Annotated in this window: 52 protein-coding genes (2 of these 52 running past the window's edge); 23 read left to right on the plus strand and 29 right to left on the minus strand. The window is 64.8% G+C overall.

What is annotated here, in order from left to right; genetic code table 11:
- The 10 genes from DUGA2_RS33155 to DUGA2_RS16510 form a co-directional block, all read right to left on the minus strand.
- A protein-coding gene (locus DUGA2_RS33155; RefSeq protein ID WP_083296343.1) for a hypothetical protein crosses the window boundary here: on the minus strand, window positions 1-1,132 show its 5' portion. Its footprint begins 65 nt before the window's first position; the window shows 1,132 of its 1,197 coding nt (coding positions 1-1,132); the start codon lies at window positions 1,130-1,132; its stop codon lies beyond the left edge, outside the window.
- A 129-nt stretch (window positions 1,133-1,261) separates the two neighbouring features.
- Window positions 1,262-1,573, minus strand: a complete 312-nt coding sequence (locus DUGA2_RS16470) for a DUF4124 domain-containing protein (RefSeq protein WP_070270296.1) — start codon at window positions 1,571-1,573, stop codon at window positions 1,262-1,264.
- A 75-nt stretch (window positions 1,574-1,648) separates the two neighbouring features.
- Entirely contained in the window at window positions 1,649-2,566 is a 918-nt protein-coding gene (locus DUGA2_RS16475) for a L,D-transpeptidase (RefSeq protein ID WP_070270294.1), read from the minus strand.
- A gap of 86 nt (window positions 2,567-2,652) precedes the next feature.
- Window positions 2,653-3,030 (minus strand): VOC family protein, encoded by a 378-nt coding sequence (locus DUGA2_RS16480; RefSeq protein ID WP_070270292.1) that lies wholly within the window; start codon window positions 3,028-3,030, stop codon window positions 2,653-2,655.
- Window positions 3,031-3,032: 2 nt separating this feature from the next.
- The gene (locus DUGA2_RS16485) at window positions 3,033-3,428 is read right to left on the minus strand and encodes a VOC family protein (RefSeq protein ID WP_070270290.1); all 396 of its coding nucleotides are present in this window, start codon (window positions 3,426-3,428) and stop codon (window positions 3,033-3,035) included.
- A gap of 4 nt (window positions 3,429-3,432) precedes the next feature.
- On the minus strand, window positions 3,433-4,230 hold the full coding sequence (locus tag DUGA2_RS16490) for a hypothetical protein (protein ID WP_070270289.1): 798 nt from the start codon (window positions 4,228-4,230) through the stop codon (window positions 3,433-3,435).
- A gap of 8 nt (window positions 4,231-4,238) precedes the next feature.
- Complete coding sequence (gene ftsB / locus DUGA2_RS16495) at window positions 4,239-4,559, minus strand: cell division protein FtsB (protein WP_008451141.1); 321 nt, start codon at window positions 4,557-4,559, stop codon at window positions 4,239-4,241.
- A 43-nt stretch (window positions 4,560-4,602) separates the two neighbouring features.
- The gene (eno, locus tag DUGA2_RS16500) at window positions 4,603-5,886 is read right to left on the minus strand and encodes a phosphopyruvate hydratase (RefSeq protein ID WP_008451142.1); all 1,284 of its coding nucleotides are present in this window, start codon (window positions 5,884-5,886) and stop codon (window positions 4,603-4,605) included.
- Window positions 5,887-6,015: 129 nt separating this feature from the next.
- Window positions 6,016-6,870 carry a 3-deoxy-8-phosphooctulonate synthase gene (gene kdsA, locus DUGA2_RS16505; protein WP_070270287.1) on the minus strand — a complete coding sequence of 285 codons (855 nt, stop codon included), beginning with the start codon at window positions 6,868-6,870 and terminating at the stop codon, window positions 6,016-6,018.
- Entirely contained in the window at window positions 6,867-8,567 is a 1,701-nt protein-coding gene (locus DUGA2_RS16510; protein ID WP_070270286.1) for a CTP synthase, read from the minus strand. Before DUGA2_RS16510 ends, kdsA begins: the two co-directional genes overlap by 4 nt.
- Before the next feature lie 225 nt (window positions 8,568-8,792).
- Between DUGA2_RS16510 and DUGA2_RS16515 the strand changes: the two genes are divergently transcribed.
- The gene (locus DUGA2_RS16515; RefSeq protein WP_070270284.1) at window positions 8,793-9,212 is read left to right on the plus strand and encodes a PRC-barrel domain-containing protein; all 420 of its coding nucleotides are present in this window, start codon (window positions 8,793-8,795) and stop codon (window positions 9,210-9,212) included.
- On the opposite strand, the gene DUGA2_RS16520 is transcribed toward DUGA2_RS16515, so the two are convergent.
- The gene (locus DUGA2_RS16520; protein ID WP_070270283.1) at window positions 9,209-12,376 is read right to left on the minus strand and encodes an error-prone DNA polymerase; all 3,168 of its coding nucleotides are present in this window, start codon (window positions 12,374-12,376) and stop codon (window positions 9,209-9,211) included. The two genes, DUGA2_RS16515 and DUGA2_RS16520, sit on opposite strands and share 4 nt — an antisense overlap.
- A gap of 234 nt (window positions 12,377-12,610) precedes the next feature.
- Here DUGA2_RS16520 and DUGA2_RS16525 point away from each other — a divergent pair, with 234 nt between their 5' ends.
- The 6 genes from DUGA2_RS16525 (at window position 12,611) to DUGA2_RS16550 (ending at window position 20,965) form a co-directional block, all read left to right on the plus strand.
- Entirely contained in the window at window positions 12,611-15,013 is a 2,403-nt protein-coding gene (locus DUGA2_RS16525) for a TonB-dependent siderophore receptor (RefSeq protein WP_070270282.1), read from the plus strand.
- Between the two features lie 161 nt (window positions 15,014-15,174).
- Entirely contained in the window at window positions 15,175-15,615 is a 441-nt protein-coding gene (locus DUGA2_RS16530) for a DUF2844 domain-containing protein (RefSeq protein WP_229214699.1), read from the plus strand.
- Window positions 15,616-15,625: 10 nt separating this feature from the next.
- Entirely contained in the window at window positions 15,626-17,359 is a 1,734-nt protein-coding gene (locus DUGA2_RS16535; RefSeq protein ID WP_083296349.1) for a DUF3443 family protein, read from the plus strand.
- 87 nt (window positions 17,360-17,446) lie between these two features.
- Window positions 17,447-19,543, plus strand: coding sequence for a bifunctional 2',3'-cyclic-nucleotide 2'-phosphodiesterase/3'-nucleotidase (locus tag DUGA2_RS16540; RefSeq protein ID WP_070270399.1), 2,097 nt, complete (start codon window positions 17,447-17,449; stop codon window positions 19,541-19,543).
- 61 nt (window positions 19,544-19,604) lie between these two features.
- Window positions 19,605-20,348, plus strand: coding sequence for a tetratricopeptide repeat protein (locus tag DUGA2_RS16545; RefSeq protein WP_070270401.1), 744 nt, complete (start codon window positions 19,605-19,607; stop codon window positions 20,346-20,348).
- Between the two features lie 110 nt (window positions 20,349-20,458).
- Window positions 20,459-20,965, plus strand: coding sequence for a hemerythrin domain-containing protein (locus DUGA2_RS16550; RefSeq protein ID WP_070270402.1), 507 nt, complete (start codon window positions 20,459-20,461; stop codon window positions 20,963-20,965).
- On the opposite strand, the gene DUGA2_RS16555 is transcribed toward DUGA2_RS16550, so the two are convergent.
- The 7 genes from DUGA2_RS16555 to DUGA2_RS16585 all read right to left on the minus strand — a co-directional run bounded on the left by DUGA2_RS16555 (window position 20,962) and on the right by DUGA2_RS16585 (window position 30,213).
- Entirely contained in the window at window positions 20,962-22,635 is a 1,674-nt protein-coding gene (locus DUGA2_RS16555; protein WP_070270407.1) for a phospholipase D-like domain-containing protein, read from the minus strand. The two genes, DUGA2_RS16550 and DUGA2_RS16555, sit on opposite strands and share 4 nt — an antisense overlap.
- Window positions 22,636-22,811: 176 nt before the next feature.
- On the minus strand, window positions 22,812-24,737 hold the full coding sequence (locus tag DUGA2_RS16560) for a hypothetical protein (protein ID WP_070270409.1): 1,926 nt from the start codon (window positions 24,735-24,737) through the stop codon (window positions 22,812-22,814).
- Between the two features lie 62 nt (window positions 24,738-24,799).
- Window positions 24,800-25,957: a pantetheine-phosphate adenylyltransferase gene (coaD, locus tag DUGA2_RS16565; protein WP_070270410.1), complete on the minus strand. Its 1,158-nt coding sequence runs from the start codon at window positions 25,955-25,957 to the stop codon at window positions 24,800-24,802.
- Between the two features lie 32 nt (window positions 25,958-25,989).
- A complete protein-coding gene (locus DUGA2_RS16570; RefSeq protein ID WP_229214703.1) occupies window positions 25,990-27,366 on the minus strand; it encodes an ATP-binding protein in 1,377 nt (458 codons plus the stop codon).
- A gap of 8 nt (window positions 27,367-27,374) precedes the next feature.
- A complete protein-coding gene (locus DUGA2_RS16575; RefSeq protein WP_070270413.1) occupies window positions 27,375-28,034 on the minus strand; it encodes a response regulator transcription factor in 660 nt (219 codons plus the stop codon).
- A gap of 60 nt (window positions 28,035-28,094) precedes the next feature.
- Complete coding sequence (locus DUGA2_RS16580) at window positions 28,095-29,594, minus strand: DegQ family serine endoprotease (protein ID WP_070270415.1); 1,500 nt, start codon at window positions 29,592-29,594, stop codon at window positions 28,095-28,097.
- 160 nt (window positions 29,595-29,754) lie between these two features.
- Window positions 29,755-30,213 (minus strand): Hsp20 family protein, encoded by a 459-nt coding sequence (locus DUGA2_RS16585; protein ID WP_008451218.1) that lies wholly within the window; start codon window positions 30,211-30,213, stop codon window positions 29,755-29,757.
- Window positions 30,214-30,464: 251 nt separating this feature from the next.
- On the opposite strand from DUGA2_RS16585, the gene DUGA2_RS16590 reads away from it, so the two are divergent.
- From DUGA2_RS16590 to DUGA2_RS16600, 3 genes are read left to right on the plus strand one after another with little or no spacing between them, the layout of a single operon-like run.
- On the plus strand, window positions 30,465-32,345 hold the full coding sequence (locus DUGA2_RS16590; RefSeq protein ID WP_070270416.1) for a M61 family metallopeptidase: 1,881 nt from the start codon (window positions 30,465-30,467) through the stop codon (window positions 32,343-32,345).
- Window positions 32,346-32,405: 60 nt separating this feature from the next.
- Window positions 32,406-33,332, plus strand: coding sequence for a sensor domain-containing diguanylate cyclase (locus tag DUGA2_RS16595; RefSeq protein ID WP_070270418.1), 927 nt, complete (start codon window positions 32,406-32,408; stop codon window positions 33,330-33,332).
- A 54-nt stretch (window positions 33,333-33,386) separates the two neighbouring features.
- Window positions 33,387-33,734, plus strand: a complete 348-nt coding sequence (locus DUGA2_RS16600; protein WP_008451224.1) for a hypothetical protein — start codon at window positions 33,387-33,389, stop codon at window positions 33,732-33,734.
- Here DUGA2_RS16600 and DUGA2_RS16605 read toward each other — a convergent pair whose 3' ends face one another.
- The 3 genes from DUGA2_RS16605 to imuA are packed head-to-tail and all read right to left on the minus strand — an operon-like array spanning window position 33,735 to window position 36,649.
- On the minus strand, window positions 33,735-34,490 hold the full coding sequence (locus tag DUGA2_RS16605) for a S9 family peptidase (protein WP_070270419.1): 756 nt from the start codon (window positions 34,488-34,490) through the stop codon (window positions 33,735-33,737).
- A 31-nt stretch (window positions 34,491-34,521) separates the two neighbouring features.
- Window positions 34,522-36,000, minus strand: coding sequence for a DNA polymerase Y family protein (locus DUGA2_RS16610; protein ID WP_070270421.1), 1,479 nt, complete (start codon window positions 35,998-36,000; stop codon window positions 34,522-34,524).
- Complete coding sequence (gene imuA / locus DUGA2_RS16615) at window positions 35,930-36,649, minus strand: translesion DNA synthesis-associated protein ImuA (protein ID WP_070270422.1); 720 nt, start codon at window positions 36,647-36,649, stop codon at window positions 35,930-35,932. The genes DUGA2_RS16610 and imuA overlap by 71 nt, the downstream gene beginning before the upstream one ends.
- A 134-nt stretch (window positions 36,650-36,783) precedes the next feature.
- Here imuA and DUGA2_RS16620 point away from each other — a divergent pair, with 134 nt between their 5' ends.
- Entirely contained in the window at window positions 36,784-38,037 is a 1,254-nt protein-coding gene (locus DUGA2_RS16620) for a putative Na+/H+ antiporter (protein WP_070270424.1), read from the plus strand.
- On the opposite strand, the gene DUGA2_RS32735 is transcribed toward DUGA2_RS16620, so the two are convergent.
- From DUGA2_RS32735 to hrpA, 3 genes are all read right to left on the minus strand, one after another.
- Window positions 37,973-38,320, minus strand: coding sequence for an addiction module antidote protein (locus tag DUGA2_RS32735; RefSeq protein ID WP_071658924.1), 348 nt, complete (start codon window positions 38,318-38,320; stop codon window positions 37,973-37,975). The genes DUGA2_RS16620 and DUGA2_RS32735 overlap by 65 nt on opposite strands.
- Before the next feature lie 25 nt (window positions 38,321-38,345).
- Window positions 38,346-39,491 carry a PHB depolymerase family esterase gene (locus DUGA2_RS16625; protein ID WP_070270425.1) on the minus strand — a complete coding sequence of 382 codons (1,146 nt, stop codon included), beginning with the start codon at window positions 39,489-39,491 and terminating at the stop codon, window positions 38,346-38,348.
- A 66-nt stretch (window positions 39,492-39,557) separates the two neighbouring features.
- Complete coding sequence (gene hrpA, locus DUGA2_RS16630) at window positions 39,558-43,862, minus strand: ATP-dependent RNA helicase HrpA (protein ID WP_070270427.1); 4,305 nt, start codon at window positions 43,860-43,862, stop codon at window positions 39,558-39,560.
- 55 nt (window positions 43,863-43,917) lie between these two features.
- Between hrpA and argA the strand changes: the two genes are divergently transcribed.
- Window positions 43,918-45,228 (plus strand): amino-acid N-acetyltransferase, encoded by a 1,311-nt coding sequence (gene argA, locus DUGA2_RS16635; protein WP_070270429.1) that lies wholly within the window; start codon window positions 43,918-43,920, stop codon window positions 45,226-45,228.
- Window positions 45,229-45,262: 34 nt separating this feature from the next.
- Window positions 45,263-45,535 carry an oxidative damage protection protein gene (locus DUGA2_RS16640; protein WP_008451241.1) on the plus strand — a complete coding sequence of 91 codons (273 nt, stop codon included), beginning with the start codon at window positions 45,263-45,265 and terminating at the stop codon, window positions 45,533-45,535.
- Window positions 45,536-45,642: 107 nt separating this feature from the next.
- Here the strand turns inward: DUGA2_RS16640 and DUGA2_RS16645 are convergent, their stop codons facing one another.
- Both DUGA2_RS16645 and rpiA read right to left on the minus strand, forming a co-directional pair.
- Complete coding sequence (locus DUGA2_RS16645) at window positions 45,643-46,008, minus strand: hypothetical protein (RefSeq protein ID WP_070270431.1); 366 nt, start codon at window positions 46,006-46,008, stop codon at window positions 45,643-45,645.
- 26 nt (window positions 46,009-46,034) lie between these two features.
- Entirely contained in the window at window positions 46,035-46,712 is a 678-nt protein-coding gene (rpiA, locus tag DUGA2_RS16650) for a ribose-5-phosphate isomerase RpiA (RefSeq protein WP_070270432.1), read from the minus strand.
- A 223-nt stretch (window positions 46,713-46,935) separates the two neighbouring features.
- On the opposite strand from rpiA, the gene DUGA2_RS16655 reads away from it, so the two are divergent.
- Genes DUGA2_RS16655 through DUGA2_RS16675 form a run of 5 tightly spaced genes read left to right on the plus strand, consistent with a single transcriptional unit; the run spans window position 46,936 to window position 49,827 of the window.
- Window positions 46,936-47,307 carry a response regulator gene (locus tag DUGA2_RS16655; protein WP_070270434.1) on the plus strand — a complete coding sequence of 124 codons (372 nt, stop codon included), beginning with the start codon at window positions 46,936-46,938 and terminating at the stop codon, window positions 47,305-47,307.
- Window positions 47,308-47,309: 2 nt separating this feature from the next.
- Window positions 47,310-47,936, plus strand: coding sequence for a chemotaxis protein CheC (locus DUGA2_RS16660; RefSeq protein ID WP_070270436.1), 627 nt, complete (start codon window positions 47,310-47,312; stop codon window positions 47,934-47,936).
- A complete protein-coding gene (locus DUGA2_RS16665; protein WP_070270438.1) occupies window positions 47,933-48,907 on the plus strand; it encodes a sensor domain-containing diguanylate cyclase in 975 nt (324 codons plus the stop codon). The genes DUGA2_RS16660 and DUGA2_RS16665 overlap by 4 nt, the downstream gene beginning before the upstream one ends.
- 24 nt (window positions 48,908-48,931) lie before the next feature.
- A complete protein-coding gene (locus DUGA2_RS16670; RefSeq protein WP_070270439.1) occupies window positions 48,932-49,402 on the plus strand; it encodes a DUF6265 family protein in 471 nt (156 codons plus the stop codon).
- Window positions 49,399-49,827, plus strand: coding sequence for a VOC family protein (locus DUGA2_RS16675; RefSeq protein ID WP_070270440.1), 429 nt, complete (start codon window positions 49,399-49,401; stop codon window positions 49,825-49,827). The genes DUGA2_RS16670 and DUGA2_RS16675 overlap by 4 nt, the downstream gene beginning before the upstream one ends.
- On the opposite strand, the gene DUGA2_RS16680 is transcribed toward DUGA2_RS16675, so the two are convergent.
- The gene (locus DUGA2_RS16680; protein WP_070270442.1) at window positions 49,824-50,672 is read right to left on the minus strand and encodes an AraC family transcriptional regulator; all 849 of its coding nucleotides are present in this window, start codon (window positions 50,670-50,672) and stop codon (window positions 49,824-49,826) included. The genes DUGA2_RS16675 and DUGA2_RS16680 overlap by 4 nt on opposite strands.
- Before the next feature lie 92 nt (window positions 50,673-50,764).
- Here DUGA2_RS16680 and DUGA2_RS16685 point away from each other — a divergent pair, with 92 nt between their 5' ends.
- From DUGA2_RS16685 to DUGA2_RS16700, 4 genes are all read left to right on the plus strand, one after another.
- Window positions 50,765-52,201 carry a cytochrome P450 gene (locus tag DUGA2_RS16685; protein ID WP_070270443.1) on the plus strand — a complete coding sequence of 479 codons (1,437 nt, stop codon included), beginning with the start codon at window positions 50,765-50,767 and terminating at the stop codon, window positions 52,199-52,201.
- A 53-nt stretch (window positions 52,202-52,254) separates the two neighbouring features.
- Window positions 52,255-52,827, plus strand: a complete 573-nt coding sequence (locus DUGA2_RS16690; RefSeq protein ID WP_070270445.1) for a hypothetical protein — start codon at window positions 52,255-52,257, stop codon at window positions 52,825-52,827.
- A gap of 48 nt (window positions 52,828-52,875) precedes the next feature.
- Window positions 52,876-53,391 (plus strand): hypothetical protein, encoded by a 516-nt coding sequence (locus tag DUGA2_RS16695; protein WP_070270450.1) that lies wholly within the window; start codon window positions 52,876-52,878, stop codon window positions 53,389-53,391.
- A gap of 79 nt (window positions 53,392-53,470) precedes the next feature.
- A complete protein-coding gene (locus DUGA2_RS16700) occupies window positions 53,471-53,809 on the plus strand; it encodes a BrnA antitoxin family protein (RefSeq protein WP_071658928.1) in 339 nt (112 codons plus the stop codon).
- Between the two features lie 19 nt (window positions 53,810-53,828).
- Here the strand turns inward: DUGA2_RS16700 and eda are convergent, their stop codons facing one another.
- Together eda and edd are read right to left on the minus strand one after the other, a co-directional pair.
- The gene (eda, locus tag DUGA2_RS16705; RefSeq protein ID WP_070270453.1) at window positions 53,829-54,452 is read right to left on the minus strand and encodes a bifunctional 4-hydroxy-2-oxoglutarate aldolase/2-dehydro-3-deoxy-phosphogluconate aldolase; all 624 of its coding nucleotides are present in this window, start codon (window positions 54,450-54,452) and stop codon (window positions 53,829-53,831) included.
- Window positions 54,453-54,455: 3 nt separating this feature from the next.
- On the minus strand, window positions 54,456-56,378 hold the full coding sequence (gene edd, locus DUGA2_RS16710; RefSeq protein WP_070270454.1) for a phosphogluconate dehydratase: 1,923 nt from the start codon (window positions 56,376-56,378) through the stop codon (window positions 54,456-54,458).
- Window positions 56,379-56,586: 208 nt separating this feature from the next.
- On the opposite strand from edd, the gene pgi reads away from it, so the two are divergent.
- On the plus strand, window positions 56,587-56,626 hold the start of the coding sequence (gene pgi, locus DUGA2_RS16715) for a glucose-6-phosphate isomerase (protein ID WP_070270541.1). It continues 1,610 nt past the right edge of the window; the window shows 40 of its 1,650 coding nt (coding positions 1-40); its start codon is at window positions 56,587-56,589; its stop codon lies off the right edge, out of view.

Genomic DNA, 56,626 nt, shown 5'->3' on the forward strand with positions numbered 1-56,626 from the left:
CGCGCAGTACTTCGACCTTGACGAGCGATGGCAGTTCCACACCTAATTCCGCCGCGATGGCCTTTTCCGGCTCGCTGATCAGTGCATGGGCGAAGGCAGGGTCTGCGTAGAATTTACGTATCAGTCGCTTCTCCAGTTCCTGCCGGGACGTGCCTTCGAGCAGGCGGTTCCAGGCTTGGGCATGCTCCTGATCTTGCGGCGACAAGGCGGCCGGGGCCTCGGACCAGACGGAGCCAGGCCAGTTTAGTATCAAATCGCTTCCCGGAATTTCCCATTGGGTAAACACCTCGAAACGGTTTGCAATGCCTAGCGGATTGGTAACCGTACCAAACTGGTTGTCTCGGAACAGCCACGCGCACAGATCCGGCGCTGCCCATCCATTCGACGTCCTGAGGCCGAATTGCGAGTACTGTATGCCGTCCAAAGGATCACCGCAGCAATTTTTAGTAAAGGCGTGGCGTGACGCGAAATAGCTGTACGTTTTTTTGCCGATGCTGTCAGCGCCGAACTGCGCGAATTGGGCGTCGGTCTCCCCAGCCAGAAACGGGTCCGCCGGTTCAGTAGTGACCAGCGCGATATAGAACTTCTGGCCGATGGTGGTGCGCGTCGTTTCATACCAGGACTTGTTGATGATGGCGTCTGTTATTTGCTGGAATTTCGGATCGGACTTGGCAGGCAGGGTCACTTTGGGATCGCCCAAGCTGGAGACCGGCGCGCTATGCTGATTCAGCGGATTGATATAACTCTTGTTCCAGTACGCGGCCGGATCGGCATGGATGAGCGACAGATCGTCATTGGCCTGCAGGAAGGTCTGGTTCATGCGCAGCCACAGCGAGCCAAACGTGGATTTCAGGCTGGGCGGCTCGTCCGGGCCAGAGTAAGCGCCGAAGAAAGTGCCGAGGAAGGTGCCGAATATACCCGCGCCTGGAAAATCCAGCAGTCCGATACAACTGAACACCGCAGTGAAGAACGTGGACAGTTCTTTCTGGCCAGGATCGGGCGAGGCATCCTGCGACAGCTCCTGGTAGACCCCGCTGAGGACGTCCTGCATGTAGTCGTGCACATGGTTGGTCAGGTCCATCAGGTTGCTGACATTTTCCTTCACTTGCGCCAGTTGCTCAGGTGTCGCCATGGTAGTCCCTTTCAAAAGGTTATCCAAAAAACAACTTTGAGCGTTGATTGTAGCCCGGCGGTCGCGTCTATGCCAGCGACATGAAGGAGCCTGCTGTGTTTGCGCCACACGCCCCCACACAACCAGTTGTCAGGACTGACGCTCCCCCACCTGCTCGTGCGCGACCTGTCGGCGCGGACGGAAGCCGGGCGCCAGCAGCTTGTATTGCAGGCGCTGCTTGAACTCGGCGTCGCGCTGCTGCCAGGTCGGGCCATGGGCCTGCGGCGCCGGCAGCACGGTCGGCTGGCCGTTCATCTTCAACTCGGCGACGGGCAAGTCGCCGGCATCGTCCTTGTTGTCGGTGTAATGGATGCGGCCTTGGGCGTCGGCCCATTTGTAGACTTGCGCGTGGCCGGCGGCGCTGGCGCAGAGCAAGGTGATCGTCAGTAGTAAGCGGGTCATGGAGGATTGTTCTCATGAAGAATCGACGGCCCGATTGTATAAAAAATTTCTTATTGGAAATCTATTGAAATGTCACTACTCTTGCAATAACACCACCGCACCGCGCGCGATGGAGCGGACCACGGCCATCACGTCCCAGTTGGTGAGGCGGATGCAGCCGTGCGACTGGGTCTTGCCGATCTTGCCCGGCTCGGGCGTGCCGTGGATGCCGTAGTGTTCCTTGCTCAGTTCTATCCACGCGACGCCGACCGGGTTGTTGGGGCCGGCCGCGAGGCGGGCCTTGGCATCGCCCGCCTTGGCGTCCCAGAACAGCTTGGGGTTGTAGCGGTATTCGGGATCGGTGGCGACGCCGCGCACCTGCCAGCGGCCTTCGGGCAGCGGGTCGTGCTTGCTCCCGGTACTGGCGGGGAATTGCGCGAACGGCATGCCGCCCGCGTCGAGCAGCGTCAGCGTACCGTCCTGCGCGTCGACCAGGATGGAGCTGGCTTTCGGCAGCGGCTTGGCGGCGGCCACGTTGGGCACGGTGATGCGGGTGCCGGCCCGGGTCAGCGGCTTGCCGGGGTTGAGGCGGCGCAGCAGGTCGGGGCTGCAATGGAAGCGTTCGCCCAGCGCTTCGGCCAGGCTGGCGTAGCCCAGCGCGGGCAGCCTGGACTTGGCCATCATGCCGGCCGGGACAGGCGTGTAGGGTCCGGCGACGTCTTGCGCGGTGATGGTGTAGCTGTCCAGCACAGGCGCCTGGTCGCGCTCCAGCTCGGCCCAGGTGGCGGCATCGACCACGCCGGTCACCGGCAGCTGGTGCAGCTTCTGGAAGCCGCGTATGGCCTGGCGCATATTGCTGCCATAGGCGCCGTCCATTTCGCCGGTGGAAAAATGGGCGCGGTCGAGCAGCACCTGGGCGCGCAGCACTTCCGGGCCATGCGCCTTCGGGCCGACGGTGGCCGCGCCAACGCTGGCGGCGGCAATCAGCGATGCGACAAAAAATAAGACTCTCAAGCCGGACTCGTATGACGTAAGGGGCGCTTATTCTAGCTTAAGCTTGCCCGTTAAGCCTGTTCGCTGCGGCGCTGGTAAAAGCGCAATTAGTTGGCGGTGTTGATGACCGCCTCGATGTGGTGGCCGTCCGGGTCGACCAGGAAGGCGGCGTAGTAATGGTCGCCGTAATCGGGACGCAGGCCCGGCGCGCCATTGTCGCTGCCGCCGACGCGCAGCGCGGCGGCATGGAAGGCGTCCACCGCGGCGCGGTTCGGCGCGGCGAAGGCCATGTGGAAGCCCGCGCCCGGCGCCTCGGCTTCGGGACGCAGCTTCAGGCACAGCAGGTCCTTGTCGTCCTCCAAGCCATAGCCGATGGCGTCGTCGTCTTCGAACACGCGGCGGAAGCCGAGCGCGCCCATGGCGGCGTCGTAGAAAGCGCCGGACAGCGCGAGGTCGCGCACGCCGAAAGAAATGTGATGCAGCATGTTCAGGATTCCAGTTGTTGTGCGACTTCCCAGCTGTGTCCAGCGGGGTCGACGAAGTTAGCGGTACGCATATTCCAAGGGCGGTTGACGGGACCGGCCAGCAGCGTCACGCCGCGCTGCCGCAGCTGCGCGCAGACCGCGTCCACGTCCGGCACCCAGATGCTGATCTGGAAGCGCGAGCCGGCATCGCGCGGCGCCACCACTGCGGGCGAGATGATCACCGGCGCACTGCCCACATGCAGCAGGTTGATGATCAGGTTGTCGAACTTCATCACGGCGGACACCGCGTCCTCGTACACCACCGGCACGCCGAACACGTCGAGATAAAACGCCTTGGCCGCCGCCACGTCTTCGACGAACAGGCTGATGGCGCTGAGATGGTGCAAAGGATTGCTCACGGTGTCACTCCTGCTTGCGGTATTTTTGCATGACGTCGCCGAGACGGCCGCGGTGCGAGTCCAGCCAGCTCCACAGCGCTTCGACCTGGTCATGATGGGCGCGGTAGTAAGTGGCGTTGAAGGCCAGCCACAACCGCGTGTTGATCAGCGGCTGCGGCAACTGCACCACCACGCCGCGATAGCGTTTCAGCGTCAGCGCCAGATGCTCGGGCTTGACGAGGTTGACCACCACGCCGTCCACCCTGCCCAGCTTGAGCTTCTCGATATTGCGCTCCAGGTCGCGGGCGCCGTCGTCGATGGTCAAGCCGGCGTCGCGCAGGCGCGCGTTGTAGGCATTGCCTTGCGGCGAACCGAGCACCTTGCCGCGGAAGTATTCATTGGGATTGGCGCCGGCCGGGATCTTGTCCTTGACGCGCACCAGCACCACCAGCGTGTTGTGCAGCGCTCGGTTGCGGTCGATGTTGCCGTCCTTGTCGCGCGGCAGCGCGATCTCGGCGGAATAGCTGGGCTGCTCGGCCAGCGGCGTCATGTCGATGTCGCCCGCCTCCAGCGCCACCCTCAGGCGCGCCACCGGCAGCCGCACCAGCGTCGGCAGGCAGTTGAAGCCGGAACCCATGACCGCGTTGCGTATCAGGTCGACCGCCGCGCCGGGCGGTTCGGGCACCTGCTCGCCCTCGCCCATCCAGTAGGGCGGCCGGTTCTGGTCCATATAGCCGACCCGCAGCGGCGTGCAAACGCCTGCACTCTTTGCCAGCGGAGCAAGCGTGGCCAACATCAGCAGTATGCCAGCGCGGATCGCCATGAAGGGGCTCAGTTGTCGGAAGGTTTGGGCGCCAGCGGCGGCAGCGCAGCGGCCTGGCCCTTGCCGACGATCTGGATGAAGATTTCGTTTTGCTTGATCATGCTGAGCTCGTAGCGAGCACGCTCCTCCACTGCGCCGGTGCCGTCCTTGAGGTCGCGCACTTCGGAGTCGAGCTTGGCGTTGCGGGCGATCAGTTCCGCGTTTTTCTTGTGGGCCGTGTCCACCTGGGCCTCGAAGTCTTTCACGCGCAGCCACCCGCCCTTCCCCAGCCAGAGCGGGTACTGTATCAACAGCAGCAGGGCTGCCAGTGCGAGAGTGATCAGACGCATGGAATCGACAGCGGCCGGAAGTGATCCGGCCGCGTTTGCTTAATTACTTCAGATTATAGAACGCGTCGCGGCCCGGGTAGGAAGCGATATCGCCCAGATCTTCTTCGATACGCAGCAGCTGGTTGTACTTGGCCATGCGGTCCGAACGCGACATCGAGCCGGTCTTGATCTGCAGGGCGTTCAGGCCAACGGCGATATCGGCGATGGTCGAATCTTCGGTTTCGCCCGAACGGTGCGAGATCACGGCGGTGTAGCCGGCGCGCTTGGCCATTTCGATGGCGGCGAAGGTTTCGGTCAGGGTGCCGATCTGGTTGATCTTGATCAGGATCGAGTTGGCGATGCCTTTCGAGATGCCTTCTTTCAGGATCTTGGTGTTGGTGACGTACAGGTCGTCGCCCACCAGCTGGATCTTCTTGCCCAATTCCTTGGTCAGGATCGCCCAGCCGTCCCAGTCGCCTTCGTGCATCGCGTCTTCGATCGAGATGATCGGGTACTTGTCGCACCAGGTCGCCAGCAGGTTGGTGAACTCGGTGGCGGTCAGGCTCAGGCCCTCGCCTTCCAGCTCGTACTTGCCGTCCTTGTAGAACTCGGAAGCGGCGCAGTCCAGGCCGATGGCGATCTGGGTGCCTGGCTCGTAGCCGGCTTCTTCGATCGCCTGGATGATCAGCTTGATCGCTTCCTCATGGTTGGCCAGCGATGGCGCGAAACCGCCTTCGTCGCCCACGGCGGTGCTCAGACCCTTCTTGTGCAGGATCTTTTTCAGCGTGTGGAACACTTCGGCGCCGTAGCGGACCGCTTCCTTGAAGGAAGGTGCACCGACTGGAATGATCATGAATTCCTGGATGTCCAGGTTGTTGTCGGCGTGCGCGCCGCCGTTGATCACGTTCATCATCGGCACTGGCAGCTGCATCGCGCCCGAACCGCCGAAGTAGCGGTACAGCGGCAGGCCGGCTTCTTCAGCGGCGGCCTTGGCGACAGCCATCGACACGGCCAGCATGGCGTTGGCGCCCAGGCGTGCCTTGTTTTCGGTACCGTCCAGGTCGATCAGAGTGCGGTCCAGGAAAGCTTGCTCATTGGCGTCCAGGCCCATGATGGCTTCCGAGATTTCGGTGTTGATGTTCTCGCAGGCTTGCAGCACGCCCTTGCCGAAGTAACGCTTCGGATCGCCGTCGCGCAGCTCGATCGCTTCGCGCGAACCGGTCGATGCACCCGATGGTACGGCGGCGCGGCCCATGACGCCGGATTCCAGCAGCACGTCGCATTCGACGGTAGGATTGCCGCGCGAGTCGATGATTTCACGGCCGATAATGTCAACAATAGCACTCATGTCATTCTCCAAAGTTAGGCGATGCGAAGTCGCTACGCGTTCTGATGCGCGTTGCGGACGAAATAACGGGAATTGTACCCGGCGCCGGAGGGCCGAACATACGAAAACTCGTACGCCAGGTATGCTGCATTAGTTGAAGCTGTTTTCCAGGAAGCCAGCTTTCTTGGTGATGCGGTCCAGCTCGATCAGCGTGGACAGCAACTCCTTCATGCGACCCAGCGGCACGGCGTTCGGGCCGTCCGACAGGGCTTCCGCAGGGTTCGGATGCGTTTCCATGAACAGGCCGGCCACGCCAACCGCCACGGCCGCGCGCGACAACACCGGCACCATCTCGCGCATGCCGCCGGACGACGTGCCATTACCGCCTGGCAGTTGCACCGAGTGGGTCGCATCGAACACCACCGGGCAGTTCGATTCGCGCATGATGGCCAGCGAACGCATGTCCGAGACCAGGTTGTTGTAGCCGAAGGAGGCGCCGCGCTCGCAGGCCATGAAGTTGTCTTCGTTCAGGCCCTTGGCCTTGGCGGCCAGGCGGGCTTTGTCGATGACGTTCTTCATGTCGTGCGGGGCGAGGAACTGGCCCTTCTTGATGTTGACCGGCAGGCCGGACTCGGCGCAGGCGACGATGAAGTCGGTCTGGCGGCAGAGGAAGGCCGGGGTTTGCAGCACGTCGACCACCGAAGAGACTTCGGCGATCTCATCGATCGAGTGCACGTCGGTCAGCACCGGCACGCCCAGTTCGCGCTTGACGTCGCCGAGGATCTCCAGGCCCTTGTCGCGGCCCGGACCGCGGTACGAGGTACCGGAGGAACGATTGGCCTTGTCGAACGAGGACTTGTAGATGAACGGGATGCCCAGCGCGGCCGTCATTTCCTTCAGCGCGCCGGCGGTGTCGAACGCCATCTGGCGCGATTCGATCACGCAGGTGCCGGCGATCAGGAAGAACGGCTGGTCGAGGCCAACGTCGAATCCGCACAGTTTCATGCTGCATCTCCTTGCAGAGTATCCGCAGTTTTAACATCGACAGCGTGCAGGCGGTTGCCGCCGGCGGCCTTGTGGGCCAGTGCTGCCTTGATGTAGGACGTGAACAGCGGATGGCCGTCACGCGGGGTCGATTTGAATTCAGGGTGGTACTGCACGCCCATGTACCAAGGGTGCGCGTTCTCGCCGGTACGCGGCAGTTCCATGATTTCGCACAGGTCTTCGGTCGGGGTGCGCGCCGCGACCACCAGGCCGGCCGCTTCCACGCGCGGCAGGTAGTGGTTGTTGGCTTCGTAGCGGTGACGGTGACGCTCGGTGACGACCGCGCCGTAGATTTCCGAAGCCAGCGTGCCCGGCTTGATGGCGCAGGTCTGCGCGCCCAGGCGCATGGTGCCGCCCAGGTCGGAGTTCTCGTCGCGCTTCTCGACCTTGCCGTCCTGGCCTTGCCACTCGTCGATCAGGGCCACCACAGGCTGCGCGGTGTCCAGGTCGAACTCGGTGGAGTTGGCGGTGGTCAGGCCGGCCTTGTGGCGGGCGTATTCGATCAGCGCCACTTGCATGCCGAGGCAGATGCCCAGGTAAGGGATCTTGTTTTCACGGGCGAACTGGGCGGCCATGATCTTGCCTTCCACGCCGCGCTTGCCGAAGCCGCCCGGTACCAGGATGGCGTCGTACTTGCCCAGCGCGGCGCAGCCGGTGGTCTCGATCTCTTCCGAGTCGATGTACTCGATGTTGACCTTGGATTCGTTGTGGATGCCGGCGTGGCGCAGCGCTTCGGTCAGCGACTTGTACGACTCGGTCAGTTCCACATACTTGCCGACCATGCCGATCGACACTTCGCTCTTCGGATGCTCCAGCGTGTAGATCAGGCGGCTCCAGACCGACAGGTCGGCCGGGGCCGGGTTCAGGTCCAGCGCTTCGCAGATGATCGCGTCCAGGCCCTGGTCGTGCAGCATCTGCGGCACTTTGTAGATGGTGTCGACATCCCACACGGAAATCACGGCCTGCTCTTCGATGTTCGAGAACAGCGAGATCTTGGCGCGTTCGTCTTCCGGAATGGCGCGGTCGGCGCGGCACAGCAGCGCGTTCGGCGAGATGCCGATTTCGCGCAGCTTCTGCACCGAGTGCTGGGTAGGCTTGGTCTTGAGCTCGCCGGCGGAGGCGATGAACGGCACCAGCGTCAGGTGGACGAAGGCGGTGTTCTTGCGGCCAGCGCGCAGGCTCAGCTGACGGGCGGCTTCCAGGAACGGCAGCGATTCGATGTCGCCCACGGTACCGCCGATTTCGCACAGGGCCACGTCGTAGCCTTCGGCGCCGCGACGGATGTAGTCCTGGATTTCGTTGGTGATGTGGGGGATGACCTGCACGGTCTTGCCCAGGTACTCGCCGCGGCGTTCCTTGCGGATCACCGATTCGTAGATCTGGCCGGTGGTGAAGTTGTTCACCTTTTTCATGCGGGTGGAGATGAAGCGCTCGTAGTGGCCGAGGTCGAGGTCGGTTTCGGCCCCGTCGTCGGTGACGAAGACTTCACCGTGCTGCATAGGGCTCATCGTGCCAGGATCGACGTTGATGTACGGGTCGAGCTTGAGCATGGTGACTTTGAGGCCGCGCGATTCGAGGATCGCGGCGAGAGAGGCGGCGGCAATCCCTTTACCAAGGGAAGACACGACGCCGCCAGTGACGAAGACAAATTTGGTCATTGCAGATGGTGCCGAACGGCACGTGCGGGAAATTGAAATTATACCCTAAAACGTCCGATTCTTCACCTTCCTGCCCGGAAAAATCCTCAACCGGGCGGGAAACTCCTATGAGGGAAAGTGCAAAATTAGCCAGTTTGCCTATCCATCAGCACGGTGCTGCACCGTACAGACCGTCGCCCGCCGGCAGGCAAAAATGACAACTCATTAAATCAGGGAGGTCATGATATGAACTACGAAGAACTCGATGCCTTGGGCATGTATGTGGACAACGGCCATAAAGGCCCCGGCCCGGAACTGATGGGCGCCGACACGCTGATCGGCAACCACGTCCACAATCTGAAAGACGAACACCTGGGCGAGATCAAGGAAATCATGCTCGACATGCGCACCGGCAACATCGCCTATGCGGTGATGTCGTACGGCGGCGTGTTCACGATCGGCGAAAAACTGTTCGCCGTGCCTTGGGAAGCGCTGACGCTGGACACCATCAACAAGCGCTTCACGCTGAACCTGGAGAAAGACCGCATCGAAAACGCTCCGGGCTTCGATACCGACCACTGGCCGAACATGGCCAACCAGACCTGGGCCAGCCAGATCCACACCTACTACGCCACCGGCAGCCAGCACGACGCGCAACAGCGCTAGCAGAAGTCCCGGCTGATGGTCGGCAACCGTCCCAGCAGGTGGGACATGTCGACCAGCCGCTTGGCCACCAGGTGGCGCACGATCCCCTCCTGCTGCCAGACGCCATACACGCCCAGCAGCGGCGCGCTCAACACTTCGCGCCGCTGCGTTTCGACCAGGGACGGCCAGATGATGACGTTGACGTTGCCGGTCTCGTCCTCGATGGTGATGAACAGCACGCCCTTGGCCGTACCGGGGCGTTGCCGCACCGTCACCATGCCGCAGGCGCGCGCCAGCATGCCGTTGGTGTAGGTGTTGAGCGTGGCGGCCGGCAGGAAGCGGTGCTCCAGCAGCTTGGGGCGCAGCAGCGCCAGCGGATGGCGGCCCAGCGTCAGGCCGTGCGAGCGGTAGTCGCCCAGGATTTCCTCGCCCTCCGTCGGCGGTTTCAGCACGGGGATGTCTTCGTCCGGCATGGCCGGGCGCAGCAGATCCTTGTCCGGCACGGCGCCGACCGCCTGCCACAAGGCTTGCCTGCGGTTGCCCGACAACTGCTGTAGGGCGTTGCCGGCGGCCAGCACTTGCAGGTCGTGGCGCTCCAGGTCCGCGCGCCGCGCCATGTCGGCCACGCTGGTGTAGGGGCGTTCGGCCCGCGCCTGCTCGATGCGCGCGGCCGCTTCGGCGCGCATGCCCTTCAGCATCGACAGGCCCAGGCGCACCGCCGGTTGGCCGCGCTTGCCCACCCGCTCTTCCAACGAGGTATCCCAGCCGCTGACGGTGACGTCGATCTCGCGCACCTGTACGCCGTGGCGCCTGGCGTCCTGCACCAGTTGCGATGGGCTGTAGAAACCCATCGGCTGGCTGTTCAACAACGCGCACAGGAAGGCCGCCGGCTCGTGGCACTTGAGCCAGGAGCTGGCATAGGTCAGCAGCGCGAAGCTGGCCGAGTGCGATTCGGGGAAGCCGTATTCGCCGAAGCCTTCGATCTGCTTGCAGATCGCGTCGGCGAAATCGGCCTCGTAGCCGCGCTCGCGCATGCCGTCCTTGATGCGCTGCTCGTACTTGTCCACGCCGCCCTTGCGCTTCCAGGCCGCCATGGCGCGCCGCAGCTGGTCCGCTTCGCCCTCGCTGAAGCCGGCGGCGATGACGGCGATTTGCATCACCTGCTCCTGGAAGATCGGCACGCCCAGCGTGCGGGCCAGGGCCTCTTCCAGCCCGGGCGGGCAATGCGTCTTCGCGAGAGGATTCATGCGCCGCTGCAGGTACGGATGCACCATGCCGCCCTGTATCGGCCCCGGCCGCACGATCGCCACTTCGATCACCAGGTCGTAAAACTCCCGGGGCCGCAGGCGCGGCAACATGCTCATCTGCGCGCGCGATTCGATCTGGAACACGCCGATGGTGTCGGCCTCGCACATCATGTCGTAGGTGGCGGGGTCTTCCTTGGGGATGTCCTGCATCCGGAACGGCTCGCCGCGCTGCGCGCCCACCAGGTCCAGCGCGCGCCGCAGCGCCGACAACATGCCCAGCGCCAGCACGTCCACCTTCATCAGGCCCAGCTCTTCCAGGTCGTCCTTGTCCCACTGGATCACGCAGCGCCCCTCCATCGTGGCGGCCTCGATCGGCACCAGCCGCGACAGCTTGTCGTGCGAGATGACGAAGCCGCCCGGATGCTGCGACAGATGGCGCGGGAAGCCCAGCAGGCCGATCGCCAGCGCGGCCCATTGCTGCGCCAGTTGCGACTCCGGGTTCAGTCCGCACTCGGCCAACCGGCCCAGCAGGTCGTTGCGGCTGTCGAACCAGTGGTGCGCCTTGGCCACCTTCTCGACGATGGCCAGGTCCACGCCCAGCGCCTTGCCGCTGTCGCGCAATGCGCTCTTCGGGCGGTAGCTGATGACCACGGCCGCCAGCGCGGCACGGTCCGCGCCGTATTTTTTGTAGATGTACTGGATCACCTCCTCGCGCCGCTGGTGCTCGAAGTCGACATCGATATCCGGCGGCTCGTTGCGCTCCCTGGAGATGAAGCGCCCGGTCAGCATGTTGCTGCGCTCGGGATCGACCTCGGTCACGCCGAGGCAATAGCAGACCACCGAGTTGGCCGCCGATCCCCTGCCCTGGCACAGGATGCCCTGCGAGCGGGCGTAGCGGACGATGTCGTAGACCGTCAGGAAGTAAGGTTCGTACTCCAGCTCGGCAATCAGCTCCAGCTCCTTCTCGATCTGGCCGCGCACCTTGACGGACAGGCCCGCCGGAAAGCGCCCCTGTGCGCCGGCATACACTTCCTGCCGCAGATAGCTGGCCGGCGTCTGGCCTTGCGGCACCAGCTCGCGCGGGTATTCGTAGCGCAGCTGCTTGAGATTGAAGCTGCACTGCTGCACGATGCTCAAGGTTTCCGCCAGCGCTTGCGGCGGATACAGGTTCGCCAGCCGCAGCCGCGAGCGCAGATGCTGTTCGGCGTTCTGCGCCAGCGCATAGCCGCACTCCCCCACCGGCTTGCCGACGCGCACCGCGCACAGCGTGTCGTGCAGCGGCTTGCGCGAGCGCACGTGCATGCAGACCTGCCCGACCGCCACCACCCGCATGCCGTGCTGCAAAGCCACCTCGTCGATGCTGAGACGGTGCGCCTCGTCGAAGGCGCGCTGCAGCAGGCTCAGCCCCATCCAGCTGCGCTCGGGGAAGTTGGCCTCCATCCACGCCGCCTGCGCGTGCAGGCGGTCGACATCGTCCGGCTGGAAGGCCGGGTAATGCGGCAGCAAGATCATCAGGCAACCGGGCAAGCCCTTCAGGTGGGCGTAGGCGGGTGGCGGTGCGGCCAGGTCGGCCGGCGTGAGCAGGTAGCTGCCCTTGGCGACGCGGTTGCGGCCTATCGTGATGAGCTCGCAGAGATTGCCGTAGCCTTCGCGGTCCTGCGCCAGGGCGATCAACGACAGGGCCGGGCTGCCGTCCGGGTTCTTCAGGTGGAAATGGCTGCCGATCAGCAGCGGCAGCCCGGCAGCCTTGGCCTGGGCGTGAGCGCGCACTACGCCGGCCAGCGAGCATTCGTCGGTGATCGCCAGGCCGGCGTAATCGAGCTGCACGGCGCGCGCGACCAGCTCCTCGGCGCTGGAGGCGCCCTGCAGGAAGGAGAAATTGGTCATGCAGAACAGCTCGGCATAAGCCGGCAAGCCCTGGACGGAGGATGTGCCCATGATTTTATACTGTGTTTTTGTACAGTATAATACACCCTGCGCGCCGTTCGACATGAATAACCTTAATAGTCGGCGCCGGTGGATTTATTGGCTAAAACTATGGCCCTACGTAGCACTACGCAGGGCCGGCGAGACAAAAACAACAGTAAATAAAGTTTGGCTGCAAAATTGTCAAAAAAGTCATTTGCTTATGAACTATTTGACTAGAATCAGATTTTTCACGGGAGAGAAAACTTGTTCGCCACCACGCCTTTACGTCATGCCGTACTGCTCAGCCTGTACGGCGCAGCAGCCCTGGGCTTCGCCCCCTCCGCCTTCGCGCAGACCGCCCCAGAAGCCAAACAGGAAACCCAGATGCAGTCGGTCAGCGTGGTCGGTTCGCGCCGCGCGACCACCTCGTCCACCGACACCGTCGTGCCGGTCGATATCATCCCGATGAGCAAGACCACAGAACAAGGCGGCCAGTTCGACCTGGCGCAAACGCTGACCTATATCTCGCCATCGTTCAACTCGACCCGCCAGAGCGGCTCCGACGGCGCCGACCTGGTCGACTCCGCCGCGCTGCGCGGCCTCGGCTCCGACCAGACCCTGGTGCTGGTCAACGGCAAGCGCCGCCACACCACCGCGCTGGTCAACCTGTTCGGCGCCCGCAACCGCGGCAACACCGGCACCGACATGAACACCATTCCGCTGTTGGCGATCAAGGACGTGCAGGTGTTGCGCGACGGCGCCGCCGCCCAGTACGGCTCGGACGCCATCGCCGGCGTGATCGACATCGGCCTGAAAAAGAGCAAGGGCTGCGAAGCCATCGCCGGCTTCAGCGAATACTCCAAGCGCGACGGCAAGAACTACCTGACCTCGGCCTACTGCGGCTTCGAGATCGGCAGCGGCGGCGTGCTCGGCATCACCGGCGAGTACCTGGACCGTGGCCGCTCCAACCGCGCCGACGCCGGCAACCCGCGCATCATCGGCGACACCAAGACCAAGAACCAGTCGCTGTACCTGAACGGCGAACTGCCAACCACCGGCACCGGCAAGCTCTACTTCACCGCCGGCGCCCAGACCCGCGACGCATCGAGCGCCGCGTTCGCGCGCGGCGGCGTCGGTTCCGACGACATCCCGAGCCGCAACTCGGCCGCCATGTACCCGAACGGCTTCGTGCCCTTCATCAATGCCGACATCGACGACCGCTACGCCACCGTCGGCCATCGCGGCACGCTGGGCGACTGGAATATGGACGTGTCGCAGACCTACGGCTACAACAAGATGAAGTACAACATCAGCCACACGCTCAACGCATCGATCGCCAACAAGGATCTGCTGGCCGGCGGCAAGGGCATCAGCCCGGACCGCTTCGACGCCGGCGGCTTCTCGTTCCAGCAGCTGACCACCAACCTCGACCTGAACCATTACTACGACGGCCTCATCGGTGACGGCCTGAACGTCGCCTTCGGCGGCGAGTACCGCAGCGAGAACTACAAGATCTTCGCGGGCGAAGCGGGCTCGTACAACGACGTCGACGGCATCGGCTTCGGCGGCAACGCCGGCAGCCAGGGCTTCCCCGGCTTCCAGCCGGGCGACCAGGTCAACGCCAAGCGCCACAGCACCGCCGCCTACCTCGACCTGGAAGCTGACCTGAGCAAGACCGTCAAGCTGCAGGGCGCGGTGCGCTACGAGAAGTTCAGCGACTTCGGCTCGACCGTCACCGGCAAGCTGGCCGGCAGCGTGCGCGTGGCCGACAGCGTGCTGCTGCGCGGCTCGGCCAGCACCGGCTTCCGCGCGCCGTCGCTGCAGCAGGTGTATTTCTCGTCCACCTTCACCGACTTCATCGGCGGCGTGGCCACCGACGTGGTGCTGGCGCCGAACGGCGGCGCCGTCGCCAACGAGGCCGGCATTCCGAAGCTGAAGGAAGAGAAGTCGACCAGCTTCACGCTGGGTTCAACCTGGACGCCGAACGCCGCCGTCTCCGTCACCGCCGACCTGTACAACATCAAGATCAAGGACCGCATCGTGCTGTCCGGCCGCTTCAATGCCGACACCTATCCAGCCCTGGCCGAGCGCCTGGCCAAGCTGGGCGTGGGCGAAGCGCAGTTCTTCGTCAACTCGGTCGACACCAAGACCCAGGGCCTGGACCTGACGGCGTCGCACAAGACCAACTTCGGTCCCAACAAGCTGACCACCTTCCTGGCGCTCAACGTCAGCAAGACGGAAGTGACCGGCATCCACGCGCCGGCTTCGCTGAAGGGCTTCGAGGACGTGCTGCTGTCGGAGAAGGAACGCCTGTACATCGAGCAGGGCGCGCCGCGTTCGAAGGCCACGCTGGGCTTCGACTATGTGACCGGCCCGTGGGAAAGCGACCTGAAGATCATCCACTTCGGTCCGCAGACGCTGGGCACCTTCGACGGTACGGCAGCCGGCGTGCCTAACCAGCACTACGAGTCGAAGACCTCGGCCGACCTGAGCTTCACCTACACCATCAACAAAAACATGAAGTTCACCTTCGGCGGCAACAACATCTTCAACGTCAAGCCGACCACGCAGAACCCGGACCAGACCGACAACGGTTTCAAGTATGAAAGCGTGCAGTTCGGCCTGAACGGCGCGTCCTACTTCGGCCGCCTGTACGTCAAGTTCTAAGCTTGCTGCGGTGAGCATCGACGGCGCCTTCGGGCGCCGTTTTCGTTTCCGCCGGCGTGTAACGTTTGCTTACATCTCGCTAACGCCATCCAACTCGGCGCCGTTCTACACTGCCTGCATCTTAGGCACAGGAGCGGGCTATGCGCCGGGCATTCTTACTCATGTTGGTACTCTCCCTGCTGCAAGGCGCGCTCGCCTATGCCGCGCTGGGCAGTTCCCCATCCAACTTCGGCACGACGCCCGTCCGCCAGGGCGCGCGCACGCTGGCTGCGGCCGGCTCCGGCAGCACGGCGGTCTACACCGTCAGCCAGAGCACGCTCGACAGCGGCACCGTGGTGCGCGAATACATGAACGCCGAGGGCGTGGTGTTCGCCGTCAGCTGGAACGGCCCCGCCCTGCCCGACCTGCGCACCCTGCTGGGCGACAAGTTCGCGGTCCTGAGCAACACCGCCGCCAAGCGTCCCAAGGCAGGCCATTCGCAGCTGGCGGTCGAGCAGCAGGACGTGGTGATCGTCTCCGGCGGCCACATGCGCGCCTATGCCGGCCACGCGTGGATACCGGGCGCGCTGCCGGCCGGCTTCGACACCAGCGTCATCGAATAGGGAGCTGCGCATGCCAACTTATTTCGCCTCCGGCCGGCTGCGGCATCGCGCCGGCGCGGCGTTGATGGCCTTGTTGCTCAGCGCCTGCGGCGGCGGCGGCGGCGACAGCAGCACCGCCGCCAGCACCGCCACCACGCAGGCGGCCGCCGCCGTCACGCCGGTGGTCAGCATCAGCGCCACGCCGACCGCCACCACCGTCGGCCAGGTCGTCACGCTGAGCTGGAACGTCAGCAATCCCGGCACCAACGGCTGCACCGCGTCCGGTGCGTGGAGCGGTGCGCTGGACAACAGCGGCACGCAGACCGTCACGGCCGGCGCCGCCGGCACCGCCTACTACACCGTCACTTGCAGCGGCGTCAGCAAGACCACCAGCGTGGTCGTCAGCTCGCCGCCGCCCTCGCCCACGGTCAACCTCACGCTGGCGCCGGCCAGCATCACCACCGCGCAGAGTTCGGTGCTGAGCTGGTCCTCGGCCAACGCCGCCAGCTGCACCGCCAGCGGCGCGTGGAGCGGCGCCAAGGCCACCTCGGGCTCGGTCAACATCGTGCCCAACGCGGCCGGCAACTTCGTCTACAACCTGTCCTGCAGCGGCGACGGCGGCAACGTCAACGCCAGCGCGGCGCTGAGCGTGACCGCGCCGCTGAGCAACAGCAGCGCCATCGTCGTCGACAGCGGACCGACCGGCGTCAACGGCGCGATCAACATCCCCTACGTCAGCGTGACGGTGTGCCGGCCCGGCACCAGCACCTGCCAGACCATCGACCACGTGCTGCTCGACACCGGCTCCTACGGCCTGCGCCTGCTGGCCCCGCTCGACGCGGCGCTGAAGCTGCCGGCCGTGCCCACGCCATCCGGCGCCGACGCCGGCGAGTGCGGCAAGTTCATCAGCGGCTACACCTGGGGCGCGGTGCGCCAGGCCGATGTGCGCATGGCCGATGAACTGGCCGCAGGCATCTCCATCCAGGTCATCGGCGACAGCGGCGCCAACTACGCGGCGACGCCGTCCAGTTGCAGCAGCGCCGGCAACAACCTCGGCACGCTGGCGGCCATGGGCGCCAAGGGTATACTCGGCGTCGGCCTGTTCAAGCAGGATTGCGGCGACAGCTGCGCCAGGTCGGCGGTCGGCGGCGCCTACTACGCCTGCACCGCCAACGGCTGCACGGCCAGCAGCATGCCGCTGGCGTCGCAGGTCAGCAACCCGGTGGCCTCGTTCGCGGTCAACAACAATGGCGTGCTGGTGGTGCTGCCCGCGGTCGGCACGGCCGGCCTGAGCTCGGTGAGCGGCACGCTGATCTTCGGCGTCAACACGCAGGCCAACAACGCCATCGCCGGCGAAACGCTGTTCAAGACCAACGGCAGCGGCGACTTCAGCACCACCTACAAGGGCAAGACCTACGCCTCCAGCTTCATCGACAGCGGCTCCAACGGCTACTTCTTCAGCGACAGCACGATACGCACCTGCTCGGGCGGCGATTTCTACTGCCCCGCCGCCACGCTGTCGCTCAGCGCCGTCAACGCCGCCGCCGACGGCAGCGCCAGCGGCGCCGTCAACTTCAGCATCGCCAACCTGGTGCAGCTGGCGTCCACCATCGCGGCGGCACAGGTCGGCGGCACGGTGGGCGCGGCCGCCGGCGCCGGCAGCTACTTCGACTGGGGCCTGCCCTTCTTCTATGGCCGCCGCGTGTTCGTCGTAATGGAGGGCGCCACCGTCAACGGCAAGCCGGGACCGCTCTGGGCTTACTAGTACGTAATTGTTTGCGTTTTGTCACGGCCATGTCATCTGCGTTGGGTACAGTCGCCACCTTGAATTTTCTTAATCTTTGAGGTCTCGATGAAACTAAATCTGGTGATGTTGGCTGCGATGACGGCAGCCGGTCTGGTCGGTTGCGGCGGCGACTACACGCCTCCTCCGGCGATCCCGGAAGGCACGACAGTCACCCTGGCGTTGATGGAAACCACCGACATCCACGCCAACGTGATGAGCTACAACTACTATTCGTTGGCCGAAGACACCAGCCTGGGCCTGGAGCGCACCTCGACCCTGGTCAGCGCCGCCCGCACCGAGAACCCGAACAACGTGCTGCTGGACGACGGCGACGTCATCCAGGGCACCCTGCTGGGCGACCTGCAAGCCGCGACCAAGCCGATCGCCTGCACCGACACCCTGGCCGTGCACAAAGTCATGAACGCCATGAAGTACGATGGCGGCGGCTTCGGCAACCACGAGTTCAACTACGGCTTGCCGCTGCTGAGCCAGATCACCAATACCGACTTCGGCATACCCGGCGTCGCCAAGCCGACCGGCACCTGCGGCGCGCCGTCCTTCCCGCTGGTGCTGACCAACGTCACCGGCGTGGCCAGCAACAAGCCCATCGTCCAGCCCTACACGCTGCTGCCGCGCACCTTCTCGGCCACCAAGCCGGACGGCAGCAAGCTCGACGTCAAGATGAACATCGGCATCATGAGCTTCGTGCCGCCGCAGATCCTGGACTGGGACCAGAAAAACCTGGCCGGCAAAGTCGCCGTCACCGGCGTGCAGGAAGCGGCCAAGCAGTACGTGCCCGAGATGCGCAGCAAGGGCGCCGACCTGGTGGTGGCGCTGTCGCACGGCGGCCTGGACCCAAGCGCCTACAGCCCGAAAATGGAAAACGGCAGCTATCACCTGACCAGCACCGGCATCGACGCGCTGCTGATCGGCCACTCGCACCTGATCTTCCCGAAAGGTAAAGAGACCGGCGCGGCGGCGCTGGATCCATCGTTCGCCGCCTTCCCGGCCAGCGCCAAGATCGACGCCGTCAACGGCTTCGTCAACGGCGTGCCGACCGTGATGGCGCAGAGCTGGGGCCGTCGCCTGGGCATCATCAAGATGACCCTGGTCTTCACCGGCGGCAAGTGGGTGGTGCAGCAGGATAAGACCAGCGTGGAATCGCGCGGTTTCAAGTACACCGACGGCGCCACCATCGTCAAGGCCGACCCGGCCATCGCGCCCATCGTCGCCACCGAGCACGCGGCCACCATCGCCTACGCCAAGCAGCCGCTGGGCGTGACCACCGACTTCGAAATGTCGGCCTACTTCGCGCTGGTCGGCGACGTCAGCGCGATCCAGCTGGTCAACCAGGCGCAGCTGGACTACGTGAAGAAATTCATCGCCGCCAGCACCGACGCCACCATCGCCAGCTACAAGAACATTCCGGTGATCTCGTGCAGCGCGCCGTTCAAGGCGGGCCGCAACGGTGCATCGGACTTCACCGACGTCGCGCCGGGCGCCAGCGCCGCAGCGCCGGTCGGCCTGCAAGTGCGCAATCCGGGCGACCTCTACCTGTACAGCAACAACAACCTGCAGGCGGTGAAGATCAAGGGTTCCGACCTGAAGGCCTGGCTGGAAACGGCGGCCAAGCAGTTCGGCCAGATCGATCCGGCCAAGACCACCGAGCAGGATCTGGTGCCGTCGTACGGCACGATCTACAACTACGACGTGTTCTATGCCGAGAACAATGCGCTGACCTACCAGATCGACGTGACCAAGCCGGCAGGCAGCCGCATCGTCAACCTGACTTACCTGGGCAAGGCCGTGGCCGACGGCGACGACTTCATCGTCGCCACCAACGACTACCGCGCGGGCGGCGGCGGCGCCGTGCCTGGCATCGACGGCAGCAAGACCATCATCAAGTCGCCGGACGCCAACCAGACCGTGGTCAGCAACTACCTGACGGCGCAAGGCGCGGCCAGCGGCAAGGTCACGCTGGCGGCCAACGGCAGCGCGCGCAGCTGGAGCTTCGTCAAGGTGGCGACGGCCGGTCCGGTGATCCTGCGTTCGGCGCCTGGGCATCTGGCCTTGGCGAAGAGCAGCGGCATCACCGCCGTCACGGCCGAAGGCGCGCTCGATGCCAGCGGCTTCGCCAAGTACTCGGTGGATCTGAGCAAGTAAGCACGTCGGCGTGGTGTGCGGAGCCGGCCCTGCCGGCTCCGCTTATCGTGAGGTCCATATCATGCAAGTTAAAAATTATCCCGGTGTCGCGCTGATCGCGGTGCTGGCCAGCGTGCTCCTGTTCGGCTGCCAGCTGCAGCAGGAGAAGCCGACCTCGGCGCAGATCGAAACCGTGGGCATGAAAGCCATGCAGCAGGCCGACGCCAGCGCCGAGCGCAAGCTGATGTCGTGGTCGGCGCAGCAGATGCCGGTGGCGCAGCGCGAGCTGGCGTTGCTGTATCAAACCCGTCCCGACCAGCGGGCCGACGCGCTCAAGCTGTTCGAGCAGGCCGCGCGCGGCGGCGACGTCGACGCCGCCTTCCAGCTGGGCGAGATGTTACGGGTGGGCGTGGTCGGCGTGAAGGCGGCGCCGGCAGCGGCGGCGCCGTGGTACGCGATGGCGGCCGGGCAGCGCCATGCCAAGGCTGCGCTGGTGCTGGGCATGCTGTACAAAAACGGCGACGGCGTCGCGCGCGACGATGCGCAGGCCGCGCACTGGCTGAACGCCGCCAGCGAGCTGGGCAATCCGCACGCGATGTTCCTGCTTTCGAACATCTACCAGGAAGGCCGGGGCGTGGCGCAAGACACGGCGCGCGCCCGCCACCTGCTGGAAGAAGCCGCCGAACACGAATATCCGCCGGCGATCCAGGAGCTGGCGATGACGGTGCAACTGGGCGACGCGCTGAGTCCCAAGGACGAACGCCGTGCCGGCTACCTGCTCAAGGAAGCCGCCGAACACCGCCACAACAACTGGAATCGCTTTTAACCTCCGGGGTCAGGTCCCCGGATGGTTGAGCAACGCACAGACCGCCGGCGGTCGCGCTCCTAAACTGGCTAAGCACTCTCCCCCTATCATTCGCCACGCAAGGAGCCGATATGAGAACCACCGCCCGCCCGCACGACAAAATCCCCAAGCCTATCCCGACCGAAACCGATCCCCAGGATGCGATCACGCTGCTGACGGAAGACCATGAACACGTCAAGTCGCTGTTCGAACAATACGAAGAACTGGGCGACCGCGCGCACGTCAGCAAGCAGAAACTGGCCTTGCAGATCTGCACCGAACTGACCAAGCACGCCACCGCCGAAGAGGAAATCTTCTACCCCGCCGTGCGCGCCGCCACCAAGGATGACGACATGCTCGACGAAGCCGTCGTCGAGCATGCATCAGCCAAAGACCTGATTGCACAGATCATTTCGATGGAACCCACCGAGGATCTGTACGACGCCAAGGTCAAGGTCCTATCCGAACTGATCGACCATCACGTCAAGGAAGAAGAGACGGAGATGTTCCCCAAGGCCCGCAAGGCCAAGCTGGACCTCGATGCGCTCGGCGCCCAGATCGCCGCCCGCAAGGAACAGGTCGAACTGCCTCCGCACTAGGCCTGGCTCATCCAGAACGCCAGCTCCTTGGCGCGGTTGCCGCTCTTCCAGCCGGTCAGCGGCTGGAAGATGGTTTTCGGGTCGCCGCCATTCGACAGGAAGGCTCGCCACGCGAAGTGGTCGTACACGCCTTCGATATGCACCGCATACGCCTGCGCCAGCGCCTTGTCGCCGCGGATGATGACCAGGTTCTCATCGTTCTTGCTCGACGCCGCCGGCGAGAAGTTGTGCGAGCCCGTCACCACCATGCAGTCATCGGAGAACGGATCGATGACCAGCGTCTTCGAATGGATGATCGCGTTCAAGCCCGCGCTCAGATACATGCTGCGCTGGAATTCCTCCAGTGCCCAGGCCGGCAAGTTGGCCGGCGGCACGCCGTCCGGTTTCAACACTTCGTTATGGAAGCGCTTCAAGTCGGCGCCGTTGGCGATCACCTGCGCGTTGTGCTCGGTGACGACGCCCTTCTCGCTCTGCGTCACCGCCGACACCACGCCGCGTATATAAGGCGCGTCCGTCTCGGTCACGCGCGCCAGCAGCGCCTGCAACAGCGGCGACTGCCCCGGCATGAACATCAGGAACAGCACACCCTGCCTGGCGTTGGCGATCGCCTCCAGCACCGGCGCAAATTCCGCCTGGGCCTTGGTGGCGGCGAACAAGGTCGTCACCTTGCCATCGTCCGTGGGACGGCCGTTGGCGACGCGCAGCGCGTCCGGCATGTCGTCTCCCACCTCGGCCAGCTTGCGCCATTGCTGGTAGAAACGGTTGGCGGTGACGGGACGCTCGACCACCAGCACATTGTTCAACTGCGTGCACAGGCCGGTGGTGGTCCAGTTGGTGCTGCCGGTCAGCACGCGCTGCGCCTGGCCGCCGGTGGCCTCCACCTCGACCACGAACTTGTTGTGCACGCTGGGACTGGACGCGCCCTTGTGCGACAGGTCGCGATGCTTGACGATGACGCCGCCCGCCTCCAGCTGATGCGCGGTATCGTCGAAGGTGGAGCTGCCATTGCCCAGCAGCAGATGGCAGCGCTCGCCGAATGCCTTGAGGCCGGCGATCAGCTCGGGATCGTTCAACTCGTACAGCGCGGCGTAGATATGGTTGCCGCGACGGTCGGCGTTGGCCATGAAGTCCAGCAACGCATGACGGGCCTGGCCCGCCAGGTAGCGGCGCACCGGATAGCCGGGCTCGGCCAGCTGCGCCTTCAAGGCCTTCAGCGATTTGACGCTGACTTCACCGCCGGTCAGCCGCGTCACCACCTGCGACATGATGGTGCCGCGATTGAAGTAGACCGCCACGCCTTCCGACGGCGTGTCCGCCGCCTGCGCCGCCACCCAGTCAGAAGCCTCGGCCTCGCGCAGCAGGAAGCCGCCGGCGCCGTTCGCGCCTGCCGTCATCGGCGTGACCCGGTAGGCCGCCTTGCCGGCCTGCTCGACGTCGTGGTCCATCCACATGCAGCGGCGTATCGGCGAATCGGTGGAGGCGATGCCGCCGGCCGGCACGGCCGTCCCCGCCGAGCTGGCGGGAATGCGGTTGTTGAGTACTTTGATGTTTCCGGTCAGCAAATCCTTGCGTTCCAGGCGGAAGCCGACGATATCATCGCTCCAGGGGTCTGGCGTCCACGCCAGCAGGGCATCATCGGAATTGGCGATCACTTGAAGATGAGCAGGCATAACTCCTCCGGTGAGAAAGTTTGCGTAAAGTCAATGCACTATAGTTCGTAATCTGCATCGAATCTACACACTTTATCACCGGCGAAGGGGCGCTCCTATGAGCGGCGCAGCTGATTTATTTTCACGCTATCGCAAGGAATCCCTTGCGATAGCGAAGCAGCTGCGCCGCAGGCCAATCAGCCTGGTATGGCAACAAAAACCGGTGGCGTTTTTTGTGCGACGGCTACACCGTGATTGCCGTTGAGTAGACCGGTATTGGCATTGACGCTGGAGTCCTTCAGGTCGCCGTCCAATGTCCAGCGCCCTACCGGCCGGTCGACTTTGCGATAGACGCCGTAGTCAAATACCTCTTGTGCCGTCAGCACCCGGTCATACAAGATCAAGTCCGACATTTGCCACGTTGCGGTCGCACCGGGACTCTGCACATCCCACTGTCTTTGCCGGCCAACCATGATCGGGGTCTTGGCAATATTATTTAAGAACGGCGGCGACATATTCTTGCTCTGCTGCGCCAGCAGAAAATCATTGGCATAGAACGAAATGGCGCCGTCATGCTTGACGGTATAAGTACAACGTATCCAGCCGCTATCGAGACCTGGCGGCGGGCTGCCGCGTCCTGAATCATTGCTGCCGAGACCGTTATCGTTGGTGGCAGTGATGCCGCTCCACAGTTGAAGATGGTGGGACTTCATTGCTTCCAGCACCTTCCAGCCCCGGCCACCCGAGGTGTTGGCGATAATTTCCCGGGTCACATCAGCGAAATCTATCTGCCGGATCGTAAACGACACCGAGAAATCAGCGCTGGCATAAGCATCGGCGCCCGGTATATTAAAGTAGCAATCGGATATCCTGGAGGCACTGAACTGCAGCACCTGCCGATAGAACAGCGCGCGCGAACGGGTGATGACCGGGTCGGCCCGATTGTACTCCCAGGAATTATTGGCGGCCGTGAGCGCGTTGTATGCCTGGATGCGGCCGTTGTCGGTCCCCGACCCAGTCAGTACATTCCATCCTTCTTTTTCCATCGGCATGCCGCCGTTCCATACCCAAAAGGCTGCCAGTTGCACCCCTGTTTTCCCCATATTGGCCAGCAAGGCCTTCAGGTTGGTCTGGTCGCTATCGTTGTACGCTTTCTCTTGAACCGTCGATACGCCAAAGCTGCCCACGAAATAAGGCTTTTTCAAAGCGGCCGCCACTGCCTGCATGCATTTGAGATAGCCCAGCGAGCTCGTCACAAACCCGGCGGGGGTATTGGCATCCGCGGCCATGGCGCTGCTGACGTATTCGTTGTTGATGAACAGATTTTCGCAGATGCAATCGATCGGATCGGGATTCATTTTCGGTATCACCACCGAGGTGTACCAATCCAATGATTCGGTTTTAGGATAGCGGTGGACGATGCCCGCATTGCCCGAAGAGATCATGCGTCCCAGCGGATCGTTGGCCCGTATGATGGTGGCAGTTTCTTTCAATATCGCCGAGGCGGTATCGTAATTCAGCACGGGGACATCCCCTACCGCGACATTCAGGATTTCCTGGTTGGCCATCCATGCAGCGACACCGGCATGCCGGCCAAACCTGGCGACAAAGGCAGCGGCAAACACGCGCATGTAATTCCGCGTCTTGGAGTTAACATCGGTCAGCGCGGTAAAGCTCTCCCCCACCATTTCGCAAATGGCGTTCACGCGCCAGAACGGGCAGGCGATCACCCCGATTTTATTCGCGACCGCGCAATCGAGCAGGGCTTTGACCGCGTCCCAATAAGAATCCTTGAATCCCGGATCGCTGACGGAGTTATTGCTAGTGTTGAATTTGGGCTCGCCCACCACAGCGCCCCAGTTGAAATAGGCGCCCTCCTTGACCGCGCCCGAAAACGGCGCCATCATCACCTGCACATATTTGTATCCCTGCGCATGCAGGAAAGGCAGGTCGTCGGTGTAGTCCGGATTATTGGGGCCGGTTCCCACTTTCGTGGTTTTGTTCCACTGGCGCCGCTCAAGATAGCTATAGGAATTCAAGGCGATGGTGGCAACCGGCCCAACGTTCATACCGGTCTCGTCAAACTCCTGCATTACCCCATCGATCACGCGTATATACGGCATACCAACTCCCTGGTTGAAATATTGCCGTAATTATAATGCCGCCTTGCCTGGCGAGCCAGGCTTTATTCCACACCCTCCGAGGCCAGCCGCTCCATCTCGCGCTGCATATTGTCGATGGCGCGCTCGTTGTACTGGTCGGCGAAGTAGGCGTTGCCGAACAGCTGGCCGGCATCGGCCTTGCGGCACAGATGGGCCAGCGCGCCGCCGCGCTGCCGGCGGTACTCGGCGTCCGGCAGATGGATGTATTCCTGCCGGATCGCGCGCGCATAGTTCTGGTAGACCTCGTCGTCCTGCCCGAGGATGGCGAGGTCGACGCTGAGCAGCGTGTCCTTCAGCCGGTGGCTGATCGAGGCTTCCTGGAAGTGGTCGGTGGCGCGTATCAGCTCGGCCGCGTCGCCCATCTCCTGCCCCAGGTGGCTGCCCAGCCACAGCTGGGCGCTGGCTTCCTCGTTGGTCAGCGCGCCCGGGTCGCCGCCGTGGCCGTACTCGGCGTCATGGAACCAGAAGGCTTGCTTGACGATGTCGACGTCCGCCGGATCGGGGCCGGTGTTGGCCGCCCACACGCGGATCTCGCACAGGCCGTGCACCAGGTGGTCGAGGTTGTGATAGTGGCGCGCCGGGCCGCCGTAGGCCGTGGCGCCGGTCAGCTGCGCGAACCACTGGTCGGCATGGGCGATGGCGGTGGCGTCGCGGTGGGCGTAGTCCCACAGCGTTTCCCATTCCTTGCGCAGCCAGCTCAGCACCCAGGCGTGGTAGGCCGGGCCGGGCACGAATTTCTTCATGATCCAGTTCCAGCCTATCGGCCCTTCCAGCGCCTTGACGAAGCTGGAGCTGACCGAGCCAAGGTCGCGCGGCGGCATGACGAAGATGGTCTTGGCGCCCTGCAGCACGTCGACGTTGGTTTGCTGGATCAGGTTTTCATAGTCGAAGTCGGCGGTGGTGCGGATGCCGCGTATCAGGCAGTGCACGCCCTGCTTCTTGGCCGCGCGCGCCGTGTAGTCGCCCTTGACGATGACCACCTGCACATTGTCCCAGCCCTGTTCGGCGCAGCTGAGGGCGATGATGTTCTTGCGCTCCTCGGCCGAGAACTTGGGCTTCTTGGCCGGGTTTTCGGACAGGAACACCACCACCTCGTCCGCCAGCGAACGGGCTTCGTTCATCACCCACATATGCCCGTTGGTGATCGGGTCCAGGGTGCCCGAAAAGCCGATTTTCCTCATACGCCACTCCAACGCCATGTCAAAGTTGCATTTTAGACTGGAGTGGCCCTTGCAGTCTCAGGAAAATCGACCTTGACCTTCAAGCCGCCCAGCCGCTCGGACTGGTCCAGGGTCAGCACGGCGCCGTGGCGTTCGGCGATGGATTTGATGATCGCCAGCCCCAGCCCGCTGCCGCCGGCCGAGCTGCCCGGCACGCGGTAGAAGCGGCTGAACACGCGCTCGCGCTCTTCCGGCGGGATGCCGGGGCCGGAATCCTCGATGCTGAGGATGACGCGTCCCGGCGCGGCCTTGCTCGCGCCGGCGGTGCGGCGCAGGTCGATATCGACGGTGCCGCCGGCCGGCGTGTACTTGATGGCGTTGTCGACCAGGTTGCGCAGCAGGATGATCAGCGCATCGGGCTGGCCGTCCACGGCGGCCTCGTCGGCATGATGCAGGCCCAGGTCGATCTGGCGGGCCTGCGCCAGGCCGGCCATGTCGCCCAGCGTGCGCTTGACCAGGTCGCTGATCGGCACCGGCTCCAGCTTGACGTCGTTGACCGAGCCTTCCTGCCGCGCCAGCACCAGCAACTGTTCGACCAGCCGCGTGGCGCGCTCGATGCCGGCCGTGACGCGGCCGATGGCGACGCTGCGCGCGGCCTCGTCCTGCGCCCGCTCCAGGCTCAGCACCTGCAGCTTGAGCGCCGCCAGCGGCGAGCGCAGCTCGTGGGCGGCGTCGGCGACGAAGTGCTGCTGGGCGTCGAACGCCGTGCGCACGCGGCCGAACAGCAGGTTCAGCTCGTGCACCAGCGGCAGCACTTCATCGGGCAAATCGTTTTCCGACACCGGCGACAAGTCGTCCGCCTGGCGCGCCGCCACCTGCCGCTTGACACGCGACACCGGCGCCAGCGAGCCGCTGACCACCCACCACACCACCAGCATCAGCACCGGCGCCATGACGGCGATCGGGCCGACCGTGCGCAGCGCCAAGGTGCCCGCCATGCGCTGGCGCACCGCCATGTCCTGCGCCACCTGCACGGTCTGGTTGCTGGTCTGCACCGAGAAGATGCGGTAGGTGGTGTTGTTGGCCTTGACGTTGGAGAAACCCAGCACGGCCCGCTGCGGCAGCGCCGCGCGCGACAGCGAACGGAACACTTGCGCGCCGTCCGGCGTCCACACCTGCACCACCAGGTCGTCGTTTTCGGGATCGGCCGCCGTGTCGGCGGCCTTGTTGGTCAGCGTGGCGCTGGAGCGCAGCGACATCGCCATCTGTTGCATGTGATAGTCGAAGATCTGGTCGGCGTCGCTGAGCGCGCTGCGGTAGGCGATCATCGCCTGCGCGATGGCCGCCATCGTGATGGCGGCCAGCAGGAACCACAGCAAACGTCCGCGCAGCGAGTGCGTCACCACGGGCACCCGTGGCAGCGACGGCATCTTCACCTTCATAGTTTCGGCACCATGTATCCCAGGCCGCGCACGTTTTGGATCAGCTCCGCGCCCAGCTTCTTGCGCAGGCCGTGGATGTAGACTTCGACCGCGTTGCTGTTGACCTCATCCTTCCAGCTGTAAAGCTTCTCTTCCAGCTGATGCCGCGACAGCACGATGCCCGGCCGCGCGATCAGCGCTTCCAGCACCGCCCATTCGCGCGCCGACAGGTTGACCTGCTTGCCGTCGGCGATCACTTCGCGCGTTTGCGGATTGACGCTGACGCCGCCGTGCTCGAAGATCGGCTCGGCGCGGCCGGCCGAACGGCGCAGCAGGGCGCGGATGCGCGCCAGCAGTTCGTCGAGGTCGTAGGGTTTCAAAACGTAATCGTCGGCGCCGGCGTCGAGGCCGGCGATGCGCTGCTCCTTGGCGTCGCGCGCGGTGGCCACCAGCACCGGGGTCAGCTCCTTGCGCGCGCGCATCGAGCGCAGCACGTCGAGGCCGTCCTTGCGCGGCAGGCCCAGGTCCAGCAGCACCAGGTCGTAGGTCTGGGTTTGCAGCGCGGTGTCGGCCATGTCGCCGTCCTTGACCCAGTCGACCGCGTAGTGCTCGGCCCTCAGCAGGTCGAGCACCACCTCGCCGATCATCGTGTCGTCTTCTACCAGCAGAAGTCGCATATTGTTTCCTTTCTGTTTTTGTGTTGCGTTCTGCCGGCTTGCCGGCCCTGCTTACCTTACTTAGCCCAGTCGCACCGGGATAAAGATTTTATCGTCGCCGCGCTGTATCAGCAATGCCACCGACTTGCCGGACTTGTCGACCACATCGCGCACCTGCTCGATGGTGTTGACCGGACGGCCGTTCACCGATAGCAGCACATCGCCCGGTTGCACGCCGGCATTGGCCGCGGCGCCGCGCGCATCCTCGATCAGCAAGCCGTTCGGAATGCCGGACTGGCGCTTCTCGATGCTTTCCAGCGGCCGCAGCGACAAGCCCAGCTTCAGCTTGGCGCTGGCCTGGTCGGGACGGTCGCCATCGGCCGCCGCCACCTTGTCGCTGGCATTGCCCAGCGTGGCCTTCAAGGTTTCCAGCTTACCCTGACGCCAGACTTCTATCGTCACTTTATCACCTGGCGTGGCCAGGCTGACCATCGCCGGCAAATCGCCGGAGCTGACGATCTTGGCGCCGTTGAGCGTGCGGATCACATCGCCCGGTTTCAAACCGGCCTTGTCGCCGGGGCCGCCCTTCTCGATATTGGACACCAGCGCGCCTTCCGGCGTGGCCAGATTGAAGGAATCGGCGAAGCCCTGGTTGATCTCCTGCACCGTCACGCCCAGCTTGGCATGCGTGACCTTGCCGGTCGAAACGATCTGGTCCTTGATCTTGCCGGCCACGTCGATCGGGATCGCGAACGACAGGCCCTGGTAGCCGCCGGTCTGGCTGTAGATCTGCGAGTTGATGCCGACCACTTCGCCGCGCGTGTTGAACAGCGGACCGCCCGAGTTGCCGGGATTGACGGCGACGTCGGTCTGGATGAACGGTACATTCCCGTCCGGCAGCGAACGGCCCTTGGCGCTGACCACGCCGGCGGTGACGGTGTTGTCGAGGCCGTATGGCGAACCGATGGCCAGCACCCACTCGCCCACTTTCAGGTCGTTGCCCTTGGCCAGCGGCACCACCGGCAAGTTCTTGGCGTCGATCTTCAGCACGGCCACATCGCTTTTCGGGTCGGAGCCCAGCACCTTGGCGCGGAACTCGCGGCGGTCGGTCAGCTTGACCACCACTTCGCTGGCGTCGCGCACCACGTGGGCGTTGGTCAGAATGATGCCGTCGACGCTGATGATGAAGCCGGAGCCCAGGCCGTGGGTCGGCACGCTGCGCTGGCCGCCGCGCTGCTGCGGGCCCTGGAAGCGGCGGAAGAATTCATAGAACGGATCGTCGGCAAACGGATCTGCGCGGCCGGCCTGCTCGCCGCCGTCGTAGGCGGTCTTGGTGCTGCCGGTAACGCTGATATTGACCACGGCCGGGCCGTTATGGGCGGCGATCACGCTGAAGTCGGGCAGCGCGATGGTCGGCGCAGGCACGGCGACGGCCGTACCGGCTTGCGGCGCGGCGGCCTGGGCCACAGCGGGGGCGGCGGCAACGGCGGTTCCCTGTTGAACGGCGACGGCGCCGCCCACGCCTATCACGCCCAGCACGGCCACGGCGAGGGCTGCACGTTTGAGAGTCGATACGGACATAGCTGCACTCCTGAATGAATGAATGAGGTTTGTAGATGTATCCAATATGAGGGTAAAAACTTAGACCCGTCTTAACTATACAATTGCTTACAAGCGGGGTGAAGTTTACGCAAAACTGGCCGGATATACCGGCCAGTCGGAACTACTCAGTCAGGCCGGATCAGGCGGCTTGGCGCTGCTCCAGGGCGGTGACGTTCTCGCCGCCGCCGATGACGATCTTGCGCGGTTTCAGCGCTTCCGGCACTTCGCGCACCAGCTCGATGCTGAGCATGCCGTTGTCGAAGCTGGCGCCGGTCACTTTGACGTGGTTGGCCAGCTGGAAGCGCTGCTCGAAATCGCGGGCCGCGATGCCGCGGTGCAGATAGGTGCGCTCGGTGGCGTCCTTCTGCTTGCGGCCGACCACGTGCAGCGAATCGCGTTCGAAGGTGATGTCGATTTCCGAACGGTCGAAACCGGCCAGCGCCATGACGATGCGGTATTGGTCGTCGGAGACGAGCTCGATGTTGTACGGTGGGTAGCTTGGGGTGGCGTCGCCGCGCTGGGCGTCGTTCAGCAGTTGTGCCAGACGATCGAAGCCGATGGCGGAGCGATACAGTGGGGTCAGGTCGAAGTTGCGCATGGTAGATATCCTTTTCAAGTTAAGCGATATGGGCGGGGAAGATTCCCCTCTGGTGGTCCCCATCTGGGCAACCACTGAGTCCGATATAGGATGGTTTCCGGGGCTTTCAAGGCCTTGAAAAACGGCCACAAGATCCCCAGAGCCGCAATTTTTTTAAAAATATTTACGCTGCACTGCGCCATGCCTTTGCCAGATTTGCAAGTTACCCCCGTGCTACACTCTTCTTCTTGTCCATCCCATTTATCGACCACATGTCCATATCTCGTGCCGCCCTCGCCGTCCTGATGGCTACCGCCTTCAGCGCCCAGGCAGAAGCCATCTCCGAACAGCCTTACCCAGGCACCATCGTCTTGAAAGTGGACGCCACCAACACGGCGCAACAAATCTTCCGCGTGCGCGAGAGCATCCCCGCCAGGCCGGGCAAGCTGACGCTGCTGTATCCGCAGTGGATACCGGCCAACCACGGCCCGAGCGGCGCGCTGAACCAGTTCGCCGGCCTCAAGGTCAGCGCCAACGGCAAGCCGCTGGAATGGAAGCGCGACACCGTCAACGTCTACGCCTTCCATATCGAGGTGCCGAAGGATGCCTCGTCGGTGGATGTGGAATTCCAGTATCTGTCACCGGTGGAAGCCAACCAGGGCCGCACCACGATGACCAACGACATCCTCGGCGTGCAATGGCAATCGCTGACGCTGTATCCGGCCGGCTACAATAGCCGCCGCATCACCATGCAGCCCAACCTGACCGTGCCGGCCGGCTGGCAATACGGCACCGCACTGGAGACCGCCACGCGCAACGGCGACGAGATCGCCTTCAAGCCGCTGGACCTGGAAGCGATGATGGATTCGCCGCTGTTCGCCGGCCGCCACTTCCGCCGCATCGACCTCGACCCGGGCGCGAAAGTGCCGGTGCACCTGAACGTGGTGGCCGACTCGGCCGAGCAGCTGGAAGCGACGCCGGAACAGATCGCCCCGCACCGCGCCATGGTGCAGCAGGCCTACAAGCTGTTCAACTCGCAGCACTACCAGCACTACGACTTCCTGTTCGCCATCAGCGACGAGTTCGGCGGCATCGGCCGCGAACATCACCAGTCGAGCGAGAACGGCGTCAAGCTGGGCTACTTCAGCGAATGGGCCAAGCACGAAGCGCGGCGCGAACTGCTGCCGCATGAATTCACGCACTCGTGGAACGGCAAGTTCCGCCGCCCGGCCGACCAGAACGTCCCCAACTTCAACACGCCGCTGCAGAACTCGCTGCTGTGGGTGTACGAAGGCCAGACCCAGTACTGGGGCGCGGTGATCGCCGCCCGCTCCGGCCTGATCACGCCCGAGCACACGCGCGACCTGCTGGCCGCCACCGCCGCCCGCTACGACAACACCCGCGGCCGCGAATGGCGCGCGGTGCAGGACACCACCAACGACCCCATCGTCAACGCCCGCCGTCCGCAAGGCTGGAACAACTGGCAGCGCGCCGAGGACTACTACTCGGAAGGCGAGTTGATCTGGCTGGACGCCGACACGCTGATACGCGAAAAATCCGGCGACAAGCGTTCGCTGAACGACTTCGCCCGCAACTTCTTCGGCGTCGACGACGGCGTCAACGTGGCCAAGCACTACACTTTCGACGACGTGGTGAAGGCGCTCAACGCCATCCAGCCGCACGACTGGGCCAGCTTCCTGCGCACCCGCCTCGACGGCCACGGCCCCGGCGCCCCGCTGGACGGCCTGGCCCGCGCCGGCTGGAAACTGGTCTACGCCGACAAGCCGACCGACTTCATGAAAGCCCAGGAAGAGCAGAGCAAGTCGGCCAACTTCCAGTACTCGCTGGGCTTTTCGGTGGGTGCGGAAGGCAAGCTGGAAGCCTTCCAGTGGGAAGGCCTGGGCTTCAAGGCCGGCCTGTCGGGCGGCAGCACGCTGCTGGCCGTCAACGGCCGCGCCTACAAGGCCGAGGTGCTGCGCGCCGCCGTCACCGCCGCCAAGACCGGCAAGGAACCGATCAGCCTGCTGGTCAAGAAGGGCAATCTGTACCAGACCTACGCGCTCGACTACCACGGCGGCCTGAAGTATCCACGCCTGGAACGCATCGAAGGCACGCCGGACCGCCTTGAGGCAATTTTGCAACCGCTGAAGTAATTGTCGCAACCTTGGGGGCCGGGTAGTTGTGCCGGCGCCCCATCGCGTTATACTGGCCCCATGCCAGACCGGACCGACATCCATCCTCCTCCGCGCACCGAGCTAGACGAGCTGCGCGCGTCCGACCGCATTTTCCGCGCCCTGCTCGACAACGCCCCGGTCCTGATCTCGACTAAGGATTTGCAAGGCAATATCACGATGGCCAACCGCCATTTCGACATCCTCGACGGCTACGATGCCGCAAGCTTCGTCGGCGCCAATGTGTTCGAACTGTTCCCGCGCGAAATCGCCGAGCAGCTGTGGCGCAACGATCGCACGGCCGCGCTGGAAAAGCGCGCCATCCACGAGGAGGAAACGGTCTACCACCGCGACCAGACGCTGCACACCTACATGACCGTGAAGTTCCCGCTGCTCGACGACGACGGCGAGGTCTACGCCACCTGCGCCGTCTCCACCGACATCACCGAAGCCAAGGCCGCCCAGGTCGACAGCGTCACCGACGAGTTGACCGGGCTGAAGAACCGCCGCTATTTCAACATCCGCTTCGGCGAGGAACAAAAGCGCGCCCAACGCGACCGGCGCCTGCTGACGCTGCTGCTGATCGACGTCGACCGCTTCAAGGAATACAACGACCACTACGGCCATCCGCAGGGCGACCAGGTGCTCAAGGCCGTGGCCGACGCCATGGGCCAGGCCTTGCACCGGCCGGGCGACCTGTGCTTCCGCATCGGCGGCGACGAGTTCGCCTGCCTGTTCGCCAGCAACAGCAGCGATGAGAGCGAGGCCCTGGCCGAACGGATACGCGCCAACGTGGAGGCGCGCCGCATCCCGCACCAGGCCAACACGCCGGGCGGCCATGTGACGCTGTCGCTGGGGCTGGCCTTCATACAGCCGGACGCGACGCTGAGCCAGGAGCAGATCTACGAACTGGGCGACCAGGCGCTGTACCGGGCCAAGCACAAGGGCCGCAACACGGTTTCGCGCTAGCCTGGAGCGGCTCGGGCGCTTCGGCGAACCGATGATTTGGTGTATGCTAATCGTATGAACAAAGACACCGACATCCAACTCAGCGGCCCCTTCAAGGCCACCGACGGCTCCGGCCGTGCCCATGACGCCAAGGCGATCCGTATCTTCGACGAAGGTTACGGCGCGATCGACGTGTATGTGGACTTTTCCGGCTCGATCAGCGGCCTGCACAAGGACAAATCGCTGATCGACGCCGTGGTCGCGCAACTGCGCACCGTCGGCTACAAGGGCCCAGCCCTGACCGCCGGCGATTCCGTCCTGCAGGAAAGCAAGCTGCTGGTGCTGGAAGCGCCGGACGAATTCAACACCTTCGCCGCCGGCAAGGGCTGGAAAGACCTGGCCGAAGAGTTCGACGACGAGTAATCAGAGGTAGCGGTCGCTCCAGGCCGCGATCAGGTTCGCCACGTAGACGGCATCGTCGCGGTCGGTCAGCAGGTGGTCCGCGCTGTCGAGCGAGATGAAGCTTTTCGGATGCTTGGCGGCCGTAAAAATCTCCATCGCGTTGCTGATGCCCACCGTGTCATCGCCCGGCGCGTGCATCACCAGCAAGGCCCGCTTCAGGGCCGCGATCCTCCCCTTCAAATTATGCCCGCCCGCATCTTCGACAAATTGTTGCTTGATGCGGAAAGGCCTGCCCGCCAGTTGCACCTGCGCCTCGCCGGTGCGGGCGATTTCATCGAGATGCTGGCTGAACATGCCCGTCACCTGGCTGGGGTCGCTCGGCGCGGCCAGCGTCACCACCGCCTTCACTTCCGGCACCTGGGCCGCGACCGCCAGCACCGCCGCGCCGCCGAGGCTGTGGCCGATCAGCAGGCTGGGCGCCATGCGGCTGCCGCGCAGATAGTCGGCCGCCGCCAGCAGGTCCGCCAGGTTGGACGAGAAATTGGTGTTGGCGAATTCGCCCTCGCTGGCGCCCAGGCCGGTGAAGTCGAAACGCAGCACGGCAAAGCCATGCTCGGTCAAAGCCTGGGCGATGCGGCTGGCGGCAAACACGTCCTTGCCGCAGGTGAAGCAATGGGCGAACAAGGCATAGGCCTTGATCTCCCCCATCGGCTTATCCAGCCGGGCCGCCAGCTTTTGGCCGTCGGCGCCGGGGAATTCCAGTCGTTCAGATCGCATGGTGCTTCCTGCTGTAAATAACAGCCTCCATTTAACCAAACAAACCGTGCAGATACCAGCGCGCCGACTGCTCGCCCTCGTGGCCGGTGCGCTCCCGGTACAGCCAGTAGTGGGCGCAATCCTCGCCCTCGGCCATGAAATAGTCGCGGGTTTGCATGGTGCTCCACCAGCCGGCCTCGATGCGCTCGCCGGTGGACATGATCTTCAGCGGCGAGCCGTAGAACGGCCGGTGGTCGCGCATCAGCAAGGGGATGGGCTTGGCCAGCAGCCAGGCCGGACGCGGCAGGCTGGGCATGTCCGGCGGCAGCTGGGCGCGGGCGTCGGCGGGACGGATTTTTTCCTGCACGCTGACCCAGGCGTTGGCCTGCTCGGGGCGGTAGTCGGCGCGCGGTGCGGCTTGCAGCACGTTCTCCGGCCCCAGCCGCGCGGTCAACACTTCCAGCAGGCGCTGCCAGTCCTCCTTGCTGCCGCCCGGCTCGGGGAACAGGCTATCGCTCGGCGGCGCCATCGGCTGCACCTGCGGCGCCTCCAGGCACAGGCCGATCACCGGGGCGTCCAGCACCTGCTTGGCCAGCCGCTCCTTGAGCAGGCGCACCAGATGCTCGTCGCGCCAGACCGGCTCGGCCAGCACGATGTCGATCACCGTCGGCGGGCCGGCCACCTTGCCGCGCTCATGCTCCAGCAGCAGGCGCACGCGCTCGACCGCGAACTGGTGCGCGCTGAGCCAGCCGGTCAGCTGTTGCAGCAGGCGGCGCGCGCCGAACAGCAGGGCCTCGGCGTTTTCCACGCGGTCGAACAACTCCAGTTTGGCGCGGAAGCTGGCCGGCGCCGCCAGCCATTGGTGCATCTCGGCCCGTTCGCCGTAGGCGTCGTCCAGCATGTCCAGCAAGGCCCGGCCGCAGCGGCGCTGCAAGCCGGGACGCGGTAGGCGGCGCATCTCGCCCAGCGTCAAACACCCTATGCCCTCCAACCAGCTCAGGTAGGGCCGAGCCGGGGGCAGCAGGCTGCTGGGCAAGCGGTCCATGCGCCGCGCTAACGCCTCCATCGTCAAGGCCCGTCCGGCATTGCTACGGGCCAGCAACCAGGCTCCGCGCGCGGTGGATGCGCAGCTGAGCACGGCGGTAAAACCGAGCGCCTCCATGCTGGCCGCCACTTGCCGGCACAGCGCGCGCACGCCGCCGAACAGGCGCAGGCTGGCGCCCACGTCGAGCAGCAGCGTGGCCTCCTCCGCCTGCGCCAGCTGCGGCGTGAATTGCAGCAGCGCCATCGCCACCGCATGCTGCGCATCCGCTTCCAGTGGCAGTGCGCGCTGCTGGAACTGCGCTTGCGGCGCCAGCATCAGCGCACCGCCGCGCCGCATGCCCTCCTCCACCCCGGCCTGTTGCGCCAGCGTCGACATGGCCACCACCCGCTCCTGCTCCAGCACCACCGTGCAGCGGTCATCCGACCAGCGCGGGCAGAACACTTCGAGCGGGAGCCGTGGCAGGTGTATTCCGATCCAGAGGCGCATGGCGTTGTAAGAGCGATGGGGTTAAGGGCAAGAACAAGGGGGCGTCGCGCTGCGGCCCTCGTCGTTTGACAAAGCCGATGTTGACGCCACCCGGCGCGGTGTGCAGCGACAGCCGCAGCGGCGCGGGCGACGCATCCTGCGCGGCGGCCAGCGGCCGCAGCATGCAGAACAGCGTGTCCCCGCTTTGCGCGGCCAGATGCAGGCGGCGCAGGGTTTCGCCGCGCGCATGGTTTTGCCACAGCAGCAGCGCGCCGCAACAGCCGCTGCGCAGTACTTGTTCCGCGGCCCACAGGGCGTCGCCGCTTTTGGCGCCGCTGCGTATCCAGATCAGCTGCGACGGTTCCAGCCCCAGCGCGGCCAGCGCCAGCGCCTGCGGCGCGTGCGGCGGTTGCAGCAGCGCGATGGGCCGCTTGCCCAGCCCCAGCAGCGCCGGCCGCAGCAGGCGCAGCTCGCCGATGCCGTGTTGCTGCACCAGCAGGTCGATCAGCGTGCCCAGCGGCCAGCCGCCGCCCGGCAACTGCGCCGACAACGCGGCAAAGCCGGTGTCGACGCAGCGGGTGGCGCTGTGCGCCAGTTGCGACGCCAGCCACAGCGATGGATGGACGGCTTCAGGCGCAAGGGCGGCGAAACGGGTGGCTGATCGGTTCATGATATGGAACGGATTTTACCGCAAATACTGTATAAATACACAGTAATATTTGTGCCCGATTTTGGCAAGGTCAAAACTGTATCGTGCGCCCCATGCTGTACCATGTAGTTCAGGCAACTCAACAAGGACATCCTTTGCAAACCATCCAACTGGTCGGCGCCATCCTGTTCGGACTGGCGCTGCTGCACACCTTTGCAGCCAAATCCTTCGAAGTGTTATCGCACCGCCACCCGCGTCATGCCGGGCTGTTCCACCTGCTGGGCGAGGTGGAAGTGGTGTTCGGTTTCTGGGCCTTCATCCTGATCATCGCCATGGCAGTGCTGAGCGGCAGCGACGCCGCCATCGGCTACGCCGAGTCGCGCCAGTACACCGAGCCGCTGTTCGTGTTCACGGTGATGGTGGTGGCCGCGTCGCGCCCGGTGCTGGACATCGTGCAGCGCATGCTGATGGTGCTGGCCAGGCTGCTGCCGATGCGCACCGAACTGGCGCTGGTGTGGTTCGGCCTGGCGCTGGTGCCGCTGACCGGTTCGCTGATCACCGAGCCGGCCGCGATGACCTTGGCCGCGCTGATGCTGGCGCCGCTAATCTTCCGCGAGGGCATGCCGGAGTGGCTGAAGTACGGCGCATTGGGCGTGTTGTTCGTCAACGTCTCGATCGGCGGCACGCTGACCGCCTACGCCGCGCCGCCGGTGCTGATGGTGGCGACCACCTGGCAATGGGATAGCGCCTTCATGGCCACGCACTTCGGCTGGAAGGCGGCGATCGCGGTGGTGATCAACGCGACCGCGGTCAGCTTCATTTTGCGCCCGCATTTGCGCGCGCCTGCGGCCGCGTCGGCCGAGGTCGAGGCGGCGCCGGCGGTGCCGTTGATGGTGACGGCCATCCATCTGGCCTTCCTGGCAGCGGTGGTGGTGCTGGGGCATCACCCGGTGCTGTTCCTCGGCATCTTCATGCTGTTTTTGGGGTTCACGCAGGCTTACCAGCGCTACCAGAATCCGCTGATCGTCAAGGAGGGACTGCTGGTCGGCTTCTTCCTGGCCGGGCTGGTGGTCTTGGGCGGCATGCAGCAATGGTGGTTGCAGCCGATTGTGGAAAGCCTGCCGCCGGTGGCGCTGTTCTTCAGCGCGCTGGGTTTGACGGCGATTACCGACAATGCCGCGCTGACCTATCTCGGCTCGCTGATCGAAGGGATTTCGGCGCAGTCGCAATACATGCTGGTGGCAGGCGCGGTGGCAGGCGGCGGCCTGACGGTGATCGCCAACGCGCCGAATCCGGCCGGCGTGTCGCTGCTGCGGCGCGGCTTCCAGGACGAATCGATAGGCGCTATCGGCCTGCTGGCCGGCGCACTGGCGCCGACCGCCGTGGCTGCGCTGGCGTTTCTGCTGTAGCCACCTCGACCTGGAATTTCAATCCAAGCGCGCGCATGACTTTCAGGATGGTCGCGAAGCTTGGATTGCCATCGGCGGAGAGGGCCTTGTACAAGCTTTCACGGCCCATTCCGGTGTCGCTGGCAAGTTGCGTCATCCCATGCGCGCGGGCGATGTTGCCCAGCGCCTTGGCGATGAAAGCGATATCGTCCACCGCTTCTTCAAGACATGCATCGAAATAGAGGGCCATATCTTCTTTGGTCTGAAGGTACTCGGCACTGTCCCACTTCTTTAACTCAAGCATCACAATCACCTCCTGCCAGCCCAGCTCAAGCGCGCTGGTGACGAGAAAAGAACTCCAACATCATTTTACTAGCATCGGGTCCGGCCTTGGCGTTGAAGGCCAGCGCCGGATCGCCGCCGCTCCAGGCGTGTTCGAGGTCGGCGATGTGGGCGACGCGCAGCAGCAGCTTTCTTCCTTCGTAGAAGTCGTGCAGCTGGTGGGCGTTGTGGCGGCCGCCGCGTCCTTGCGGTTTTTGGGTGATCTTCGGCGCCGTCGACAAGCGGTTCAACAACTGGCTTTGGCGCGCCAGCTGCATCTGGTTGATGGGGCGGACCACGTTGTCGCCCGCCCCCTGGATCAGGATCGCGGGCATGCCGGGGAACTGGGGATGGCGCGTCAGCACTTCGTGCGCGGCCGCATCGGCGCGCAGCGCGGCGCCGTGCTGCATCACGCCCAGCGCGCCGATGGTGTTGTGGCCCGCGCCAAACACGGGGCCTGAATGCAGCCCCACGGCGGCGAACAAGTGCGGATGATTCAGCGCGATGATGTTGGCCATGCCGGCGCCGGCCGAAATGCCGGCGATGTAGATGCGCGAACGGTCGATGGCGTACTGCGTCATCACTTTATCGATCATGCCGACGATGATGGGCACGTCGCCGCCGCCCTCCTGCGTGGCGCGGTCGTACCACTTCCAGCAGCGCTGGGCATGGGTGCTGACCAGTTGCTGCGGATAGAGGACCGCATACCCCATCTGCTCAGCCCACTGGTTCATGCGCGTGCCTTGGGCGAACTGGGTGGCGGTTTGCTGGCAGCCGTGCAGCATCACCAGCAGCGGCAAGCCTTTGCGCTGCGTGTCCTCAGGCGGATTGTTGGGCAGGTAGAGCCAGTAGCTCATGCGGCGCCCGGGCGTACCGATGCCGGGTGGTGCGGAGAAGTGGGAGGCCAGCCATTTGCCGGGCGACGGCGGGACGTGTATCGCGACGGATGGCACGGTGCGGCGCGGCGCGGCCGGCAAGGCGCGTGCACGCGGCGCCGCCGCCTTGGCGACCTTGGCGGCGGGCTTGCGTTTTCGCTTGGGCTTGGCGGCTGCGGGCGCGGCGAACAGCGCCGTCACGATCTTGCTGACGGCACTGCTCTGCCGCTTCCCCGAGCGGACCAAAGTACGTAACAAACTGCTGGCGGCTCTCTTCATCGCGGCGATCTCCTGTTGCGATAAAGTCTACTCCGAACCTCCTTCAGCCTGCGTGCGGCAGCGCGCTTAGCGCTGCATCGACTCCCACACTTTCAGCAAACGCTTGGCCGATACCGGCATCGGCGTGCGCAGCTCCTGCGCGAACAGCGACACACGCAATTCCTCCAGCATCCAGCGGAACTCCACCATCTTCGGATCGGTGTTCTTGCCAGCCGATTTGTCCTTGTTGGCACGCTGGTACAACATCGCCGCCTGCTGCCATTCGGCCATCAGCTTGGCGTCGCGCGCGGGGTCGCCGCGCAGCTTCTCGATACGCACATTCATCGCCTTCAGATAGCGCGGGAAGTGCGACAACTGGCTGTACTCGTTCTCCGACAGGAAGCGCTTGTTGACCAGCCCTTGCAACTGCGCCTGCATATCGGCCGCCGCCTGCGCGGGCAGCCCTTGCAAGCGCTTGGGCAGGCCATGGAACTCGGTCAGCACCTGCGACAGCAGGCGCGCGATCTCGTTCACCAGCAGCACCAGGCGCGACTTGCCTTCGTCCTTGCGCTTGGCGAAGCCGGCCGCGTCCACCGGCAGCGGATCCTGCAAGCAGGCGATGTCCAACGCCTTGTTGATGATTTGCTCGCGCAGTTCTTCCTGCGTGCCCATGCTCATGAACTGCATGCCCATCTGCTGCAAGCCGGGTATGCTTTTTTCGATGAACTTGATCTGGTCTTTCATCTGCAATGCGAACAGGCGACGCAGGCCGATACGGTGCGTACGCGCCGCCACGGTCGGGTCGTCGAACACCTCGAGGTCGCAGTGCGTGCCCTTGTCCACCAGCGCCGGGAAGCCGATCAGCGTCAGCTTGCCTTGCGCGATTTCCAGCAGCTCCGGCAGCTCGCCGAAAGTCCACGCGGTCAGGCCGGTCAGCGTGATGCCGCTGGTGGCCGTCGGCGCGGCGCCGGCTGTTGCGGGAGCGCCCTTGCCTTGCGCCGCCGGTGCGCCAGCCTTCGCCGACGCCGCAGGCGATGCGGCCGACGATGCACTGCCGCCGCTACCCAACGCGCGCATGCTCACGCCCTGGCCGCCGGACGACTCGGCCATCTTCTGGAAGCTTTCCCGCGCCTGCGTGCCGAATTCGGCCTGCAATGTAGCGAGGTTGCGGCCCATGTCCAACTGGCGTCCGTGCTCGTCGATCACCTTGAAGTTCATGAAGTGGTGCGCAGGCAGCGTCTCCGGTTTGAAGTCGCTGGTCAGCACCGAGATCGTGATCTGCGAACGGATGTCGGCGATGATCGCGTCGACCAGATCGCCGCGCCCGAACACGCCCGCTTCATGCACACGCTCGCAGAACTTCGCGGCGTAATCCGGCAGCGGCACGCAATGGCGGCGCAGCTTCTGCGGCAGTGACTTGAGCAGCAGATGCACCTTCTCCTTCAACATGCCCGGCACCAGCCACTCGCAACGTTCGCGCGGCAGCTGGTTCAAGGCATACAGAGGCACCGCCATGGTCACGCCATCGCGCACGCTGCCCGGTTCGAAGTGATAGGTCAGTTGCATCTCCAGCCCCGTCACCGACATCATCTTCGGGAACAGGTCGGTGGTGACGCCGGCCGCCTCGTGGCGCATCAACTCGTCGCGGTTCAGGTACAGCAGCTTCGGCTCGGCGAACGTCGCATCCTTGTGCCACTTCTCGAAGCCGGCGCCGTTGACCACGTCGGCCGGTATCAGCTTGTCGTAGAAGGCGGCGATCAGTTCATCGTCCACCAGCACGTCGAGACGGCGCGACTTGTGCTCAAGGTTCTCGATCTCCTTGATCAGCTTGTGGTTGTGCGCGAAGAACGGCGCACGCGTTTCGTAGTCGCCGCCGACCAGCGCATCGCGAATGAAGATCTCGCGCGCCTCGGCCGGATTGAACAAGCCGTAGTTGATGCGGCGCTGGCTGTACACCACCAGACCATACAAGGTGGCGCGCTCGGATGCGCTGACCTGCGCGGACTTCTTCTCCCAGCGCGGCTCGCCCCACGATTTTTTCAGCAGGTGGCCGCCGACCTTTTCCAGCCACTCCGGCTGGATCTGCGCCACGCAGCGCGCATACAGGCGCGTGGTGTCGACCAGTTCGGCCGCCATGATCCACTTGCCCGGTTTCTTCAGCAGCGAGGAACCCGGCCAGATATTGAACTTGATGCCGCGCGCGCCCAGGTAGCCGGCGCCCGGCTCGTCCTCGCCCTTGAAGCCGATATTACCCAGCAGGCCAGTCAGCAGCGCCAGATGCAGGTTCTCGTACGTGGCCGGCGTCTCGTTGATACGCCAGCCTTGCTCCTTCACGATGGTCAGCAACTGCGAATGCACGTCGCGCCACTCGCGCAGGCGCAACTGCGACAGGAAGTTGGTGCGGCAGTTGTCCATCAGCTGGCGATTGGTCTTCTTGTGCTCAATCGCGTTCTCGAACCACTTCCAGATCTTGATATAGCTGAGGAACTCCGACTTCTCGTCGGCGAACTTCTTGTGTGCTTCGTCGGCAGCCTGCTGGTGTTCCATCGGACGGTCGCGCGGATCCTGCACCGACAGCGCGGACGCGATGATCAGCACTTCGTCCAGGCAGACGTTGTCCAGCGCGGCCAGTATCATGCGGCCTACGCGCGGGTCCAGCGGCAGCTTGGACAGCTTCTTGCCCAGTGGCGTCAGCTGGTTGTATTCGTCGACCGCGCCCAGTTCCTGCAGCAGCTGGTAGCCGTCGGCGATGGCGCGGGCCAGCGGCGGCTCGATGAACGGGAAAGTCTCCACGTCCGTCAGGTGCAGGGACTTCATGCGCAGGATGACCGAGGCCAGCGACGAGCGCAGGATTTCCGGCTCGGTGAACTTCGGCCGTTGCAGGAAGTCCTGCTCTTCGTACAAGCGGATGCAGACGCCGTCGGCCACGCGGCCGCAACGGCCGGCGCGCTGGTTGGCGGCCGATTGCGCGATCGGCTCGATCTGCAGCTGCTCGACCTTGTTGCGGTAGCTGTAGCGCTTCACGCGCGCCAGGCCGGCGTCCACCACATAGCGGATTCCCGGCACGGTCAGCGAGGTTTCGGCGACGTTGGTGGCGAGGACGATGCGGCGGGCGTTGGTCAGCTTGAACACGCGCTCCTGCTCCTCGGCCGACAGGCGGGCGAACAGCGGCAGGATTTCCACATGCGGCGGGTGGTGCTTGCGCAGGGCTTCGGCGGCGTCGCGGATTTCGCGTTCGCCGGGCAGGAACACCAGCACGTCGCCCGAACCGAGGCGGGCCAGTTCATCGACGCCGTCGACCACGGCGTCCATCAGGTCGCGCTTTTCGCGGGCGGCGGCGGTGCGCTGGCCCTTGCCTTCGGCGTTGGCCACGGCCGGATTGGGCACGTCACTTTCGATCGGGCGGTAGCGCACTTCCACCTTGTACAGGCGGCCGGAGACTTCGATCACCGGCGCCGGTTTCTCCGGCGTGCCGAAGTGGCGCGAGAAGCGGTCGGCGTCGATGGTCGCGGAGGTGATGATCACCTTCAGGTCCGGGCGGCGCGGCAGCAGCTGCTTCAGGTAGCCGAGCAGGAAGTCGATGTTCAGGCTGCGTTCGTGCGCTTCATCGATGATGATGGTGTCGTAGTTCTTCAGCAGCGGATCGGTCTGCGTTTCGGCCAGCAGGATACCGTCGGTCATCAGCTTGACCGAGGCGCCCTTGGTCAGCGTGTCGGCGAAGCGGACCTTGAAGCCCACCGTTTCGCCCAGCGGCGTGCCCAGCTCCTGCGCGATGCGCTTGGCGGTGGACGAGGCGGCGATACGGCGCGGCTGTGTGTGGCCGATCAGGCCTTTCTGGCCGCGGCCCAGTTCCAGGCAGATCTTCGGCAGCTGCGTGGTCTTGCCGGAGCCGGTTTCGCCGGAAACGATGATGACCTGGCTGTTTTGCAGCGCTTCGGCGATTTCGTGGCGGCGGCCGGAGACCGGCAGGTCTTCGGGATAGGTGATCGGCGGCAGCGGGTTGCGGAAGGCGCGCTCGGCGTCGCGGGCGGCTTGTTCTTCAGGCGTCAGGCGCGGCTTGGGCTCGCGGCGCGGCGGCGCAATCAGCCCGCCCTCGCCGTCCGGCAGCGCTGCGCGGGGCGGCCGTGCGGCGCGCGGCTGCTGCGGTGCACGCGGCTGGCCACCCTCCGGGCGCGGACCACGGCCCGGCTGCGGCTGCGCACCTTCGGCACGCGGCGGCCGCTGCTGGCCGGCCGGACGCGGTTCGCCGCTGCGCGGGCGGGCCTCTCCTTGCGGGCGTGGCTGGCCCTGCCCTGGCCGGGCGTTGGGCGCTTGCGGGCTGCGGGAGGGGCGATTCTGCGTGCTGGCGGGCGTACTGGACGCGCCTTTAGACTTGTTGCTGGCTTCTGACATTGTTTTTTACAAAGGTTTTGGCGCGGAAGTCGCGCACCGAATTATAATGCGGCTAATGGAAAACCCTACCCAATTCGTCCAATGGCTGCGCTCAGTCGCGCCTTACATCCACGCCTTCCGTGGCAAGACCTTCGTGGTCGCCTTCCCTGGTGAGCTCGTGAGCGCCGGCGCGCTGCAAGTGCTGGCCCACGATCTGTCGCTGCTGCACGCGCTCGACATCAACGTCACCGTGGTCTACGGCTCGCGCCCGCAGGTGGCCGAGCAGCTGGCCCTGCGTAACGTCGAAGGCCGCTTCCACAACGGCGTGCGCATCACCGACATCGCCGCCATGGAGTGCGCCAAGGAAGCCGCCGGCGAGCTGCGCCTCGATATCGAGGCCGCCTTCAGCCAGGGCTTGCCGAACACGCCGATGTCCAACGCGGCCATCCGCATCATTTCCGGCAACTTCATCACCGCCCGTCCGCTGGGCGTGATCGACGGCGTCGACCTGGAGCTGACCGGCGTCACCCGCAAGGTCGACGCCGAAACCATCCACTCCATCCTCGGTTCGGACGGCCTGGTGCTGCTGTCGCCGCTGGGCTTCTCGCCGACCGGCGAAGCCTTCAACCTGACGATGGAAGACGTGGCGTGCAGCACCGCCATCGCCCTACATGCGGACAAGCTGATCTTCATCACCGAGACCGGCATGATGACCGACGCCGGCGGCGCCGAGATCCGCGAACTGTCGTCGCACCAGGCCGAGGCCGTGTTGCAGGCCGGCTTCCTGCCGGACGCCACCGCCTTCTACCTGAAGCACTGCATCAAGGCGTGCGACAACGGCGTCGAACGCTCGCACATCGTCTCGTTCAGCATGGACGGCTCGGCGCTGCTGGAGCTGTTCACCCACGATGGCGTCGGCACCATGATCTCGCACGAGAACCTGGAATCGCTGCGCCAGGCCACCATCGAGGACGTCGGCGGCATCATCAAGCTGATCGAGCCGCTGGAGGCCGACGGCACGCTGGTCAAGCGCGGCCGCGAGCTGATCGAGCGCGAAATCGACTACTTCTCCGTCATCGAGCACGATGGCGTGATCTTCGGTTGCGCCGCGCTGTATCCGTTCCCGGAACAGAAGATGGCCGAAATGGCATGTTTGACGGTCAACCCGGAAGTGCAGGCCCAGGGCGACGGCGAGCGCATCCTCAAGCACATGGAGAACCGCGCGCGCGCCATCGGCGTGCAAAAGCTGTTCGTGCTGACCACCCGCACCTCGCACTGGTTCCAGAAGCGCGGCTTCGTGCCCGTCACCGTCGACGCCCTGCCCAAGGACCGCCAGCGCATGTACAACTGGCAGCGCAAGTCCCAGGTTTTGATTAAGACCTTATAATGTCGTTTTACATACCGCTTTAGGAGCAACACAGATGGCCCGCACCGTTCAATGCATCAAACTCAACAAAGAAGCCGAAGGTCTGGACTTCCCGCCGTATCCGGGCGAACTGGGTAAGAAGATCTATGAATCGGTTTCGAAGGAAGCCTGGGCGGCCTGGCTGAAGCACCAGACCATGCTGGTCAATGAGAACCGTCTGAACCTGGCCGATCAGCGCGCCCGCAAATACCTGGCGACGCAGATGGAGAAACACTTCTTCGGCGACGGCGCCGACGCGGCCATGGGCTACGTGCCGCCGACCGAGTAACTGACTAATAGAGCTTGTTCAAAGCGAGCGCAGCTAGGCGCGGCGACGAAGACAGTGCGCCTGCACGGCTAGGAGCCGCAACAACGCTGCGGTCGCTTTGAACAAGCTCACATCACCTTGCACTGCTTCAGTTCGCATCTTGCCATGAAAACTTTGCCGTTTTCGCAAGTCATGCGATACACCTCGACCGGTCCCGGTTCGCTCACCAAGCCCGCACCCCAGCCGCCCTTGCAGCCCTGCTGTTTGGCCAGCCCCTCCACCGTTGCCGACGAGACGCCGGCGCGGAATGGCACTTTCTGGATTTCGACGCCGTCGTTATAGCCGATCGGCGTGCCATCGTCGGCCGTGGTGCGCGGCGCCGGCTTGCGCGGCGGCGCCGCTTCCTCGCGCGCCTTGCCCAGCGAGGCAGGCAGCCACGAACAGGCGTTAAGCAAGGACGTGCCGCACAGCAGGAGGATCAGGGAGCGTTTCATGGAAGCCCGGGTAAGGTGAACGGCGCTTAGAACTTCAGGGTCTTGACGCCGTCCGCCATGCCCAGCAGGCAGACGTTGGCGCCGCGCGCGGCGAACAGGCCGACGGCGATCACGCCGACGATCTGGTTGATCTGCTGCTCCAGCGCCACCGGATCGGTGATCGACAAGCCGGCGACATCGATGATCATGCCGCCGTTATCGGTGATGAAGGCTTCGTCGGTGCCGGCCTTCAGGCGCAGCTTCGGCGTGCCGCCGATGGCGGCCAGCGCGCGCGTGACCGAGGCGCGCGCCATCGGCAGCACTTCCACCGGCAGCGGGAACTTGCCCATCACGTCGACCAGCTTGGAACCGTCGGCGATGCAGACGAACTGGCCGGACACCGAGGCGACGATCTTCTCGCGCGTCAGCGCCGCGCCGCCGCCCTTGATCATGGCGCCGGTATTGGTGATCTCGTCGGCGCCGTCGATGTAGACGGCGATGGCCGGCACGTCGTTCAGGTCGAACACTTCGATGCCGTGGCCGCGCAGGCGGGCCGCGGTCGCTTCCGACGAGGCCACGGCGCCCTTGATGCGGTGCTTGATCTTGGCCAGCTCGTCGATGAAGAAGTTGGCGGTGGAGCCGGTGCCGACGCCGATGATCTCATTGTCCACCACGTAATCGATGGCGGCGCGGGCTACGGCTTGTTTCAGTTCGTCTTGGGTCATGATGTTTCTATAAGAGAGGGGAATTCAATCCCGCTATTTTAACGGATCTCCCCCGTCCGCCACCGTTTTCGGCCAAAAATTGCGCTCAGACAACATCACGCGGATGCCGGTGTCGCAGACTGGCACAAGCGCTGCGCCTACGCAACGATGCTTGCCAGCGAAGGGGCCGGATATGCGAGAATGAAGTGCACGCAGGTCCAAAAACGATCGCCGGGGATGAGACATGACGCCAGCAAAAACAGTCTTGATTGTCGATGACAGCCGCGTTTCGCGCATGATGGCCCGGCAGTACATCGCCGGCCTGCACGCCGACTGGATCGTCGAGGAGGCCGGCACCGGCGAGGAATCGCTGGCCAAGGCGCGCGCCGCCCCGCCCGACCTGATCCTGATGGACGTCAACATGCCCGGCATGGGCGGCATCGCCGCCGCCGAACAGCTGCGCCAGGAATTCCCCACCATCCCGATCTCGCTGCTGACGGCCAATGTGCAGACGGCCACGCGCGAGCGCGCGGCCCAGCTGGGCATCGGCTTCATGGAAAAACCCATCACCGAGGCGCGCATCGCGCAACTGCTGTCCACGCTGGAGGCGGCTTGACCATGTTCTCCCTGTCCGAACTGGAAAACGATGCGCTGATCGAGATCTTCAACATCGGCGTCGGCCAGGCGGCATCGTCGATGAGCGCCATCGTCAACGAATCGGTACGCATGTCGGTGCCGTCGGTGAGCTTCATCAACCGCGTCGAGGCCGCGCGCCTGCTCGACGGCAAGGCGCCCGAGGCCGGCGCCATCTGCGGCGTCAGCCAGCACTACGAGGGCGCCTTCTCGACCGAGGCCATCCTCATGTTCCCCGAGGATAAAAGCCTGGAGATCGTGCGCCTGATGGTGGGCGAATCGGTGCCGCTCAAGGAGCTGACCGAGATGGAGCAGGAAGCCATGTGCGAGATCGGCAACATCATCCTCAACTCCTGCGTCGGCACGCTGGCCAACATCTTCCAGCGCGAGCTGCACGGTTCGCTGCCGCAGTACCACGTCGGCACCAGCGATGAAATCCTGATCGCCTCCGGCAGCCAGCACGACACCGTGGTGCTGATGCTGCACATCGACTTCGTGCTGGAGAAGCACCAGATCCACGGCTACGTCGCCTTCGTGCTGGACATCTCGGCGCTGCACGACCTGAAGGAGCAGATCAACCTCTACATCGCCCGCGCCATGGGCCAGGCATGATGAATCCGTTGAACGAAGCCCACCGCCTGCACCTGCTGCACAGCGTGCTGTGCGCGGTGAACCTGGGCGCCATCGTGCTCGACAACGAACGCCGCATCGTGCTGTGGAACTCGTGGATGATCAAGCATTCCGGCCTGGGCCACGACAAGGTGATCGGCGCCGACTTCTTCACCGTCTGCCCCGGCCTGCGCGGCGGCCGCATGGAGGCGGCGATCCAGCAGGCGCTGTACAACAACTTCCCCTCGCTGCTGTCGCAGACGCTCAACAAGGCGCCGTTCGTGCTGCACGCCAGCCCGGTGACGGCCGCCCGCAACGAGCGCATCCAGCAGGCGGTGGAGGTGACGCCGATCGCGGTCGAGGGCGCGCCGCGCCACTGCCTGATCCAGATCACCGACGTCAGCATCGCCGTCGGCCGCGAGAAGCTGCTGCGCGAGCAAGCCATGGTGCTGCGCTCGCAGACCTTCGCCGACGGCCTGACCGGCATCGCCAACCGCCGCCACTTCGACGTCGCCATGGAAAAGGAGCACCGCCGCGCCAAGCGCGGCGGCACGCCGCTGTCGCTGCTGATGATCGACATCGACCACTTCAAGGCCTACAACGACCACTACGGCCACCAGAAGGGCGACCAGTGCCTGATCCAGGTGGCGGCCGCGCTGGCGGGCATGCTCAAGCGCCCGTGCGACCTGATGGCGCGCTACGGCGGCGAGGAGTTCGCGATGATACTGCCCGAGACCGACGTCGAGCAGGCCACCGTGATGGCCGAGGCGATCCGCGCCCGCGCGCAGCAGCTGGCCATCCCGCACGAGCGCAACAACGCCGAGCTGCGCCAGGTCACGGTCAGCATCGGCATCGCCACGCAGAAGGTCGACACGGCGGTGGAGATCGAAGCGCTGATCGGCGCCGCCGACCGCGCGCTCTACCTAGCCAAGCGCAACGGCCGCAACCGCATCGAATCCATGCTGCCGGCTTGACCATCCACCCCACCGAGGATCAGTATGCGCAACGTTACCGTTTTATTGGCAGCCTGTGGCGCGCTATGCTCCGTCCACGCGGCGCCGCTGGAACAGCTGTCGTGGCTCAGCGGCTGCTGGGTCGATCCTGCCGGCGAGGCGGGATCGGGCGAGCAGTGGACCACGCCCGCCGCCGGCTCCATGCTGGGCATGGGCCGCACCATCAGGGGCGGCAAGCTGGCGACCTACGAATTCATGCGCATCGCCGACGGCGGCGACGGCCAGGCCGTGTTCCATGCGCAGCCGGCCGGCAAGCCGTCGGCCAGCTTCCGCGCCATCGTGCAGAGCGCCACGGAAGTGGTGTTTGAAAACCTGGAGCACGATTTTCCGCAGCGCGTGATCTACCGCTACGAAGCGCCGGCCACGCTGCGCGCCAGCATCGAGGGCCAGCGCAACGGCGCGCTCAAGCGCATCGAATTCCCGCTGGTGCGCGGCGCCTGCGCAGGCGCGCCATGACGCCGTTGGCGCCCAACCGTTCGATCCAGGCGGTGATGGTGATACCGGTGCTACACTATCCGGACGTGGGCCTGGCGGCCGAGTGGCTGTGCGGCGCGTTCGGCTTCAGCGAGCGGCTGCGCATCGGCGACCACCGCATCCAGCTCGACATCGACGGCGGCGCCGGCGCGGTGGTGGTCGCGCAGCGTCCCAGTCCCGCGCCGCCCTGCCCGCATCCCTGCCACTCGATCATGGTGCGCATCAACGACATCGACCAGCACTACAAGCGCGCCATGGCCGCCCGCGCGCGTTCGCTCAGCCCGCCGACCGGCTATCCCTTCGGCGAACGGCAGTACTCGGTGACGGATCCGGGCGGCCATATCTGGACCTTCTCGCAAACCATCGCCGACATCGATCCCGCCGCCTGGGGCGGCACGCTGCGCTAGGTCCAGATGCGGTAGATCCAGTAGCTTTCGTCTTCGGATTTCATGATGCGGGCCAGCTCGTGCGGGCTGTGGCCGGTGATCTCGCGCGCCTCGCGGCAGAAGTGCGCCTGGTCGGAATAGCCGCCGCGCGCGGCCACGTCGGACCACACCACCCGCCCCGCCAGGAACTCGTCGCGGGCGTCGAAGAACGACTGCTCGGCGCGCTGCAGGCGCAGCAGCTTGCGCATAGGCTGGCCGGCGCGCGCCTTGATGTGGCGCTCGATGCTGCGTACGCCGCGCCCCAGCGCCGTATCGGCCACCTGCCACGCCAGGTGGCGCACCCAGTCGCTCGCCGTGGCGCCCGCGCCGCCGGGACGCGCCGCCTGCCAGCGCGGCGTCAGGAAGGCTTCCAGCACCGCCAGCCGCGCAACGTCGTCGGGGGCGGCCAGCACCGCGTCGGACATCGCGGCCCACTCGGGGCCCAGCACCGTTCCGGCGTCATCCCAGCGGTTGACCCAGGCCGGCACGTCGACGCCGCCCAGCGCGTGCATGGCCTGCGGATAAAACATCACCATCAATATCCGCACCGCGCCGGGATTGTAGGTAATCATCGGCCGCGTCTGCGGGCCGACGAACACGGCGCGGATTTCCGTCTTCGGCATGCCCGGCGGCTCGACCACTTCGGCCTCGCCTTCGATGAACCAGGTGATCGAACAATGCGGCGTGGCCGGGAAGTGATTGAAGCGGTCGGCCGGATCGGTCAGCGGCGCTTCCACCGTGCTGCGCGTGATGTAGGCGCGCACGCAGGAGGCCAGCGCAAACGGCGGCACGATCAAACGCGTCAGGGATGGTTCGGTGTCGGACATTTGCAAAGTTTATACCAAAGCTGTCGCAAACGTTCAATACGCGGCCACGGCGGCGCGGCATAGTGGAGCCATCATAACGAGAGGAAGCAGACATGGAGAACACGATCACCGCCCCCGCCGCCGCCCGCCTGCGCACCGTGGACAGCCTGCCGGGTCCGCGCCCATGGCCGCTGCTGGGCAACCTGCCGAACATGGATCTGCGGCACATCCACCAGAGCGTGGAAGAGTGGAGCAAGCGCTTTGGTCCCGTGTTCAAGATCAGCATCGGCAAGACGACGACGGTGGTGCTGGCCGGGCATGACCTGGTCAACGCCGCGCTGCGCGACCGTCCCGACGGCTTCCGCCGCCCGTCCATCACGGCCCAGGTATCGAATGAAATGGGCGGCCGTCCCGGCGTGTTCCTGGCCGAGGGCGCGGCCTGGCGCAACCAGCGCCGCATGGTGATGACCGCGCTGGCGCCGCATGCGGTGAAGGCCTACTTCCCTTCGCTGGTGGCGGTCGGCCTGCGGCTGCGGAAACGCTGGCGCCAGGCGGCGCGCGACGGCAGCGCCATCGACCTGACCGAAGACCTGAAACGCTTCAGCGTCGACGTGATCGCCGGCCTGGCGTTCGGCTCCGAGGTCAACACCATCGACGGCGGCGAGGACGTGATCCAGCGCCATATGGACACCATCCTGCCGGAGGTGTCGCGCCGCTCGTTTTCGCTGTTCCCTTACTGGCGCTACGTCAAGCTGCCGCGCGACCATCATCTGGACAACTGCGTGCGAGAGCTCGATAAGGCGGTCGATGAGCTGATCGCCACCGCGCGCGTCCGCCTGGCCGCCGAGCCGCAGCGGCGCGAGCATCCCGCCAACCTGCTGGAGGCGATGATCTGCGCCGCCGACGAAGGCGACAGCGGCCTCGATGACGTCGCCGTCGCGGGCAACGTCACCACGATGCTGCTGGCCGGCGAGGACACCACCAGCAACACGCTGGCATGGATGCTCTACCTGCTGCAGCAGAATCCGGCCGCGATGCGCAAGGCGCGTGAAGAGGTGCTGCGCGTCGCGCCCGATCCGGCGGCGTTCAACATCGAACAGATGGACGCGCTGGACTATCTGGACGCCTGCGCCCAGGAAGCGATGCGCCTGAAACCGGTGGCGCCCTTCCTGCCGCTGGAGGCGTTGCGCGACAGCGTGGTCGGCGACGTGCAGATTCCCAAGGGCGGCCTGGTGTGGTGCGTGATGCGCCATGACAGCGTCAGCGACAGCCACGTCCCGCAGGCCGGCCAGTTCGATCCGGAACGCTGGCTGAAAAAAGGCGATGGCGCGATGGACAAGCATGTGTCGATGCCCTTCGGCGCCGGCGTGCGCACCTGCCCGGGGCGCTACCTGGCGCTGCTGGAGATCAAGCTGGCCAGCGCCATGGTGCTCAGCAGCTTCGACATCGCCTCGTTGGACACGGTGGACGGCGCGGAACCTGAAGAGCTGATGGCCTTCACCATGTCGCCGGTGGGCCTGCGCATGCGGCTGCGCGACCGCGTCAAGTAAGCCCTATGCTGCACAAGCTCCATCGCGCAGGCGCCTGTGTACTCGGCGCTTTTTTGACGCTACATCTGTTCAACCACTTGCTGGCGATCGGCAGCGTGGAGGCCCACATCCATTTCATGGAGGCGTTCCGCGCGGTGTATCGCAACCGGGTGGTTGAGATCATCCTGCTGTTGTGTGTGGCGAGCCAGGTCGCCAGCGGCCTGGCCTTCGTCCGCCGCCGCTGGCGCGACCGGCATCAGGGACTCGACCTGCTGCAACTCGGCTCGGGGCTGTACCTGGCGTTCTTCCTGCTGGTGCATGTGGGAGCGGTGCTGGCCGGGCGCATGAAGTTCGGGCTCGATACGAACTTCTACTATGCCGCCGCCGGCATGCATGTGCTGCCGTATCGTTACTTCTTCATGCCCTACTACTTCTTCGCCGTGCTGGCGATCGCAGTCCATCTGGCCCGGGCGCTGCACTGGCTGGCGCATGATGGCCTGGGCACTGGGGCGATGCGCAGCGCCACGACGCTGCTGATGGCCTCCGGCTTCATCGCTGCCACGCTGATCGTCGCGGCCTTGTCCGGCGCGCTGTATGTCGTGACAGTGCCGGCGAAATACCTCGCCACATTTGTGTCGGGCGGCTGAGCGTATATACTTCTGCGCTGAACACCCAGTCACCAATGAAAGAAGTATATGAAGATGCTGTCTCGCGTTGACGCGAACGTCGCTGCCGAAATCGATCGGCAGTTTCCGCAATTGAAGCAAATCCGCGAGCTGGAATCGAATGGCGGCATGGAGCGCCTGGCGATTTCCGTGTTCGACCACTGGCTGGACGACGAGAGCGAGTGGGATCTGCTGGACTGCTTCGAGGGCGAGGAGCGCGTACGCCGCAACAAGAAGTTCGAGCAGCACTGGGCGGCCCTGTTCGACCTGACGCCGGTCTACACGCTGCGCTACCGCGGCCGCTGGCCGGCCAAGGCCAAGCTGGTGCTGAAGCGCTACACCGACCGCGAAGGCTTCCTGCGCCAGTCGCGCTTTAACGACTACGGCGTGCCGTCGCAGTTCATCATCCTGCCGGAACTGGGCTGCATCTACGCGGCGGGCTGGGATGACACCAACATCCTCTACTTCAGCAACAAGGAAAAAGCGGCGCCGATCCTGGAACTCGCGGCCAAGGCGGGCCTGTTCTGCCTGAATCCCAACCGTTGATTGCCCCGAGGCTGTGCAACATCAAGGCACACGCCTCGCTTGACGTTATATGTATAGGATATGCATAATCCATATACAGATGTCGAATTCGACCCGGTCAAGGCAAGCAAAGGCGAAGCGGAGCAATACGATGCGTAAAGAATACGATTTCAGCAAGGGAAAACGCGGTGCCGTCATCGCAGCGACGGGTAAAACCCGCATTACCATCATGCTTGACGACGATGTGATACAACATTTTCGCAATCAGGCAGAAGCGCAGGGAACTGGCTATCAAACGATGATCAACACCGCACTCCGAGCTGCAATGAATACGCCGACCGATCGCAACAAGCCTCTCACGGCAGCATCACTCAGAAAAGTTATCAGAGAAGAGCTTTCCCTGCTCGACATTGACAATCAAAAAAAAACGGCGCCTTAGGCGCCGTTTTTTTATCTGCTTAACGCAAACCGCTAGCCGCCTTCGCCAGGTCGGTGATGCGATCCCAATCGCCGGCGGCGATGGCGTCTTTCGGCGTCAGCCACGAGCCGCCTACGCAGGCGACGTTCTTCAGCGCCAGGAACTGCGACGCGGTCTCTTGCGAGATGCCGCCGGTCGGGCAGAACATCACGTCCGGCAGCGGACCGCCGATCGCGTTCAGCATGCCGATGCCGCCCGCCGGCACCGCCGGGAACAGCTTCAACTGGCGGAAGCCCTGCTCGCGCGCAGCCATCACTTCCGACGGCGTCATCACGCCCGGCAGCAGCGGCAGGCCGCTGCTCTTGGCGGCGGCGATCAGCGCCGCAGTCAAGCCCGGCGACACGCCGAACACCGCGCCCGCATCGCGCGCGGCGGCGAATTCCTCCGGCTGCGTCAAGGTGCCGACGCCGACAATGGCGCCTTCCACCGCCGACATGGCCTTGATCGCGCCCAGGCCGTGCTTGGTGCGCAGCGTCACTTCCAGCACGCGGATGCCGCCGGCCACCAGCGCGCGCGCCAGCGGTACCGCATGTTCAGGTTCGTCAATCGCGATCACGGGGATCACGGCCGAGGTACGCATAATGTCGAGCAGAGTCATGGTCATGATTTACGCATCTTTCTTCATCGAGTAATCTTCATCGGAACCAGGCATGGTGTTGCCGACCGGGTCTTTGTCATGCAGGCCCACCGTGGTGGGGATCGGCGACGGCAGCCCGAAAGTGGTCGCGCCCTTCTCCGCTTCGCACACGCTGTTGCGGAACATGGCGAACAGCTCGCGGCCCATGCCGACGCCGTTCGGCGTCAGGTCGGCGGTGGCCAGCGAGCGCGAATGCCACACGCTCGATTCGACCAGCGCTTCCAGCGTGCCGCTCTTGGCGCAAACGCGGATGATGTCGCCGTCGCGCACCAGACCCAGCGGACCGCCGGCCAGGATTTCCGGCGACACGTGGATCGCCGCCGGCACCTTGCCCGACGCGCCCGACATGCGGCCGTCCGTCACCAGCGCCACGTGGCGGCCGGCGTCCTGCAGGTTGGCCAGCGCCGGGGTCAGCGCGTGCAGTTCCGGCATGCCGTTGGCGCGCGGGCCCTGGAAGCGCAGCACGGCGACGAAGTCGCGGTCCAGCGTACCGGCCTTGTAGGCGTCCATGAAATCTTCCTGCGAGTTGAACACCAGCGCCGGCGCTTCCACCGTCTGGTGCTCGGGCTTGACGGCCGAAACCTTCATCACGGCGCGACCCAGGTTGCCCTGTACCAGCACGGTGCCGCCGTCCGGCGAGAACGGCGCGCTGATCTTGCGCAGCACCGCTTCGTCACCCGACTCGGTCGGCGAATCCTTCCAGACCACGCCCTTGCCACCTTCGCCCAGGAACGGCTCGGCGCAATGCGCGCGCAGGCCCTTGCCCAGGATGGTGGTGACGTCGTCGTGCAGCAGGCCGCCATCCAGCAGTTCGCGGATGACGAAGCCGGTGCCGCCCGCCGCGTGGAAGTGGTTCACGTCGGCGTTGCCGTTCGGGTAGATGCGCGTCAGCAGCGGCACCACCTTCGACAGCTCGTCGAAGTCGTTCCAGTCGATGACGATGCCGGCCGCCTTGGCGATGGCCACCAGGTGCAGCGTGTGGTTGGTCGAACCGCCGGTGGTCAGCAGCGCGACGATGGCGTTGACGATGGACTTCTCATCGACCACGTGGCCGACCGGCAGGTATTCCTTCGATTGCGCGGTGATGACGGCGGCGCGCTGGGCGGCAGCCTTGGTCAGTTCGTCGCGCAGCGGCGTGTTCGGGGTGATGAAGGCGGCGCCCGGCAGGTGCAGGCCCATCACTTCCATCAGCATCTGGTTGCTGTTGGCGGTGCCGTAGAAGGTGCAGGTGCCGGCGCTGTGGTAGGACTGCGATTCGCCTTCCAACAGCTCGGCGCGGCCGACTTTGCCCTGCGCGTACAGCTGGCGGATCTTGGCTTTCTCGGAGTTGGACAGGCCGGTGGTCATCGGGCCGGCCGGCACGAACACCGCCGGCAGGTGGCCGAAGTGCAGCGCGCCGATCAGCAGGCCCGGGACGATCTTGTCGCACACGCCCAGGTAGACGGCGGCGTCGAACATATTGTGCGACAGCGCGATGGCGGTCGACATGGCGATGGCGTCGCGCGAGAACAGCGACAGCTCCATGCCCGGCTGGCCTTGCGTGACGCCGTCGCACATGGCGGGCGTGCCGCCGGCGAACTGGGCGACCGCGCCGACCTCGCGCACCGCGTCCTTGATCAGCGCCGGATAGCCTTCGAACGGCTGGTGGGCCGACAGCATGTCGTTGTAGGCCGAGACGATCGCCACCGATGGCTTCTTGAGTTCCTTCAGCGACAGCTTGTCGTTGGCGGGGAAAGCGGCAAAGCCGTGGGCCAGGTTGGTGCAGGCCAGCGCGCCGCGCTGGACGCCCTTGACGCGGGCGGCCTCAAGATGGGCCAGATACGCGCCGCGCGACGGCTTGCTGCGCTGGATGATGCGTGCGGTGACGGTTTCTAGGACTGGATGCAACGCCATGATCGTTCCTTATGAATGAATTCCGTGAAATTTTACTACAAAATTTCGAATTCAGCCTACTTTTATTATCCCGCCCGCGTCCGGGGTTGTTGGCCACCCGCCCTGCGCAGCCCGGAAAGCAGAGTTTTAACGGAACCGTAGTGAATTTACCTCTTTTTCATGTATCATTCACGCATCCCCTCCCTCAGACTAACGACGCCCAATGATTATGCGCCAGCCAGCACTGACCTCCACTTCCAGCTTCCTCG

The sequence above is a fragment of the Duganella sp. HH101 genome, from assembly GCF_001758795.1.
Classification (GTDB): domain Bacteria; phylum Pseudomonadota; class Gammaproteobacteria; order Burkholderiales; family Burkholderiaceae_D; genus Rugamonas; species Rugamonas rivuli.

Bases quoted from the DNA above. Each gene is read 5' to 3' on its own strand.
- DUGA2_RS16470 (WP_070270296.1), bottom strand. From the start codon at position 1,573: ATGACCCGCTTACTACTGACGATCACCTTGCTCTGCGCCAGCGCCGCC.
- DUGA2_RS16480 (WP_070270292.1), bottom strand. From the start codon at position 3,030: ATGCTGCATCACATTTCTTTCGGCGTGCGCGACCTCGCGCTGTCCGGC.
- DUGA2_RS16490 (WP_070270289.1), bottom strand. From the start codon at position 4,230: ATGGCGATCCGCGCTGGCATACTGCTGATGTTGGCCACGCTTGCTCCG.
- ftsB (WP_008451141.1), bottom strand. From the start codon at position 4,559: ATGCGTCTGATCACTCTCGCACTGGCAGCCCTGCTGCTGTTGATACAG.
- eno (WP_008451142.1), bottom strand. From the start codon at position 5,886: ATGAGTGCTATTGTTGACATTATCGGCCGTGAAATCATCGACTCGCGC.
- kdsA (WP_070270287.1), bottom strand. From the start codon at position 6,870: ATGAAACTGTGCGGATTCGACGTTGGCCTCGACCAGCCGTTCTTCCTG.
- DUGA2_RS16510 (WP_070270286.1), bottom strand. From the start codon at position 8,567: ATGACCAAATTTGTCTTCGTCACTGGCGGCGTCGTGTCTTCCCTTGGT.
- DUGA2_RS16515 (WP_070270284.1), top strand. From the start codon at position 8,793: ATGAACTACGAAGAACTCGATGCCTTGGGCATGTATGTGGACAACGGC.
- DUGA2_RS16520 (WP_070270283.1), bottom strand. From the start codon at position 12,376: ATGGGCACATCCTCCGTCCAGGGCTTGCCGGCTTATGCCGAGCTGTTC.
- DUGA2_RS16530 (WP_229214699.1), top strand. From the start codon at position 15,175: ATGTTGGTACTCTCCCTGCTGCAAGGCGCGCTCGCCTATGCCGCGCTG.
- DUGA2_RS16535 (WP_083296349.1), top strand. From the start codon at position 15,626: ATGCCAACTTATTTCGCCTCCGGCCGGCTGCGGCATCGCGCCGGCGCG.
- DUGA2_RS16540 (WP_070270399.1), top strand. From the start codon at position 17,447: ATGAAACTAAATCTGGTGATGTTGGCTGCGATGACGGCAGCCGGTCTG.
- DUGA2_RS16545 (WP_070270401.1), top strand. From the start codon at position 19,605: ATGCAAGTTAAAAATTATCCCGGTGTCGCGCTGATCGCGGTGCTGGCC.
- DUGA2_RS16550 (WP_070270402.1), top strand. From the start codon at position 20,459: ATGAGAACCACCGCCCGCCCGCACGACAAAATCCCCAAGCCTATCCCG.
- DUGA2_RS16555 (WP_070270407.1), bottom strand. From the start codon at position 22,635: ATGCCTGCTCATCTTCAAGTGATCGCCAATTCCGATGATGCCCTGCTG.
- DUGA2_RS16560 (WP_070270409.1), bottom strand. From the start codon at position 24,737: ATGCCGTATATACGCGTGATCGATGGGGTAATGCAGGAGTTTGACGAG.
- coaD (WP_070270410.1), bottom strand. From the start codon at position 25,957: ATGAGGAAAATCGGCTTTTCGGGCACCCTGGACCCGATCACCAACGGG.
- DUGA2_RS16570 (WP_229214703.1), bottom strand. From the start codon at position 27,366: ATGCCGTCGCTGCCACGGGTGCCCGTGGTGACGCACTCGCTGCGCGGA.
- DUGA2_RS16575 (WP_070270413.1), bottom strand. From the start codon at position 28,034: ATGCGACTTCTGCTGGTAGAAGACGACACGATGATCGGCGAGGTGGTG.
- DUGA2_RS16580 (WP_070270415.1), bottom strand. From the start codon at position 29,594: ATGTCCGTATCGACTCTCAAACGTGCAGCCCTCGCCGTGGCCGTGCTG.
- DUGA2_RS16585 (WP_008451218.1), bottom strand. From the start codon at position 30,213: ATGCGCAACTTCGACCTGACCCCACTGTATCGCTCCGCCATCGGCTTC.
- DUGA2_RS16590 (WP_070270416.1), top strand. From the start codon at position 30,465: ATGTCCATATCTCGTGCCGCCCTCGCCGTCCTGATGGCTACCGCCTTC.
- DUGA2_RS16595 (WP_070270418.1), top strand. From the start codon at position 32,406: ATGCCAGACCGGACCGACATCCATCCTCCTCCGCGCACCGAGCTAGAC.
- DUGA2_RS16600 (WP_008451224.1), top strand. From the start codon at position 33,387: ATGAACAAAGACACCGACATCCAACTCAGCGGCCCCTTCAAGGCCACC.
- DUGA2_RS16605 (WP_070270419.1), bottom strand. From the start codon at position 34,490: ATGCGATCTGAACGACTGGAATTCCCCGGCGCCGACGGCCAAAAGCTG.
- DUGA2_RS16610 (WP_070270421.1), bottom strand. From the start codon at position 36,000: ATGCGCCTCTGGATCGGAATACACCTGCCACGGCTCCCGCTCGAAGTG.
- imuA (WP_070270422.1), bottom strand. From the start codon at position 36,649: ATGAACCGATCAGCCACCCGTTTCGCCGCCCTTGCGCCTGAAGCCGTC.
- DUGA2_RS32735 (WP_071658924.1), bottom strand. From the start codon at position 38,320: ATGCTTGAGTTAAAGAAGTGGGACAGTGCCGAGTACCTTCAGACCAAA.
- DUGA2_RS16625 (WP_070270425.1), bottom strand. From the start codon at position 39,491: ATGAAGAGAGCCGCCAGCAGTTTGTTACGTACTTTGGTCCGCTCGGGG.
- hrpA (WP_070270427.1), bottom strand. From the start codon at position 43,862: ATGTCAGAAGCCAGCAACAAGTCTAAAGGCGCGTCCAGTACGCCCGCC.
- argA (WP_070270429.1), top strand. From the start codon at position 43,918: ATGGAAAACCCTACCCAATTCGTCCAATGGCTGCGCTCAGTCGCGCCT.
- DUGA2_RS16640 (WP_008451241.1), top strand. From the start codon at position 45,263: ATGGCCCGCACCGTTCAATGCATCAAACTCAACAAAGAAGCCGAAGGT.
- DUGA2_RS16645 (WP_070270431.1), bottom strand. From the start codon at position 46,008: ATGAAACGCTCCCTGATCCTCCTGCTGTGCGGCACGTCCTTGCTTAAC.
- rpiA (WP_070270432.1), bottom strand. From the start codon at position 46,712: ATGACCCAAGACGAACTGAAACAAGCCGTAGCCCGCGCCGCCATCGAT.
- DUGA2_RS16655 (WP_070270434.1), top strand. From the start codon at position 46,936: ATGACGCCAGCAAAAACAGTCTTGATTGTCGATGACAGCCGCGTTTCG.
- DUGA2_RS16660 (WP_070270436.1), top strand. From the start codon at position 47,310: ATGTTCTCCCTGTCCGAACTGGAAAACGATGCGCTGATCGAGATCTTC.
- DUGA2_RS16665 (WP_070270438.1), top strand. From the start codon at position 47,933: ATGATGAATCCGTTGAACGAAGCCCACCGCCTGCACCTGCTGCACAGC.
- DUGA2_RS16670 (WP_070270439.1), top strand. From the start codon at position 48,932: ATGCGCAACGTTACCGTTTTATTGGCAGCCTGTGGCGCGCTATGCTCC.
- DUGA2_RS16675 (WP_070270440.1), top strand. From the start codon at position 49,399: ATGACGCCGTTGGCGCCCAACCGTTCGATCCAGGCGGTGATGGTGATA.
- DUGA2_RS16680 (WP_070270442.1), bottom strand. From the start codon at position 50,672: ATGTCCGACACCGAACCATCCCTGACGCGTTTGATCGTGCCGCCGTTT.
- DUGA2_RS16685 (WP_070270443.1), top strand. From the start codon at position 50,765: ATGGAGAACACGATCACCGCCCCCGCCGCCGCCCGCCTGCGCACCGTG.
- DUGA2_RS16695 (WP_070270450.1), top strand. From the start codon at position 52,876: ATGAAGATGCTGTCTCGCGTTGACGCGAACGTCGCTGCCGAAATCGAT.
- DUGA2_RS16700 (WP_071658928.1), top strand. From the start codon at position 53,471: ATGTCGAATTCGACCCGGTCAAGGCAAGCAAAGGCGAAGCGGAGCAAT.
- eda (WP_070270453.1), bottom strand. From the start codon at position 54,452: ATGACCATGACTCTGCTCGACATTATGCGTACCTCGGCCGTGATCCCC.
- edd (WP_070270454.1), bottom strand. From the start codon at position 56,378: ATGGCGTTGCATCCAGTCCTAGAAACCGTCACCGCACGCATCATCCAG.